Source organism: Leptospira mtsangambouensis, from assembly GCF_004770475.1.
In the GTDB taxonomy this organism is placed as follows: domain Bacteria; phylum Spirochaetota; class Leptospiria; order Leptospirales; family Leptospiraceae; genus Leptospira_A; species Leptospira_A mtsangambouensis.
In genome coordinates this window covers 1,157,402-1,215,072 of the sequence record NZ_RQHK01000002.1, presented here as the reverse complement: position 1 = coordinate 1,215,072, position 57,671 = coordinate 1,157,402, and the positions used below count along the sequence as shown (strand labels likewise).

The 57,671-nt window shown below is 37.7% G+C and carries 51 protein-coding genes and 2 tRNA genes (2 of these 53 running past the window's edge); 47 read left to right on the top strand and 6 right to left on the bottom strand.

The features are described from left to right. The 25 genes from EHR01_RS05645 to EHR01_RS05525 all read left to right on the top strand — a co-directional run. A protein-coding gene (locus EHR01_RS05645; RefSeq protein ID WP_135693688.1) for a hypothetical protein crosses the window boundary here: on the top strand, positions 1 to 1,321 show its 3' portion. 551 nt of this gene lie to the left of the window's left edge; 1,321 of the gene's 1,872 nt are visible here — the last part of the coding sequence; its start codon lies beyond the left edge, outside the window; it ends in the stop codon at positions 1,319 to 1,321. A gap of 81 nt (positions 1,322 to 1,402) precedes the next feature. Further along, the gene (locus EHR01_RS05640; RefSeq protein WP_135693687.1) at positions 1,403 to 2,269 is read left to right on the top strand and encodes an SDR family oxidoreductase; all 867 of its coding nucleotides are present in this window, start codon (positions 1,403 to 1,405) and stop codon (positions 2,267 to 2,269) included. A gap of 4 nt (positions 2,270 to 2,273) precedes the next feature. Further along, on the top strand, positions 2,274 to 3,308 hold the full coding sequence (locus EHR01_RS05635) for a glycosyltransferase family 2 protein (protein ID WP_135693686.1): 1,035 nt from the start codon (positions 2,274 to 2,276) through the stop codon (positions 3,306 to 3,308). Between the two features lie 4 nt (positions 3,309 to 3,312). After that, positions 3,313 to 3,738: a cupin domain-containing protein gene (locus tag EHR01_RS05630; RefSeq protein ID WP_135693685.1), complete on the top strand. Its 426-nt coding sequence runs from the start codon at positions 3,313 to 3,315 to the stop codon at positions 3,736 to 3,738. Next, positions 3,738 to 4,865, top strand: coding sequence for a DegT/DnrJ/EryC1/StrS family aminotransferase (locus tag EHR01_RS05625; RefSeq protein WP_135693684.1), 1,128 nt, complete (start codon positions 3,738 to 3,740; stop codon positions 4,863 to 4,865). Before EHR01_RS05630 ends, EHR01_RS05625 begins: the two co-directional genes overlap by 1 nt. Positions 4,866 to 4,907: 42 nt before the next feature. Next, positions 4,908 to 6,026, top strand: coding sequence for a glycosyltransferase family protein (locus EHR01_RS05620; RefSeq protein WP_135693683.1), 1,119 nt, complete (start codon positions 4,908 to 4,910; stop codon positions 6,024 to 6,026). A gap of 19 nt (positions 6,027 to 6,045) precedes the next feature. Next, the gene (locus EHR01_RS05615; protein ID WP_135693682.1) at positions 6,046 to 6,873 is read left to right on the top strand and encodes a class I SAM-dependent methyltransferase; all 828 of its coding nucleotides are present in this window, start codon (positions 6,046 to 6,048) and stop codon (positions 6,871 to 6,873) included. 315 nt (positions 6,874 to 7,188) lie between these two features. After that, positions 7,189 to 8,349, top strand: coding sequence for a glycosyltransferase (locus EHR01_RS05610; protein ID WP_167482924.1), 1,161 nt, complete (start codon positions 7,189 to 7,191; stop codon positions 8,347 to 8,349). Positions 8,350 to 8,792: 443 nt separating this feature from the next. Next, positions 8,793 to 9,779 carry an MBOAT family O-acyltransferase gene (locus tag EHR01_RS05605; protein WP_167482923.1) on the top strand — a complete coding sequence of 329 codons (987 nt, stop codon included), beginning with the start codon at positions 8,793 to 8,795 and terminating at the stop codon, positions 9,777 to 9,779. Continuing rightward, positions 9,779 to 10,819, top strand: a complete 1,041-nt coding sequence (locus EHR01_RS05600) for an alginate O-acetyltransferase AlgX-related protein (RefSeq protein WP_135693679.1) — start codon at positions 9,779 to 9,781, stop codon at positions 10,817 to 10,819. The genes EHR01_RS05605 and EHR01_RS05600 overlap by 1 nt, the downstream gene beginning before the upstream one ends. A gap of 80 nt (positions 10,820 to 10,899) precedes the next feature. Beyond that, entirely contained in the window at positions 10,900 to 12,132 is a 1,233-nt protein-coding gene (locus tag EHR01_RS05595; protein WP_135693678.1) for a hypothetical protein, read from the top strand. A gap of 11 nt (positions 12,133 to 12,143) precedes the next feature. Then, entirely contained in the window at positions 12,144 to 13,058 is a 915-nt protein-coding gene (locus EHR01_RS05590) for a glycosyltransferase family 2 protein (protein ID WP_135693677.1), read from the top strand. Between the two features lie 14 nt (positions 13,059 to 13,072). Then, entirely contained in the window at positions 13,073 to 13,291 is a 219-nt protein-coding gene (locus EHR01_RS05585) for a hypothetical protein (RefSeq protein WP_135693676.1), read from the top strand. Continuing rightward, the gene (locus EHR01_RS05580; RefSeq protein ID WP_135693675.1) at positions 13,275 to 14,579 is read left to right on the top strand and encodes a glycosyltransferase family 4 protein; all 1,305 of its coding nucleotides are present in this window, start codon (positions 13,275 to 13,277) and stop codon (positions 14,577 to 14,579) included. The genes EHR01_RS05585 and EHR01_RS05580 overlap by 17 nt, the downstream gene beginning before the upstream one ends. After that, positions 14,563 to 15,771: a glycosyltransferase family 4 protein gene (locus EHR01_RS05575; protein WP_135693674.1), complete on the top strand. Its 1,209-nt coding sequence runs from the start codon at positions 14,563 to 14,565 to the stop codon at positions 15,769 to 15,771. Before EHR01_RS05580 ends, EHR01_RS05575 begins: the two co-directional genes overlap by 17 nt. Beyond that, positions 15,768 to 16,697 carry a glycosyltransferase family 2 protein gene (locus EHR01_RS05570; protein WP_135693673.1) on the top strand — a complete coding sequence of 310 codons (930 nt, stop codon included), beginning with the start codon at positions 15,768 to 15,770 and terminating at the stop codon, positions 16,695 to 16,697. The genes EHR01_RS05575 and EHR01_RS05570 overlap by 4 nt, the downstream gene beginning before the upstream one ends. Continuing rightward, a complete protein-coding gene (gene glf / locus EHR01_RS05565; RefSeq protein ID WP_135693672.1) occupies positions 16,694 to 17,812 on the top strand; it encodes a UDP-galactopyranose mutase in 1,119 nt (372 codons plus the stop codon). Before EHR01_RS05570 ends, glf begins: the two co-directional genes overlap by 4 nt. 60 nt (positions 17,813 to 17,872) lie before the next feature. Then, on the top strand, positions 17,873 to 18,634 hold the full coding sequence (locus EHR01_RS05560) for a glycosyltransferase family 2 protein (RefSeq protein WP_135693671.1): 762 nt from the start codon (positions 17,873 to 17,875) through the stop codon (positions 18,632 to 18,634). A gap of 77 nt (positions 18,635 to 18,711) precedes the next feature. Continuing rightward, a complete protein-coding gene (locus EHR01_RS05555) occupies positions 18,712 to 19,506 on the top strand; it encodes a glycosyltransferase family 2 protein (RefSeq protein ID WP_135693670.1) in 795 nt (264 codons plus the stop codon). Between the two features lie 4 nt (positions 19,507 to 19,510). After that, positions 19,511 to 21,445, top strand: a complete 1,935-nt coding sequence (locus EHR01_RS05550) for an O-antigen ligase family protein (RefSeq protein WP_135693669.1) — start codon at positions 19,511 to 19,513, stop codon at positions 21,443 to 21,445. Further along, a complete protein-coding gene (locus EHR01_RS05545; RefSeq protein ID WP_135693668.1) occupies positions 21,442 to 22,581 on the top strand; it encodes a glycosyltransferase family 2 protein in 1,140 nt (379 codons plus the stop codon). Before EHR01_RS05550 ends, EHR01_RS05545 begins: the two co-directional genes overlap by 4 nt. A 2-nt stretch (positions 22,582 to 22,583) precedes the next feature. Next, the gene (locus tag EHR01_RS05540; RefSeq protein WP_135693667.1) at positions 22,584 to 24,116 is read left to right on the top strand and encodes an LA_3751/LA_3752 family putative glycosyltransferase; all 1,533 of its coding nucleotides are present in this window, start codon (positions 22,584 to 22,586) and stop codon (positions 24,114 to 24,116) included. Next, on the top strand, positions 24,113 to 25,723 hold the full coding sequence (locus EHR01_RS05535) for an LA_3751/LA_3752 family putative glycosyltransferase (RefSeq protein WP_135693666.1): 1,611 nt from the start codon (positions 24,113 to 24,115) through the stop codon (positions 25,721 to 25,723). Before EHR01_RS05540 ends, EHR01_RS05535 begins: the two co-directional genes overlap by 4 nt. Further along, the gene (locus EHR01_RS05530) at positions 25,720 to 27,126 is read left to right on the top strand and encodes a glycosyltransferase family 39 protein (RefSeq protein WP_135693665.1); all 1,407 of its coding nucleotides are present in this window, start codon (positions 25,720 to 25,722) and stop codon (positions 27,124 to 27,126) included. The genes EHR01_RS05535 and EHR01_RS05530 overlap by 4 nt, the downstream gene beginning before the upstream one ends. Positions 27,127 to 27,159: 33 nt before the next feature. Further along, a complete protein-coding gene (locus tag EHR01_RS05525) occupies positions 27,160 to 28,152 on the top strand; it encodes a glycosyltransferase family 2 protein (RefSeq protein WP_135693664.1) in 993 nt (330 codons plus the stop codon). Between the two features lie 17 nt (positions 28,153 to 28,169). Here EHR01_RS05525 and EHR01_RS05520 read toward each other — a convergent pair whose 3' ends face one another. Next, on the bottom strand, positions 28,170 to 29,750 hold the full coding sequence (locus EHR01_RS05520; RefSeq protein ID WP_244309980.1) for an LA_3751/LA_3752 family putative glycosyltransferase: 1,581 nt from the start codon (positions 29,748 to 29,750) through the stop codon (positions 28,170 to 28,172). A gap of 86 nt (positions 29,751 to 29,836) precedes the next feature. Further along, positions 29,837 to 31,402 carry an LA_3751/LA_3752 family putative glycosyltransferase gene (locus EHR01_RS05515; protein WP_135693663.1) on the bottom strand — a complete coding sequence of 522 codons (1,566 nt, stop codon included), beginning with the start codon at positions 31,400 to 31,402 and terminating at the stop codon, positions 29,837 to 29,839. A gap of 104 nt (positions 31,403 to 31,506) precedes the next feature. Here EHR01_RS05515 and EHR01_RS05510 point away from each other — a divergent pair, with 104 nt between their 5' ends. After that, complete coding sequence (locus EHR01_RS05510) at positions 31,507 to 32,976, top strand: acyltransferase family protein (RefSeq protein WP_135693662.1); 1,470 nt, start codon at positions 31,507 to 31,509, stop codon at positions 32,974 to 32,976. Between the two features lie 38 nt (positions 32,977 to 33,014). On the opposite strand, the gene EHR01_RS05505 is transcribed toward EHR01_RS05510, so the two are convergent. Continuing rightward, entirely contained in the window at positions 33,015 to 34,556 is a 1,542-nt protein-coding gene (locus EHR01_RS05505; protein ID WP_135693661.1) for a phosphatase domain-containing protein, read from the bottom strand. Between the two features lie 53 nt (positions 34,557 to 34,609). Between EHR01_RS05505 and EHR01_RS05500 the strand changes: the two genes are divergently transcribed. After that, complete coding sequence (locus tag EHR01_RS05500; RefSeq protein WP_135693660.1) at positions 34,610 to 36,385, top strand: UbiD family decarboxylase; 1,776 nt, start codon at positions 34,610 to 34,612, stop codon at positions 36,383 to 36,385. An 80-nt stretch (positions 36,386 to 36,465) separates the two neighbouring features. Continuing rightward, complete coding sequence (gene rfaD, locus EHR01_RS05495) at positions 36,466 to 37,437, top strand: ADP-glyceromanno-heptose 6-epimerase (RefSeq protein WP_135693659.1); 972 nt, start codon at positions 36,466 to 36,468, stop codon at positions 37,435 to 37,437. A 3-nt stretch (positions 37,438 to 37,440) separates the two neighbouring features. Here rfaD and EHR01_RS05490 read toward each other — a convergent pair whose 3' ends face one another. From EHR01_RS05490 to EHR01_RS05480, 3 genes are all read right to left on the bottom strand, one after another. Beyond that, positions 37,441 to 37,740 carry an ArsR/SmtB family transcription factor gene (locus EHR01_RS05490; RefSeq protein WP_002973834.1) on the bottom strand — a complete coding sequence of 100 codons (300 nt, stop codon included), beginning with the start codon at positions 37,738 to 37,740 and terminating at the stop codon, positions 37,441 to 37,443. A 149-nt stretch (positions 37,741 to 37,889) separates the two neighbouring features. After that, positions 37,890 to 38,657 (bottom strand): SDR family NAD(P)-dependent oxidoreductase, encoded by a 768-nt coding sequence (locus EHR01_RS05485; RefSeq protein ID WP_004783705.1) that lies wholly within the window; start codon positions 38,655 to 38,657, stop codon positions 37,890 to 37,892. A gap of 72 nt (positions 38,658 to 38,729) precedes the next feature. Then, positions 38,730 to 39,422, bottom strand: coding sequence for a histidine kinase (locus EHR01_RS05480; protein ID WP_135693658.1), 693 nt, complete (start codon positions 39,420 to 39,422; stop codon positions 38,730 to 38,732). A gap of 215 nt (positions 39,423 to 39,637) precedes the next feature. Here EHR01_RS05480 and EHR01_RS05475 point away from each other — a divergent pair. The 19 genes from EHR01_RS05475 to rplB all read left to right on the top strand — a co-directional run. Beyond that, positions 39,638 to 39,709: transfer RNA gene (locus EHR01_RS05475), tRNA-Thr, on the top strand. Between the two features lie 6 nt (positions 39,710 to 39,715). Next, positions 39,716 to 39,789, top strand: a tRNA-Trp gene (locus EHR01_RS05470). Positions 39,790 to 39,830: 41 nt separating this feature from the next. Then, on the top strand, positions 39,831 to 40,019 hold the full coding sequence (secE, locus tag EHR01_RS05465) for a preprotein translocase subunit SecE (protein WP_002973751.1): 189 nt from the start codon (positions 39,831 to 39,833) through the stop codon (positions 40,017 to 40,019). A 9-nt stretch (positions 40,020 to 40,028) separates the two neighbouring features. Beyond that, a complete protein-coding gene (gene nusG, locus EHR01_RS05460; protein ID WP_004783847.1) occupies positions 40,029 to 40,583 on the top strand; it encodes a transcription termination/antitermination protein NusG in 555 nt (184 codons plus the stop codon). Positions 40,584 to 40,622: 39 nt separating this feature from the next. Further along, positions 40,623 to 41,048, top strand: coding sequence for a 50S ribosomal protein L11 (gene rplK, locus EHR01_RS05455; protein ID WP_135693657.1), 426 nt, complete (start codon positions 40,623 to 40,625; stop codon positions 41,046 to 41,048). Between the two features lie 25 nt (positions 41,049 to 41,073). Next, positions 41,074 to 41,766 (top strand): 50S ribosomal protein L1, encoded by a 693-nt coding sequence (rplA, locus tag EHR01_RS05450; RefSeq protein WP_135693656.1) that lies wholly within the window; start codon positions 41,074 to 41,076, stop codon positions 41,764 to 41,766. A gap of 12 nt (positions 41,767 to 41,778) precedes the next feature. Next, on the top strand, positions 41,779 to 42,312 hold the full coding sequence (gene rplJ, locus EHR01_RS05445; RefSeq protein ID WP_020777456.1) for a 50S ribosomal protein L10: 534 nt from the start codon (positions 41,779 to 41,781) through the stop codon (positions 42,310 to 42,312). A gap of 36 nt (positions 42,313 to 42,348) precedes the next feature. Further along, positions 42,349 to 42,732, top strand: coding sequence for a 50S ribosomal protein L7/L12 (gene rplL / locus EHR01_RS05440; RefSeq protein WP_004783509.1), 384 nt, complete (start codon positions 42,349 to 42,351; stop codon positions 42,730 to 42,732). Positions 42,733 to 42,857: 125 nt separating this feature from the next. Beyond that, positions 42,858 to 46,544, top strand: coding sequence for a DNA-directed RNA polymerase subunit beta (rpoB, locus tag EHR01_RS05435; protein ID WP_135693655.1), 3,687 nt, complete (start codon positions 42,858 to 42,860; stop codon positions 46,542 to 46,544). 14 nt (positions 46,545 to 46,558) lie between these two features. Next, positions 46,559 to 50,860, top strand: coding sequence for a DNA-directed RNA polymerase subunit beta' (gene rpoC / locus EHR01_RS05430; protein ID WP_135693654.1), 4,302 nt, complete (start codon positions 46,559 to 46,561; stop codon positions 50,858 to 50,860). A gap of 140 nt (positions 50,861 to 51,000) precedes the next feature. Continuing rightward, on the top strand, positions 51,001 to 51,375 hold the full coding sequence (gene rpsL / locus EHR01_RS05425; RefSeq protein WP_004783543.1) for a 30S ribosomal protein S12: 375 nt from the start codon (positions 51,001 to 51,003) through the stop codon (positions 51,373 to 51,375). A 14-nt stretch (positions 51,376 to 51,389) separates the two neighbouring features. Beyond that, positions 51,390 to 51,863 (top strand): 30S ribosomal protein S7, encoded by a 474-nt coding sequence (gene rpsG, locus EHR01_RS05420; protein ID WP_012388943.1) that lies wholly within the window; start codon positions 51,390 to 51,392, stop codon positions 51,861 to 51,863. Between the two features lie 73 nt (positions 51,864 to 51,936). Beyond that, on the top strand, positions 51,937 to 53,880 hold the full coding sequence (locus EHR01_RS05415) for an elongation factor G-like protein (RefSeq protein ID WP_135693653.1): 1,944 nt from the start codon (positions 51,937 to 51,939) through the stop codon (positions 53,878 to 53,880). 49 nt (positions 53,881 to 53,929) lie between these two features. Then, positions 53,930 to 55,135, top strand: a complete 1,206-nt coding sequence (gene tuf, locus EHR01_RS05410; protein ID WP_002974170.1) for an elongation factor Tu — start codon at positions 53,930 to 53,932, stop codon at positions 55,133 to 55,135. 5 nt (positions 55,136 to 55,140) lie between these two features. Further along, complete coding sequence (rpsJ, locus tag EHR01_RS05405; protein WP_002974412.1) at positions 55,141 to 55,449, top strand: 30S ribosomal protein S10; 309 nt, start codon at positions 55,141 to 55,143, stop codon at positions 55,447 to 55,449. Between the two features lie 11 nt (positions 55,450 to 55,460). Beyond that, on the top strand, positions 55,461 to 56,084 hold the full coding sequence (rplC, locus tag EHR01_RS05400; RefSeq protein WP_135693652.1) for a 50S ribosomal protein L3: 624 nt from the start codon (positions 55,461 to 55,463) through the stop codon (positions 56,082 to 56,084). Positions 56,085 to 56,099: 15 nt separating this feature from the next. Beyond that, positions 56,100 to 56,735, top strand: coding sequence for a 50S ribosomal protein L4 (gene rplD, locus EHR01_RS05395; RefSeq protein WP_012388939.1), 636 nt, complete (start codon positions 56,100 to 56,102; stop codon positions 56,733 to 56,735). 4 nt (positions 56,736 to 56,739) lie between these two features. Then, complete coding sequence (locus EHR01_RS05390) at positions 56,740 to 57,045, top strand: 50S ribosomal protein L23 (RefSeq protein ID WP_100790764.1); 306 nt, start codon at positions 56,740 to 56,742, stop codon at positions 57,043 to 57,045. 2 nt (positions 57,046 to 57,047) lie between these two features. Further along, on the top strand, positions 57,048 to 57,671 hold the 5' portion of the coding sequence (gene rplB, locus EHR01_RS05385) for a 50S ribosomal protein L2 (protein WP_135693651.1). 213 nt of this gene lie beyond the right edge of the window; the window shows 624 of its 837 coding nt (coding positions 1–624); its start codon is at positions 57,048 to 57,050; its stop codon lies beyond the right edge, outside the window.

Sequence of the window (57,671 nt, the reverse complement as noted above, 5' to 3'; positions counted from 1 at the left end):
TGATCGTGAATACTACGATCATGTTGTGAGTATCGAAAAAAAAAGAATTTCTTCCAATAAAGGTAATTTATTTCCCTATTATGTTTCTTTTCCATCAATTTCAGGTTCAATTTTTTTAGGCACGGGAATATTCGATGAAAATTTACAGTCGACGTTAAATTCTAGTCTAAATTTTTTTTCGGTGTATTATAAAGGCCTGCCAGTATTATCAATGATGAAAAAAAAGAAATTTTTTTCATCATTGAGTCGGGAATATACTATTGATTCCAATGACTCTTTTGAAACATTTTTCGTTCAGAATATTGATACTTTTTTTCCTGAGCAATTCTTTAAGATGAAAGTTCCTGTATCTAGTAATATTAAGTTGTTTAATATTGGTTTGCCTGGAGCAACAATTCTAGATGCTGAGAGTAGAGAAAATGGTGGGCTAAGTTTTGGTATCCAGCATGGGACTGCATATGGGATGTACACTCACTGTACGCAAGAGTGGAATGAACGACTTGTAAGTGACGGTTTTATCACCTGGGGTTGGTCCGATTTTAATAAAATTCAGCAAACAATTCCATTGCCAAGTCCACACTTGTCTTCTTTGTTAATAAATCAGGAAATATCTGATGGAGTCAGCTTTGAAAACTTTCGAATCGGGATTATTTTTAATACCACTTACAATCGATTAGGCAAATTTTTACGAGTTGCTATGCCTTTTTTTTTACGAGAAAATATTCTTTTGTTAAGTAGAATTCTGCAGATTACGAATGGAATTCCTAAGAAAGAAATTATCGTTTCCGAGTATTCTTATGAGCAAGGATATGATCTAAAGTATCAATTAAGTAAAGAGTTGTTGTTATCACCTGATATTACTTTTGAAAGTATGGCAGGAGAGCGATTGATACAACAAGCTGAGCTAGTCATTTCAAATTCGTTTGGAACTTCTTTTTTTGAAAGATTAGTGATTAACAAACCTATAATCATTTTTAATGATTTTTTTGAACTAGAAAATTACAATTCTTTGTGGTCAGAACTATCCAATCGACTAATTGACGTAGGAATTTATGAACTTGAAGAATCATCATTTCAAAGAAAAATAAAAATGAGTCAGGCTGAGATTTTGGCTTGGTGGAATTCTGAGAATGTCCAGGAAGTTCGTCTATTAGTTTTGAAAAAATATGCATGGGCCGATATCCATTGGGCGGACTTATTTAAGTCTTTTATAGCAGAGCAAGTAACTAGTCTCGGATCAAGTTTTGAAAAAATAAAGGTTCCTTTTTTGATCAAACTATACTCTCGAGTTTTTTTTCGACTAAAGGGACTTTTTGTATAGTTCTAGGTTTGTTTTTTACCACTGGTCGCATAGTTAGTGTTAGTTTCTGGGGAATATGATAAAATACAGGTGAGTAATTAATTGGATAATTTGCAAAAAGTAAAATACCTGCTAACTGGAGCAACGGGATTTGTTGGTTCTTTCTTTCGATCTAAATTAGATTCCCAAAGTGTTATATTTACTTCTAGATCGGGAGGAGAGGGGATAGAATCAATAGATTTAATAAACTTTGATGAATTAGAATTCTTTTTTGGTAAGTGCAAACCTGCTATATTGATCCATATCGCTGGAAACAAAGATGTGAATTTCTGCGAAAAGTATCCTGAAGAAGCTAGAAAAATAAATGTTCAGGCAACATCCCACCTGGTAGAATTATGTAAGAAATTTGATACAAAGTTTATCTACCTATCTACTGATTATGTTTTTGATGGACATAAGGGGAATTATAAAGAAACAGATTTTCCAGTTCCATCATCGGAATACGGTAAAATGAAACTTGAATCTGAAAAAATAATTCAAGGTTCCGGAATTGATCATATTATCATTCGATCAGGTGCATTGTATGGAAAAAATGGAAAATTCTATCAATGGGCTGTTTCTTCGTTAAAAGACAATGTTGAAATTGAAGCACTGACTGATTCTTTTTTTACTCCAACTCTCCTGGATGATCTTTATGAAGTAACATGGAAACTTTTATCTATTCAGTTTAATGGCATTGTACACATAGTGGGAAGAGATAAAGTCTCGCGGTATCAAATGATTGAAAAAATTGCAGAATCTTTAGGAATATCTAATCCAAAATTAAAACCAATCAGTATAGCAGAGTCGGGTCTTTTTTTCCTTCCGGATTTATCCTTATGTCCGGACAAGTTAAATCAAGAATTAAATATTTATACGCATAGTTTGAAAGAAGGTTTAGATTATCTTGTAAAGGAATCCGAGGAGTAAACCAATGATCAGCTATATTATAACAACGTTTAATCGAGGAGAAAAAGTCTTAAAAACAATTCAATCGATTTTAAGACAAATTCCTAATCAGGACGAAGTGGAAATTGTCGTTGTTGATGGTGGTTCCAAAGATAATACCTGCAAATTGGTTCAGGATTTAGCAGATAAAGTATCGAATGTTCGTTTAATTATTGAAAAGGCTCCTGGAGTAATGCCATCAAGGCATGCAGGTGCAAAACTAGCCAAGGGTAATATACTTGTTTATATAGAGGATGATGTTCAAGTATCAGAGACACATGTAAAAGCAATAAAGGAAATTTTTTCTGATAACCAGAATCAAATTGCAACTGGTCCATGTGAACCTGATTATCTATCGACTGATTTTCCTATTTGGTACCAATCTATGTGGTCAACGGTTTCTTCCATCCCTAATTCCAAGGTGAATGGTTGGTTTAGTCTTATGAATTTGGGAGATAAGGTTTTGGAAGTTGATGCTTCTTATGTTTGGGCATTAAATTTTGCGATCAGAAAAACTTTACTCTTTGAGTTGGGTGGTTTTCATCCTGATTTATCTCCCCCTAGATGGAAGGCGTTTCAAGGAGATGGAGAATCCGGCTTATCATTGAAGGCGAGTGAAAAAAATATCTCAGCAATCTACCATCCTGGTTTGAAAGTTTTGCATGAAATTCAAGCGGATCGATTTGATACTAAATATGTTGAAAGGCGATTATTTTTTCAAGGAATCTCTGATTCTTTTACATTGTTACGTAAAACCAGAGCGGTAGCTTCGTTATTTAGCCATTACCTAGCACTTACCTTATTATCTCTACGATTAGCTAAACGAAAAATTTTCAGAAATGAACTCCCTGTAGATTTAATTTCTGAAAAAGCAAGGTTAAAAGGATTTCTTTTTCACCAGAGATCGTTTCGCGATGATTTAAAAGTTCAATCTTGGGTGCTTGAAGAAAGTTACATTGATAAAGCAGTACCAGAGCCCAGTCCAATCCGATTTTTTGATAAACTCTTTTTGATGGTATAAAAATATGTTAGAGCAACTACAACACGATGGAAAACTGCTTGCGATGATTCTTCGCACTAATTTTAAAAAAGATGGGATTGAATTTTTTACTCCACCCGAATTTTCTCAGCAATTAGCATATATGAACCGTCCTAAAGATTATCTAATTCAACCGCATGTTCATAATCCTGTCTCAAGAAATGTCGAATATACGAAAGAAGTTTTGTTCATTAAGTCTGGAAAAGTAAGAATTGATTTTTTTACCGATGATCAAGAATACGTTGAAAGCAGAATATTAGAACAAGGTGATGTGGTTCTGTTAGCCTATGGGGGACATGGTTTTTGCATGTTGGAAGATACTGAAATGATTGAAGTCAAGCAAGGTCCGTATGCTGGTGAAGACGATAAAACAAGGTTTAATGCAAAACCTTTTGAGCCGAGAGTAAAATAGTGGAAAACTTTATTCCTGTTTGCGAACCGTCACTTCTTGGTAATGAAAAAAAGTATATTTTAGACGCAGTAGAAACTGGCTGGATTTCCTCAGCTGGAAAATATGTTACTGAATTTGAATCACAATTTGCTAAGTATTGCGGGGTTGATCATGGTATCGGAGTTTGTAATGGAACAGTTGCGATTCATTTGGCTCTAGTCGCCTTAGGAATAGGTAAAGGCGATGAAGTGATTATCCCTAATTTTACAATGATTGCAACTGCCTTTGCTGTCTGTTATACGGGCGCTACACCTGTGTTTATCGATGCTGATCAAAATACATGGAATATTGATGTAACAAAAATTGAAGAAAAAATCACATCAAATACGAAAGCCATTATTCCCGTACATATTATGGGCTTAGTTTGTGATATGGATGTGATCAATGACATTGCAAAGAGGTATAATCTATTTGTGATTGAAGATGCCGCCGAGGCACATGGTGCGGAATATAAAGGGAAAAAAGCTGGATCGATGAGTGATATTGCTACCTTTAGTTTTTTTGCAAATAAAAATCTTACCACCGGAGAAGGTGGAATGGTAGTGACAAACGACAAAGAACTTTCATCAAAATCTCGTTATTATAAGAATTTATGTTTCCCTTTGGAGGGTGGTCGCGAATACAAGCACTCTGATATTGGTTTTAACTATCGTTTGTCTAATTTACATGCGGCGATTGGCTTGGCTCAATTGGAGAATGTTGAAAAGTATACTGAGATGAGAATCACCAATTTCAATGAATATAATGCTAAGCTAAGTCAGATAGAAGGTATATCTACTCAAATATGGGATCCAATGAAGTATAAACATGTTCATTGGATGAATGCCGTTGTGATTAATCCCGATAAATATGGAAGGAATCGAGACGAACTTATGATGCTTCTTAGAGAAAAAGGAATTGATTCAAGGAAACTTTTTTCGGGAATGCATTCGCAAAAAGCACTTAACGATTATGGTTGTCAAAGCAAAGGAAATTATTCGGTGACAGAAGATTTAAGTGAAAATGGAATGTATCTCCCGTCTTCAAGCACACTTTCTAAAACGCAGATATCATACGTTTGTGAAGTGATTGCAAGTTTACGAAAATGATTTTACTAAAGTTTGTTTTTACTTAAGAGTTAGGTCGTACAAATGGTTGTATTAATATTTACTGCATACCCTTGGTTGAACATATCGACGCCATTAATTGAAACTGTAAATTTTTTCTTAAAGAAAAAATGGAAGGTGATTCATTTTGGTATCATTCATCCTGGAGTGGATCGGCATGGACATAAAAGTCTGGATATTTTAGATGAAAATTACAAGTTTATTTCTCTCGGTGACACGAAAACCTTTCTCAGTAATATAAAAAAAATCATCTTTAGTTTTGTTTTTTATTGGAAGTATAGGTCGGTAGTTTCAAAATACAATGTATCAATTTCTTTTGATCCAGGTGGATTGTATTTAAGTTTTGCATGGTTGATTTTTGGTAATCGGAAGAATAGAATATACCATTCTTTAGAAATTTCAAATCACAAAAACAAATCATTTCTTTTGGAAAAAACAATCGTCTCTTTTACAGACATCATCCTTTCTCAGGATCAATTACGCGCGCGTATCTTAAAAGTAATCTTAGGTTATAAGAATAAGGTTAGCTTCATACCAAATTCTACTTCAGGGCCTATAATTCGAAATCGGACGCATTTTTTTCATCAAGTTTTAAATATTCCGGTTAACAAAAAGATTCTTTTGATGACAGGAACAATTGAAACCTTTATGGGTTCCGATTCTTTTTTAGATTTGTTACGCTATCTACCTGAAAATTGGGTAGCAGTGATCCATGGCTGGATACCAACATCGGCTACCAGAGAGAAAGTTGAAAATGCGAAATTAAAATTCCCTGAGAAATTATTTCTGAGTTATGAACTGGTTGATAATAAAGATAAATTTAATATTTTTAGCTCGGTTGATCTTTGTTATGTAAATTTTAAACCAGAAGATCTTAATTTAAAATATGGGCTTTATTCAGCTGGTAAACTATACGACTCGGCAAAAGTGGGTGTCCCTGTTTTGATAAATGATCTCCCGGGATCAAAGGAATTTATAAAAAAATATCAAAATGGTTTTCTGTTAAAGAAAAGTGAAGAGTTACCTGGGATTTTAGAGAAAGTGAAGAATGAAAATACTCTGGATGCATCTCATCAGTTTTACCTTAAAAATGAATTTGGGAAAAACTACGAAAATTTTTTAAAAACATACTGTCCTCTTTAATTTAAAAGAGAATTGAATCATGAAAAAAAGAATATTAGTAAATTTAGGTTGTGGATCACGTTTTCATCAGGACTGGTTAAATTTTGATTTTGTTTCAAGATCAAAAGATGTAATAGCAGTTGATCTTAGAAAAGGAATTCCGGTTGAAGACTCTACTGTTTCGGTTATTTATTCCTCGCATGTGTTGGAGCATTTTTCTAGAGGCAAAGTTAACCATTTTTTGCAAGAAATTTATCGTTCTTTGGAACCAGGTGGAATCTTGCGTATCGTTGTACCTGATTTGGAACAAATTGTTCGAGCATATATAGAGCAATTAGATAGAGCTAAGAATGGAAATAATTCAGCTCTTGTTCGAGCCGATTGGTTGGTTCATGAGCTTTTGGATCAGATACAAAGAAATGTTTCCGGTGGTGAAACCATTCAATGGTGGAACCAAGATCCAATTCCAGAGGCAGATTATATATATGAAAGGTTGGGAGACGAATTCTATAATTATATAGGGTCGAAGGATCAAGTTAACCGTGAGTTATCTTTCATTGTACGTAGTAAGATTATGGTTCGGTCAATGATTAGAATCCTGTTTGATTTCCTTTTAAAAGCAATGGGATATTCTTGGGAGATGGCCGAAATTGGCAAGTTTCGTCTTAGTGGTGAAGTTCACTACTGGATGTATGATTCGGTTTCCTTGGGACAGCTACTAAAAGCTAATCATTTTGCAAATATCAAAGTTTGTCGTTCGGACGAATCAGCTATCCCCAATTTCAGTTCTTACAATTTAGATATTGATGAAAACGGTAAAACAAGAAAGCCAGATTCTTTATTTATTGAAGCCACTAAAGAATCTTGAATATTCTGATTCATGAAAGTTACATTACTTGGAACAAATGATAGGGCAGGTGGTGCCGCAAGGGCGATGTTTCGCTTGCATAGATCTTTATTGGAAATTGGTGTCGATTCTAGAATTCTATGTTTGAACCAGTCGTCAAGTCTGTCCGATAGTTCACAAGTTTTTGAATACCGATACAATTTATTTTCGACTAGGAAATTTCCTTTTTTATCAGATTTAATTGATCGAAATAGAACATCATTATCCAATACATTATTTTCATATTCCGATATTTCTTCCGATTTAGCGAATCACCCCTTAATCTTAGATGCCGATGTGATAAATCTGCATTGGGTAAATTATTTTGTTTCTTCAGAAGATATTGGAAAACTTCTTCTTTTAGGGAAAAAAATAGTCTGGACTTTGCATGATGAGTGGCCTTTTACCGGTGGATGTCATTATACTTCAGGTTGCCAAGGTTACTTGAGCAATTGTTTCGATTGTTTACAAGTTACACCCGACCTTTCCAATTTACCAAAATTTGTTCATTTAGAGAAACAAAAATATTTTTCATCTAGGATAGATCTGATTACTCCCAGTGAGTGGTTATCTAAAAAAGCATCCGTTAGTCCTTTTTTTTCTAAATCAAGAATTAGGGTAATAGCCAATTCCGTTGAGTCTGAATGGTTTGCCAAATTTAGCAAATCTGATATTCGAGAAAAATTTGGATATGCTGAAGATTGTTTTTTGCTAGGATTTGGAGCTGACTCTGTTTCAGAAATAAGAAAGGGTCTTTTTTATCTTTTGGAAGCTTTGGAGATCTTGTTAAAAAAAGAAAATTGGAAGAAAGCATTTGATTCAAAAAAAATTGCTGTCGTTTTCTTTGGAAACTATCAAAATAAAAACAAAGAATTGGACAAAATTGCTGATTACTTGGGCTCGTTTACAAAAGATGTTCAGGTTTCCGAGATTTATCAGATGCTTGATTTATTTGTAATTCCTTCTCTTGAGGATAATCTTCCAAATACAATGTTAGAATCTATGGCTTCAGGTACACCTGTTTTAGGGTTCCCTATTGGTGGTTTAGCGGAAACGATAGTTCATAATCAAAATGGCTTCTTAACCAGAGCGATATCGGGAGAGAGTTTGGCTGAGCAGATTTTTGATTTATGGAGTAACCGCAGTTTGCTTAACAAAGTTGGGAGTGTTACTTCAGAATATGCTTCTAAAAAATTCTCAATGAAAAAACAAGCAGAAGAATATCGTGATTTTTTCTTATTGGATTCTGGATTTAGGGCGTATGATTTAAGTGAAAAAGGTAAAGAGACCGCAGTAGACAACGAAAAATTAAAGCAAATGGAGTTTCAGTTGAAAAAGACTTATAATAATTTTCTAAAAAATTCTCCCCTGCGTAAGAGAATTTTGAATTTACTCTTTCGAAGTCTTAAGGTGAATGATTTTTTTTTAAGAAGGGCAAAGCGAAAACTTTCCGCTTAGGATTTGTGTTATATGGAAATTGAGAGAGATGGATTTAATTTTCACTTTAAGTTGTTCATTCATTGTCCATGATATTTAGTTCAATATTTTTTATATTTGTCTTCTTCCCACTGGTTTTTTTCTTGTTCTCGATGGCGAGCCAAAGATATAAATTTTTGGTTCTTCTTTTTGCCAGTTTTTTATTTTACTTTTGGGGTGAACAATCGTTTATAATTGTTATTTTGGGATCCATTCTTATTAACTACAGTTTTGGGTTAGTTATTGAATCATCAAAAAATAAGAAATTTTTTCTCTCGATCGGAATAATTATTAATCTCGCTTTAATTTTTTACTTTAAATATGCACTTTTTTTCCTTTCAAACTTGAGCAACAGTTCGTTTGAAAATATTGATATTCATCTACCTCTGGGTATTTCCTTTTTTACGTTTCAAGGTATATCTTATTTGTTTGATATTTACAGAGGAGAAATCTTTGCAGATAGAAGTTTCCTTCGCTTTTCGTTTTATATTTCATTTTTTCCTCAGCTAATTGCAGGCCCAATTGTTCGATACAGTGATGTTTTTCATTCTTTAACAAGGTTAAAAAGTAATCACAAAGAAATCTTAGACGGTCTTTGTTTGTTTGCCCAGGGATTGGGAAAAAAAGTAATTATAGCGAATACCTTGGGAATCTATGCAGATGAAGTCTTTTCTACAGATTTTAGTTTGTTTGGTTCGGGTGTTGCCTGGTTTGCCATCCTTTCTTATAGTTTCCAAATCTATTTTGATTTTTCTGGTTATTCAGATATGGCGATAGGTTTGGGTCGGATTTTTGGGCTGAAATTTCCAGTAAATTTTAACTTTCCTTATTCGGCGCTAAGCATTCAGGATTTTTGGCGAAGATGGCACATTTCTCTTTCTACTTGGTTTAGAGATTATTTGTATATTCCTCTTGGTGGAAATCGTATCGGGAAAACTAGACAATTTTTTAATTTAATTTTGGTTTTTTTTTGTTGCGGTTTTTGGCATGGAGCCAGTTGGAACTTCCTAATCTGGGGTATATATCATGGATTCTTTTTAGTATTAGAACGTACTGGATACCAACGTATCCTACTAATGCTACCAATGTTTTCTAAGTTTTTGTTAAACTTTGCGTTAATTAATATCGGATGGGTATTTTTCCGAACTGAGACTTTGGCTGATTCTATTTCCTTCATTAAAGTATTGTTTGGTGAAAACGGAATAGGGATTCCTCAGATGATCTCAACCTTTGATTTTCGTTGGTTGTTGGGTATGCTAATTTCTTTAGTCTTTGCTTTTGAATGGCGTATTTTTAATATCGTAGCAAATAATGTATACTTATCGAGAGCATTTTCCGTAGGTGTGTTTATGGTCTCTATTTTTTTTCTTGTCGCTAATAATTATAATCCATTTATATATTTTAGGTTTTAATGTACAAAGCGGTAATTAATTCAATCTGTATTCTCCTTTTAATTCCAATTTTCAATTTAGTATTTGAATTTGTTGGTGATATACCTTCGTCGGAGAAAAAAAAAGAAATTACAATTGGCGACATTATCGATTCCGATTTCAAAAAGAAATTCAATCTTATCGAAGAAGCCTTTGAAAGAAAATTTCCAGCAAGAAATTGGATAATTCAAAAATATAATTTCTTTCTTTGGTTTATGTTAGAATCGACGCCAAAGCGAACAGTTCTTAGAGGACAAAATAATTGGTTATATATTTTTTTAGGGAAGGGTGCCAATGGTAGAGATTACTCTTACAATGAGTCAGATTTTTTAGCGTATAAGCAAGGTTTGGAAAAATTAAAAAACCTCTGTGTTTCCCGCAATATCAAATTTTATTCTGCAATCGTTCCTGAAAAATTTAATATTTACCCAGAAAGTTTGAACTGGTACGATCATTCAACTATTAGAAGCGATAAGTATTTTAGAATTTTTAATGAATTAGCTAAAACTTCCGAGGATACTGTTTTTTTTCATGAAGAGTTGTTATCTCGCAAGAAGAGTCATAATGTATATTATAAAACTGACACACATTGGAATTCCGTTGCAGCTTTTGATGCTTCCAATAAACTATTTGCCAAGATGGCGCAAGAGAATGATAAAATTGATCCATTGCGTGAGAAGGAATTTAATTTGATTCATATAATCTCTTCTGGGCGAGACATTGCTGAATATTTGTCCCTCCCGAGATTTTTCTTAGACGAAGAGTATGTTTATATACCAAATTCAAACTTTATGCAGCGTAAAAATAAATTAAGGGTTTTAGTAATCCACGATTCCTATTTTTATCCGATGTTTGATTTTTTTCGTTATCAATTTGCTCAAGTTGATGTTTGGAACTTTGTTCAAAAGGAAAATCCTCTAAATTACGATGAACTCTTAAAATTTAAGCCGGATATTCTCATATTTATTTTGTTGGAAAGACATATTGGAAATTATGATAAAAGAGTGTTCGGTCACTTGTAGCTAAAACTCCCCTGATCGTAATCAGATTTTTATTTGATGGTATTTTTAGTTCGTTTTCTATAAAAAAAATTGGTGAATCCATGTTAATAATTATAAAAAAACATTTATCTTTTATTGGTGCACTTTCTTTTGTTTTTATAATTTATATTGGTACCCGCCCCTTGGGAACGCATGATTCGGTTTGGGTGATTCCTACGGGGTTAAGCATATTAAATGAATTCAATATGAATTTGGATGAATATACTTCGCATGGATTAAGCGAATCGTATGCTGCAGTCTTAGTTAAAGGGCACTATTATAATTTTTTTCCCTATGGTCTTACTTTTTTAGTATTGCCGATGATTGGTTTACTGAAACCCATCTTAAGCGAAAATGCTTTTTTTTTATACCAACGGCACACGGAAAAATTTTTTGCTACCGTTTTAGTGGTCTTAGCTCTTGTTTTTCTTTATCGTTTGTTTTGTTTTTATTTATCTAGGAACAAAGCTTCCTTTTTGATCCTATTTATCGGGTTGGGCACATCATTCTTTACAACAGCAAGTCGGGCATTATGGCAACACTCGGGAAGTGTTTTGCTGTTGTCTGTTTCTTTGTATTTGTTATTGTATTCATTTAAAAAAAATGAACGAATGGTCCCTTTGATTGCCTTGGTTTTAGTATTTGCTTATGCTGTTCGTCCGACAAATCTGATTCCGCTTTTAATAATTTCTGTGTTTGTATTTTTTCATTTTTCGGCCCAGAGATGGAAATACGTAGGTGTGCTAATTGTTGCTTTCCTTTCGTTTTTCCTTTTTAATGACTTTGTATTCGGCGATTATTTGCCTCCGTATTACAATTCATCCCGCTTAGTTCTTGATGTGAATCTGTTTGGGAAAGCAATCGTGGGAAATTTACTTAGTCCCAATCGGGGGCTTCTAATTTGGTCCCCTTTTTTCCTATTTTCATTCTTTGCAGTTTTTTCTGAGCCAAAAGAGCAACCGTTTGTTCTTATATCTTGTTCGGTAATTTTTTTTCATCTTATGACAATCTCAGCTTTTCCACATTGGTGGGGAGGTCATTCTGTTGGGCCAAGGTTTATGACCGATGTGGTCCCTTTTTTTGCGATACTTATATGTTTGAGTGTAAAAAGGTTCTATAAATATTCTTTTTTTAAATATTGTTTTTTGTTTTTTGTCCTCTTGTCTTTTCTGATACAATTCTCTGCTGCATTATCGAAAAAAACTCAACTATGGAATATAAGAGAATTAGATATCAATATTGCCCCTGAGAGAGTATGGGATTGGAATAAACCACAATTCTATCCATTTGATTAGGATTTACATTTATGAAAGAAGTTAAAGATGCCCAAATCATCACCATTGTCACACCTTCCTATAACCAAGGTGAGTTTTTAGATCGAACATTAAATTCTATCATAACGCAATCAGGTCCATTTTACATTGATTTAATTGTGATGGATGGCGGTTCTAAAGATAACTCTGTTGGTATCATCGAGGAATATGCAAATCTGATTCACTCAGGTGAATTGAGTGGAAGGTATGAAGAACTTTCGTTTCGAACTTTAAAAGACCAAGGAAGTAAAAATACAAATTGCCTTGGTATTAGTTACCGGTGGGTCTCCGAGAAAGACAACGGGCAAACTCATGCCATTAACAAGGGATGGAAGTTAGCAGTAGGTTCTATTATTGCCTGGTTAAACTCAGATGACATTTATCTTCCTAATGCTCTAAACAAGGCATACCAAACTTTGAAAGAAAGAGAGGAAATTGGACTTTTTGGAATTGGGCTACATATTGATAAAGAAGATAAACTAATTGAATTTTATCCTATTGAGCCATATTCATTTGAAAGACTTATCGACTATTGTATCATTTGTCAGCCCACTGTATTTTTAAAAAGAGAAGTTCTGTCTTCTATTGGTTTTTTGAATGAAGCACTTGGATTCTGTATGGATTATGAGTTTTGGCTTCGCATCGCAAAGGAGAATTCATTTTTCTTTTTGGCTGAAGTGTTAGCTTGTACGAGAATACATGAAAATACGAAGACTAGCCAGAATTTAAAAGTCCATAGCGAAATCATTCAAATGCAAAAGAGAATTGTTGGAAAAACATCAAAACACTGGTTGTTTCATTATGCAAATTATAGTTTGGCGGATCAATTTCCGATATTTCGTGGAAGTATTTTTTTGAAAGTAATGATTCGAATTTATAGTTTTTGTCTTGGAATTGTTTACAGGTAAACGGGAAGGTTCAATTGAATTATATCAAAAAATATGTTTGGTTGCCATATGGCGAAAAAATGATCCAGATATTTCTTTTAGAACAGGGAAAAATCAAAAAAGCCATTTGTTTTAACGAACATTTACGAAAGAGTTTTGTTGTATCTGAGTTATTCGGTATGGATTACCTTGTTAGTAATTTTGATATTCCTTCCGATGAAAAAGAGTTTTTAGATCTTGAAGCTTATCTTTGATGTATCTGTTCTCGCTTGGTCTGTACGGAGTAATAAGGCCAAAACAGGAATCTTCCGCGTTATAGAAAACTTATTATTTCAGTTTTTGGAAGATCAGGATATTGACTTATATCTTAGTTCCATTCATGGAAATTTCACTGATCTAAAGGAATACCTAAAAAACAATAAAATCAATCTTCCTTCCTCTCATCTTTTTGTTCCTCAATCTTCTAATCGATTTAAAGATAAACTATTTCAAACTTATCTTTGGATCTACCAGCTATTAGATCGAAAAAAATCTCCCCGTTTTTCTACTTTTTTTATTTTTTTATACATATGTCTTAGTCATCCGGTTTTAGTCTTGTTTGGGCTTTACCGTTATCTCTATCCGATTCCAAAGGATTATCTTTCTCAGCAGTTTGTTTTCCATAGCACATTTTTACCGATTCCGAAATACATTCTGAATTCAAAAGTCCGCAAAGTCATAACCATCTATGATTTGATTTCAATTAAATATCCTGAGTTCTTTGTTGGTAACAAAGATGATGTTGTCTGGAAACTGATCAGGAATTTAACTCCGGATACGAATATCATTACAATTTCAGAGCATAGTAAAGCGGATCTTTTGGATTCAAATTTGGGATTGTCAGATAAACAGATCACCGTAACTCCTCTTGCTGCCTCTAGTTTTTTTTATCGAGTTGATTCACAAACCAAGTTAGAAAAAGATTTAAGCCAATTTGGTTTAAATTGCGGTGATTATGTATTGAGCGTTGGAACGCTTGAACCTAGAAAGAATTTAAAATCAACCATTCGAGCCTTTCTTCAGTTGCCAAGTTTAAAAAAGAATCCCAAACTAAAATTGGTTTTGTTAGGTGGAAAAGGGTGGGGAGATAGTTTAGAAGAAATCGCTGGAGAGTATCCAGGACTATTCCAAGAGAGGATTGTATTTCTTGGATTTGTACCAGATGAACAGTTAGCATCGATTTATTCTGGAGCCAAATTTTTTGTTTATCTTTCCTATTATGAAGGTTTTGGATTACCTCCACTAGAAGCAATGCAGTGCGGGTTACCAGTTCTTGTATCCAATGTTTCGTCTTTGCCAGAGGTAGTAGGCGATTCTGGATTGTATGCCGATCCTTATGACCTAAGTTCTATTGTCACCGCTATGGAAAAAATGATTGGAGACAACGAGTTCCGATTATCTTTGTCACTTCGTGCCCTTCAGAGAGCTAAGAATTTTTCTTGGGAAGAAACAGCAAGGTTAACCAAAAAAGCTTATATAAATTCAAATGAAAATTCTTTTTGACCATCAAATTTTTTTTCAAAATAAATACGGAGGAATTTCTAAGATTTTTTTAGAGATCATACGCAGGCTGAAGGAACGAAACTTTGAGTTTGATACTGCTGTTTCGATTGAAGAATATCAAAAAGGAATCCTAAAAGATCCTATATCTAAAATCCAAATCAATTCTCCCAGTTTTTATTCTATTTATACTATCTATCTATGGATCCGGTTTATCTTTCGCCTCTTTCGACTGCAAATTCCGGATTTTTTATCCAAGAGGGAGAGTGGAATTTTTAAACGCAGTTTGAGAAATCAAATTCATAACATAAATACAAAAGTTAACGAATCTTTAGGAAAAAATCAGTATTCTATCTTTCATCCTACATATTTTCAAAGTTACTATTTACCAAGTTTAGGAAGTAGCCAAACGAAAATGGTTCTTACCGTTTATGATTGTGTACATGAACTTTTTCCTGAATATTATGGAAAGTCTAATTTCATTTTAAACAACCGGAAGAACTTGTGTGAATCTGCTTCTCATATTATTTGTATCTCTAATAGAACAAAAAAAGATTTATTAAGAATTTATAAAACTATCCCTGAAAAAAAAGTTTCTGTCATTTATCTGGCAGGAGATCTTTCAGGGGAACCGAAAACACCTCAGGTTTTTTCAGTTGGCGATTATGTATTGTTCGTTGGGAATCGTGCTGATTATAAAAATTTCAAATCGCTTTTAGAGGCTTTTGGTCATCTCAGAAACTCAAAAAATATTCATTTAGTTTGTGCCGGTGGTGGCAGTTTTTCATTTTCTGAAAAAAAATGGATTCGAGAAAAAAAATTAGATCAGTTTGTTCATCAGATTCCATTTAGTTCCGAGGCAATGCTTGCAAATTTGTATCGAAATGCAAAAGTATTTGTTTATCCTTCGTTGTATGAAGGATTCGGCATTCCTCTTCTCGAAGCAATGTCAGTGGGATGTCCCGTTCTCTGTAGCGATACTGAGGTATTTCATGAGGTTGCAGGTGAGGCCGCTTGGTATTTTGATCCGAGAAACGTTCTAGATTTAGAATCTAAACTTATGCATTTACTTGATTCGGAGAGTGATCAAAAGGAGTTGTCGGCGCGCGGATATACACAAACACAGAAATTTTCTTGGAACAAATGTGCCGACGAACATATTCGTATTTACCAAATGCTCAGTGAAGAAGTATGAATTATAAAAAACCAGTCGTATCGATTATTACCGTGGTTCGCAATGCCGAAGATACGATACTTAGAACCATTCATTCCGCTTTATCCCAAAAAAATGTTAGTTTCGAAGTTTTTGTCTGGGACGGTTTGAGTACTGACCGAACGGTAGAGAAGTTGGAATCTGTCAAAGATCAAATTCGTTTTTACTCGGGAAAGGATTCTGGGGTATACGATGCAATGAATCAAAGTTTAGCTTTGGCAAAAGGTGAATGGATTCTTTTTTTAAATGCAGATGATTATTTTTTGGACGAACATGCCTTAGAAAAATTGGTAAGTAAAACCTACGACAAAAAGTGTGATTACGTTTGCGGTTCTGCTAGTATGTTGTTTGGTCTGAAGGTATGGAGACCAAAAACTTTAACTGATTTTGATTTTTTTATTGGGAATCCTTCCAATCATCAAGCTTATCTTTGTAAAAAGACTGTTTATTCTAAATTAGGTGGATTTGATATTCGATACCGATATTCAGCAGATGTAGATTTTATGTTTCGTGTGATAAAGAATGGATACCAAGGCCAGATCGTAAAGGAATCAGTAGTCCATTATTCACTTGGTGGTCTTTCTACTAAAAATGTTGGTAGGGGAGTAACTGAACTAGAAGAAATTATGGCTAAGTTTTTAAATTCTGATGTTGAGTTTGCTCGCGAATGTCGTTTGGTCTTCCATGAAGGGAAAATTCATTCGCAAAGATTTATTGAAAAGTTAACATCTCTTCGATGGACGGATTCACAATGGAAACAGATCGTTTCTTTTTTCGGATCAAAGCATAACCTTGAATCTACACCATTTTTCCTTAGGGCAGTTTCTGCGATACGGACATGGTTACTTAACGTATTAAAAGCTATTATTTTTCAAATTTTAAGAATATTACCAAATCGAGTTTTATGAAGAAAATACTGATCGTTGGTGCCGGTTTTTCTGGCGCTGTCATTGCCAATACCCTTGCTAAAACAGGAAAATATTCTATCGATGTGATAGATGAGAGAAATCATATCGGTGGTAATTGTCATACCGAACGTGATCCTGAAACAAATGTGATGGTCCATCAATATGGGCCTCATATTTTTCATACGAGTAATGAAAAAGTTTGGCAATATGTAAATTCATTTGGAGTTTTTCGACCATTTGTCAATCGAGTGAAATCGATTTATATGGGCCAGGTATATTCTCTGCCTATCAATTTACATACCATCAATCAATTTTATGGAAAGGCATTTGGGCCGGAAGAAGCAAAGAATTGGATAAAATCAAAAGGTGATTCATCAATCGATGATCCAAAAACTTTTGAAGACCAAGCAAAGAAGTTTGTTGGTGAAGAATTGTACAAAGCTTTTTTTTACGGATATACAAAGAAACAATGGGGGACAGAACCTCGGAACTTGCCGGCATCGATTTTAAAAAGACTTCCGGTTCGTTTTAATTATGATGATAACTACTATAATGATATCTATCAAGGGATTCCTGAAGAGGGATACTCTGCGATCATTCAAAAGATGTTGGATCATCCAAATATAAAGATTCAATTGGAAAAACGTTTTTTGGGTGAGTCTGATCAAAGCTCAGAATATGACCATATATTTTACACAGGTCCCATTGATGCCTATTTTTCATTTCGGCATGGTCGACTAGGATACCGGACAGTATATTTTAAAGAACACCGAACGGAGGGAGATTTCCAAGGAAATCCAGTGATCAATTACGCTGATGAAAAAGTCCCTTACACTCGAGTACACGAACACAAACATTTTACTCCTTGGGAATCACATCCAAAAACCATCTATTTTGAGGAGTACAGCAAAGAAACGGATGAAAATGACATCCCTTATTATCCAAAACGTTTGGATGAAGATATGAAAATTCTAAAAGCGTATGAATTGGAAGTCTCTCGTTTATCAAACGTTACATTTCTTGGTCGATTGGCAACCTACAGGTATTTGGATATGCACCATATCATTGAGGAGGCTCTCGATTGTGCTGAAAAATTTATTAACAAACAATCTTAAGATCAATTCTGGCTTTTCTTTTTATTGAGTTTTATAACCCTGGATCATTAAGTCTTACTTATGCCTAAAGTTTCTGTCATCATGCCCGCTTATAACGCAGTTTCTTATTTGGAAGAATCTGTAAAATCTTTGTTAGATCAAAGTTTTAAGGATTGGGAACTATTACTGGTTGATGATTGTTCTAAGGACGAGACGGCAATTCTTGCTAAAAAAATTGCCGCAAACGATCCAAGAATTCGTTTTGTACAAAAAGAAAAGAACTCCGGTTCTGCGGATACTCGTAACACCGGGATCAATTTGGCAACGGGAGAATACATTGCATTTTTAGATGCAGATGACCTTTGGGAACCTGAATTTTTGGAAAAGATGATTCCTTTTATGGAGAAAAATGTTTCTCCATTTTCATTTGCCTCGTATCGCATTATTGATGAAAACGGATTTGAATTTTGTGAACCGTTTTTAGTGAAATCGAAATCATATTCTTATTCGGATTTGTTACATTACAACCGAGTTGGTTTACTTACTGCAATTTATCATGTCCCTAGTGTTGGTAAAAAATATTTTGATCCTTCCCTAAAAAGCCTAAGAGACGATTATGCACTTTGGCTTGATATATTAAGGGAAGGGAAAGTCGCCTTTGCCAATTCTGAGATTTTAGCTAGATACCGGGTCAGGCGTGGTGCGGCAACATCTAACAAGAAAAAAGTGATGTTTGCCCATTTTAGAATGTTAAAAAACAGAGAAAAACTATCTTTTCTGTATGCATTGATTTTGACTCTAATCCATGGAATCAAGGGACTACGTAAATACAGAAATAAATAATTATAGAAACTCTCCTCCCATCTCTCTTTTTTTGCCGCTTGACTTCCCCTTACACCTAGTATTCCTAGATATAAACTATGGTCACTAGACGTAACCTCGGAAGTTCCGGGAAGGCAAACAAAACCTCCCTTATCATCCCTATCTATAACGAATCTTCTCATTTAGGTGAGTTTTTAGAAAAGGTCGATGCCCTCCAATTGCCCACTCGAAAAGAGCTCGTTTTTATCGACGATGCCTCGCGGGACAAATCACTTGAAATCCTCCAAAACTACCGTTTTCGGTCTGAGCATAAAATTCTCGCTCAGGAGAAAAACCAGGGCAAAGGTGCTGCCCTCCACCGTGGCATTGCTGAGGCAACCGGTGATATCATCATCATCCAAGATGCTGATTTTGAATACGACATGGATGAGATTTTTATGCTCATCGAGCCGATTGCCAAAGGAAAAGCGGATGTTGTCTTTGGTTCCCGTTTTAAAAAAGATGGGCGCCAGGTGCATCGGACTTTTCATTATCTCATCAATCGAATTTTGACAATCCTTTCTAATTTTCTAAGCGGTTTGTATTTAACGGATATGGAGACTTGTTACAAAGTGTTCCGATCTGAAATTGTAAAAAACATTTCGTTGGAATCAAAACGATTTGGTTTTGAACCAGAGATCACTGCAAAAGTGGCTCGCCTCAAGGTACGTGTGCAAGAATTTCCGATTTCTTATTATCCAAGGAATTATTTAGAAGGTAAAAAGATAACTTGGAAGGATGGAGTTGCTGCACTTAGGCATATCATTTATTTCAATTTGATTGCAAACAAAAGGGAGTTTTTTACAAAATCTCTCCCTGAAAAGTATATTCCTAAAACTGCCAATTGGCTATAAAACTATGATAAGGTTTTTACCTTTTCTGTTAGATCTAGTTCTTGTATTGGGATTGGGACTTTTATTACAATCCCATACAAACCAGAAAAACTTTCGAATTGATCTGATTGGACTTGGTTTATTTGTTTTTATAGTTTATTCAGCATTTCATTGGCGCTCCTTTTTAAAGGAAAAACGTCAGTACTGGTCTTTATTCCTGACCACTCTTCTTGCATGTTTTGTATTTATCAAAATTGCAGAATATGATCCCATCCAAGTTTTACCGCAAAAATTAGGAATCAAAATAGTTTCACTTGTTTGGATTCTTTTCATTGTTCTTTCTTTTCGTAAACTATCCGAAAACAATTTTGCCATCATTGGCCCTTTTCTTGCTGTTGTTCCTGCCATATCCTTTATCAACTTTATGGCATATCCTTCTGTCCCTATAGCCATTGCGCTGGCAATGAGTGCTAGAAATCTTTCGTTTCAGTCTCCACCCAAAATTTCCACTTTCTATATCCCTCTCTTAGCGATCTTAGTTTTTATTGGTCGTGACTGGTGGGATGATTTTGCATTACAAAGAGGAGTTTTGGTTTTAGAAGCATTTTTGTTTTCGCATTTGATTAGTGTTTGGGATCGACAAAAACTAATTTTTTTCTTAAAGTCCTGTATTCTCTTTTTTATCTTAAATGCTGTTTTTATTCTTTGGAAAATTGCGGGCGACCCCACTTTTCAAATTACATCGTATCACGAAGATGTTTTCCTAATACCCGTTAGTTTACTTGCTTCCAATGCCTTACTAATTGCCGGTTTGTCTGTCATTTTTTGGTTTGAACCCAAACAGTCACAATGGCAAAAAGTTTTGATCATACTCGCAATCATTTGTTCTTTGATGTTTCTTGGTATCACCATATCGAGAAATTCTATTCTTTCGTTTTTGATATTTGTTATATTATTGTTTTTCTTTTTACAATCACCAAAGAACAAATATTATGCGATTTTTGTATTTTTCTCTCTGCTTTTAGTTGGGGTCTACTTCTTAATTAGGTCTGAAAAGTCTATATTTAGTTTAGGTTCTAGCACAGTAAGGGTTTCTATTTGGAGTTTTTATATTCTTTCTACGATCAAAGCACATCCATTTTTTGGATTTGGAATGTTTCCGGAAAATAAAATTCCATTTAGTTTTAGCGAAATTCCTGATTCAAATAGTGCTTTTTATATTCACGATTATATTGCGAACTTTGAAAGTTTTCCACTCGCACATAACCTTTATGTTCAAGTTTTTGGATCCTTTGGAATCATTGGCTCGTTCTTAATTCTTCTTTGGGTCGGAATACTTTGTTTAAAAAATCGCAAACAGATCCTTCCTATCTTAAAAACAAATATTGCTTTAGGTTGCCTTTTTTTAGTTTGGGCCATACACGAATTGTATGATTTTAATAGTTTAGAAATTTCAAATTTATTTCTATTAGTTGGGATGTTTGGGTTATTCCGATTGCCGACTCATAAAAATCCAAGTCAAGTGCTTGTCCTTGGGAAAGAATCTATTTTTCTACTTTTGTTTTTTCTTTTAACAATCGTTTGTTTTCGTTTCTCCTTTGTGGATCACACCACACTTAAGTATAATAAATATGTGACTCCTCATAATTTTGAATTTTATATTCCGAAAGTAGGTTCTGTTAAATATCCAGAAGATCCACTTCCGGTTCGTTCATTTATTGAATACCGATTTTTAGGAAGTAAGTATTTTTTCTTAAATTTGGCTTCCGATCGAACTTTCGAAGGTCAGGCAAAATTAATTGAAGATTGTTTCCAAGTGGAAACTTACCCAGCGATTTGTTATTCAAAGTTAATTCAATTCCAATCCAACCAGAATTTATCAGCCGAAAATAAGGATCTATTTTTGTATTTTATGTCTTTATATGATCCATTTGAAATTTATAAGCGAGAGTCTTTATGAAGAAGCCGTCAGTTAGTTTTGTTATTCCTTGTTTAAATGAAGAAAAAACTCTTCCGTATGTTCTAGAAAAGTTGGTGAAAGTAAAAAAAGACCACTCAAAGGAAATGGAAATCGAAATTTTGGTTTCTGATAACGGTAGTACGGATCGTTCCGTAACCATTGCTAAAAAGTTTGGAGCAAGAGTTGCCCCAGCAAAAGAAAGAGGGTATGGAGCCGCTCTTGATTCGGGAATTCGTAATGCCAAGGGAGATATTATTGTTTTTGCGGATGCAGATGATACATATGATTTTTTGGAATCGCCAGCCCTCATTCGTAAATTAGTTGAGGGAAATTTTGATATGGTGATCGGATCACGATTAGATGGAGAAATCCATAAGGGTGCAATGCCTTTTTTACATCGTTATTTGGGAACACCTGTCATCAATTGGATTATTAATTTATTATATTCTAAAAAATTTAAGATTCGTGATAGTAATTCCGGTTTTCGATGTTTTCGAAAGGATAAATATTTATCTTGGGATATTAAAAGTAAGGGAATGGAGTTCGCTTCAGAACTATTAATTAAGGCACTAATCCATGATTCAAAAATGGAACATGTTCCCGTCTCCTTATATCCAGACAAAGAAGGAAGAATTCCTCATTTAAAAACTTGGAGAGATGGAATGCGCCATCTTTTGCGTATCCTTTTTTATGGCCCGCATTTGTTTGAAAGAACAGGTCTCAGTTTATTCGTATTTTTTTGGATTCAGTTATTGATAGGTTTTTTTGCAGGAAAGGTACTATCAATCGCTGGAATGAATTTATATGGAATTCATTCCATGGTCTTTTTTTCTTTTTTATCAATTCTTGGTTTGAGTCTATGGGGAACGGGCCTTCTGATCGCCACAAAACAACCAAGAATCAGTAAGATTTATCAAACCATTTTAGACATGGAAGAAGATCGTCTCTTTTTTGTTCTTTTGAGCGGGTTAGGAATCATAAGCCTTGCCATTGTTTGGATTTTTTTGCAGTGGAAAAAATCGGGATTTATTTTTATCAACTTTGAAAGAGAATTTATTGTGGCAACAAACCTTAGTCTAACTCTTTTGATTTTTGGACTACAGGCAGTGACAGCTCATATTATGAAACGGGATTAAGTATGAGTTTTCCATTTCGGATTTCAATATATATACTAGTTTTAATTGTTCCTCTTTTTTACAGATGGAAGTGGAATGATAACTCAGTATTTATTTCTAGTGATCCGGAGATTAAGTATTACCAAGTAATACATAATGTAGAAGGTGGTGCAGCGGAAGAATGTTTTTTTCCTGCAAAAGAATTAGGGTTCAGCCAATCCATGATTCCTTTTGGATATCCATGGGCATTTTTTTTGAAGAATGGAAATTGTGTCTTCCAGTATCCAGTTTTATTTACTTGGATTCAAAAACTCATTGTTGCAATCGTTGGGATAAAGTGGATCACTTATATTCCAATCTTATTTTTCTTTTTTAATTTTTGTCTCCTGGATCGTATTTTGAGTTTTTTTGAAAAGAGGGGAGGTATACTTCTCATTTCCGTTTTACTCATCCAATCTATGACACCAGTATTTTTGTCTGCTTTGGATTATTCCGAACTTACTCTTACAAATTTCTTTTTTCTTTCGGCGATTCTTTCGTTTCTAGAGTTTCAAAAAGAAAAACAATTTCGTTTTGGAATTCTTTTAGCTGTTGCTATTGTTTTTAACTTTCAGCTAAGACCAGAATCAACCATAGCTTTGGTTTTATTTTTGGTCCTCGCCTTTGGATTTGGTAATCACCATTGGAATTTAACAAAAAGTTTAATTCCTTATATCCTTATCTCTGTTGTATTGCAGACTTTTTTCTTTATCTGGAACCATAATGTTTATGGCCATGTCCTTGGGATGAGAGGTTTGAATACCGTCAACGACATGGAATCCGGCGGACTACAAAGGCATCTTATGAGCGAGTGGTTTGCTGACCTTTGGGGAAACGATTTTAAAATTGGAATTTTTAAAGGGTATCCCATTTTGTTTTTATCTGGTTTTGCCATTTGGTGGGATAAAAAATCAGAACTTCGTCCATTTCTTTTTTCAGGACTTTTATTTGTCTTCTTATTGCCAATTCTTTCTCCATACCGAGCGGGAGTAGATATATTTGGAATGCGTTACTTTGAAAGCGGAATATATCTTTTGATGATAGGTTGTTTTCTTTCTTTTGCCAAAAAAATAAAAGATTACCGATACATTCTTTTGGTTCTGCCTCTTCTCTATTTTTCTTATAAATCGGATACTCGAGCCACTAAACAGTGGTCCTCTTCAGCAAAGTTATACCACCAAGTGATGGAAAAAATTGATTCTATCCATCCTGATCTAATTGTCCAAAGAGGTTTGTCGTTGTCTTATTTAGTTGGTATTAGTTATATCAAATACCCACAAGTTGTAGTATATTCAAATGAAGATTGGAACCAAGTGGAATCATTGCTTGGTTCGAAGAAACTAAAAGTATTATATTTAGAGTGGGAAGGGAATCAGTTAGTCAATACGGAATTTCCATTGCAAGTTTGGAAAGAAAAGTTTGATGTAAATTTCAAATTAAGCCCAAAAAAATATCAAATTAAATCAGAACATTCCTTGGCTCATTTTAAAGGTTATCTTTTGGAAGAATCAAAATGAAATTAGTAGTTAGGTTCATAGATAAACTTGAACTCCTTTTCATCGAAAAGAACTACCTTGTTTTACTTTTGGTCCTACTTGTCGGTTTTGTATTTTTTAAAAGAATTGGATGGGATATGGGAGTAAGTCCCTTAATACAATCAGATTCACAAATCAAACTATACCAGACAGTTGAATATAAGGCGAAAGGAATTAATTTTCATCATTGTTATGGTTCGAATAGCGAGTTCGATTTGGAAAATCGGTTTTATCCATTTCGGTATCCTTGGGCTTTTTTTAATGTAAATCAAACTGGAAATAGTTGTGTTTTTCAATATCCAACTTTATTTGCTCAGTTTTTTTCTTTAATGCCAATTCCATATCGTATGTTTAATACGATCATATTCTTTTTGAATTTATTTCTAAGTGGCCTTGTTTGTTATTTTTTATATTCAATTTTTGGAATTCAAAAAAATGGCGTTTTGTTTTTGGCAGCAATCTTATTTTTCGTTGGGTATGGTATATCAAGTGCCCTAGAATTTTCTGAAAGTGTTCCTTCGCAAATTCTACTTCTTTCATTTTTCTATGCAGTATTTCGCATTGAAACTGAAAAAAGCTTATCTTCCGGTTTACTTTTCTTATTAGGGATTTGCGGTGGTGTTTCCATTTTTTTAAGATCGGAATCTCTTTTTTATTTGGGTGGATTGGGTTTGATGGTTCTCTATAGGAATCGTAGAAGTCTATTCTCTTTATGGAAACAGTATCTACCTTTGGTAATCGGATTTATTCTAGCCGTCGCTATATTGATTTTTTATAATTATGTTGAATTTCAAGAAATTTTGGGAGTTCGAAGTAAAGTAAGTTTCAATGATTTTTCAAGACTGGCGCTTGAGGATCGGATCCACTTAGTCTCTGAGTTTTTTTTAGGAAATCAAAATCGAATTGGTTTTCTTTATTATTGTTTCCCAATTTTAATCATTACCATCTACGCCATATTCAAATTACCATTAACGACACTACAAAATAACTTCATTGTTGTTATTTTCATTTCTTTTTTTAGTGTTGTGTTACTTAGCCCTTACTCATCAGGCGGATTGTATTCAGGAATGAGATTTACTGAATTCACATATTTGTTGTTTTCGATCTTTTTAATCTCACTCTTTTCGTTAAACTTAAAACAGAATGAATTTCGGATTGTATTCTGTTTGATTCTATTGCAAGTAGGGCTTGGTTTTTTTCATGTCAGAAAAAACGTAAAAACTTTGGATTATGTAAAAAAGTATCATGATTTGTTCCAGGGAAAATTGGAACTGTATCCTAAAGCGCCAGTGGTTCATTTGAGCACGTTTGATCTTTTGTTAGTGTCAGATTCTTTTTTGAAAAAACCTCACTGGATTGCAAATAAACAATCTGAGTTTGATGTTTTAGAATCCAAGTTTATTAAAAATGGCATCGAAAATTTCCAGGTTTTCGTTTATGATTTTAAGCCGCCCAAAGATGATAATGTAACTAGCGAATTTTATAATGAATGGGTAGATACTAAATACGAAATTGAATCAAAGTATTTCCAAAAAGTTTCTGATGAAGAAATAGCTGGATTTCGGTTAATGTTGTGGGAGAAAAAGTGAATCAACTAAGAAGTAAGTTATACGAAGTTCGATTTGAAATTGGGATGGTTTTATCCCTTGTATTGGGAGTATTCCTGCGTTTTTATAAATTAGATCGACAAAGTTTGTGGGGTGATGAGCTTTATTCGGTTTATGCTTCTTCGTTAACCAATTGGACAGATTTTTGGTCTTATCTTTCTGTAGACCCCCATCCACCTTTATTTCAAATACTACTTTCTTTTTGGATCCAACTTTTGCCCGAGTTTACTGAGTTTTCAGTGAAGTTGTTTCCAGTATTGATCTCAGTGGTTCATTTGATTTGTCTTTGGTTCCTTACTAAATCTTGGGAAAAACCAAAACGATTTTTGTTTTTATTTTTAATATCGCTTTCGCCTGGTGCTATCTATTATGCGCAAGAGATCCGTTCTTATTCTTTATTGTTATGTTTGTCTTCGTTCATTGTAGTATTGTTTGTCGATCTTGATTTGGAGAGAGGAAAAAAAATACGATGGGTTTCATTGGTTCTTTTGTCCATATTCATTTCTTACGTTCATTTATTTGGATTTATTTTCGTTGGTAGTTTGTATTTTATATTTTGGGTTCAATTTGTATTAAAACATTACCCACAAGCTAAATCTGTTTTTATTCTTGGTCTTATCACATTTTTAGCATTTCTTCCTTTTGTATACGTTCTTATGGATGGATCAAAGATTGCGACTGCGAGTTGGATTGATCCACCTGGTCTCGTTTTGTATCTAGCTTATTATTCCTTGTTCTTTTATACATCGAAGAAATTCTTTTTTCTAACTGTCTTTGTCCCCATCCTTGTTCTGCTCTATTTGATTTTCAAAAATAACTCACGAAATTCAAACGCTGATTCGAAGCTAAGGCATTCTGCCCCTACAACATTCTTAATTGTTGCACTTTTTATCATTATCTCCACGAGTTTGTTCTCATTACTCAAACCGATTGTAACAAATCGCAATTGGATTGTCACTTTACCTCTTATTTATTATTTCGTAGCAGATCGTTTGCAGAATTCCTTAGGGAAACGATATGTTTTGCCTGCTCTTATTTTACTCACTTTGTTTTCGTTAATTGATTTTAAGAAAAACTTTTATTTAGTTTTTAAAGAAGATTGGAGAGGAACGGCTCATTTTGTAGCAGACCATTGTAATCCACCTCTTGTATTCGTTGATTCCTATCCAGAATTTCTGACATTGTATTTAAAATGGGAAGGACATTCTGAGTTTTCTCCCAAATTGACTGCAAAAGATTTCAGGATGGATCAATCAAAGGTTTGTGTCGTAAGGCGATTTGTGGAAAATAACGGAATTGGTTTTCCGGAAAGTCCCAAAAATAAAAAAATAGGACAGTCTTTGTTCTATGGATTTACGGTAGAGGAGTATCAACTCTCGAAATAGTTATTATTTCGCTGGTCACCAAATTAAAGTTTTATGAAATATTATTTAGAAAAAAGAAAAAATCCAAATTTGTTATCGATTGTAATTCCTTGTTATAACGAAGAATCTGCTCTCCCATTTCTAAAAGAAAGATTAAATCAGCTTCTGAAACTACTTCCTGTAAAAACGGAAATTATTTTTGTCAATGATGGTAGTACGGATGATTCTATATTCCAATTAGTGTCTTGGTCTGAAGTAGATTCTCGGATCCAGGTGATTAGTCTTTCTCGTAATTTTGGACATCAAATTGCCGTGACTGCGGGAATGGATTATGCTAAAGGTGATGCTGTTGTTATTATGGATGCGGACTTACAAGATCCGCCTGAGGTAATTTTGGAGATGCTTTCCAAGTATCGCGAAGGTTACGATGTGGTTTATGGACAAAGATTAGCTCGTTCTGGTGAATCCTTTTTTAAGAAGACAACAGCATGGGCATTTTATCGCATCATGAAGATTTTAGTACATAAGGATCTTCCTTTGGATTCAGGAGATTTTAGGTTAATTTCTCGCAGATGTTTGGATGCTTTGAATGGATTACGTGAAAACCATCGTTTCCTAAGAGGGATGAACGCTTGGATCGGTTTTCCCCAAGCTCCAGTGTATTATAATCGTGATCCACGTGTAGCGGGAGAAACAAAATATCCGTTGCGAAAGATGTTAAAACTAGCAATGAATGCAGCCGTGTCCTTTTCTCCATTACCCTTACGTTTTAGTTTAGGTCTTGGGATCATTGTTGCGATGATCGGTTTTGCAGTAGGGATTTATGCTTTGTACCGTGCTTTCCAACATTTTATTTTGCAAATGCCAATTGTTTACAATCCTGGTTGGGCAACAATTGTAACACTTATCTGTTTGATCGGGGGCTCAATTCTTATCTCCATAGGGATTTTAGGTGAGTACATTGCGCGTATATTTGAAGAATCAAAGGGAAGGCCATTGTATGTGGTAGAATTTGTGAAGAATGGTAGTTTAAAAAAGAATAAATAATTTTTAATAAAGTATTCTCAATTTAGACAAAGACGGTATCCAATCCAACTTTTTTCTTCATAGGTTTTGCATTGAAATCCTTCCTCATGTAAGACCTTTACAAACTCATCAGAATTTAACTCTACTCCTCGTTTTAAATGCATAAAAGCATTGGGAGTTGTTTTTGAGAAATCGAATATGTAGATTTGGTTTATTTTTTCATTTCGGATTCTAGAAAAAAGTGAAGTACGAAGTTCTTTGTTTTCGAAATCTTGAAACGAAATACTTGGCTGTGATAATAATGACAATCCTGCCGTTCCGCTTATGTTTCGATCATAAAAAATCCATAAATCAGACTTTAGAGATGAATAAATAGAATTCGTTTTGCGAATCATTTTGAAGCTTTCTTTGGATACTTTTAATAGTAAAACATTGATTAGAATGGAACAAATAACTAAAAAAAGAAAGAGTTTATTTGTTTTTACATTTTGCCATTGATTGGCAATCAAAAAGATCCCGGGAAAGATTGCGAACAAAGTGTATCTGCTTGTGATGGTAATACCATCATTGGGTGCGCTGAGTCCAACTAAGATAGGATATATGATGAGAATCATAAGATGAAAGAGATTAGGTTCTTGGAAGTTTTTCGTTTTAAACTGCTTTCGAAATATATATAGAACGTATAGGAAATAAGGAGAATAAAGGAAAAAACCTATCTTTAACCCTGGTTCCGTGAAAGAGGTAAAAAGAATTTTTTGCAATTGGTAAAGGCGAGAACCAATGGATTGGCTTTCTGTGATTGAATAATTAAAATGGTATCTGATCCCTAAAAAATGTCCATATTCGTATTGATTCCAGAGAAAGAACAGAAGAACGGGAATGATAAAAGCAATTGTGATGAAGAGGATTTCAAAAAATCTTTTTTGGAAGTATAAAAATAAAAAAGACAATCCATAAATTAAGCAGGAAAGAATGAGAATTTCTAACCTTAAGAAACTTCCTAAAACCATTAGAAAAATGGCAATAGAGATTAGGACTGGGCTTTTTTGTTCGAGTCCACGGGACCATAAAGAATAAGAAAGAGAAATCCAGAAAATGGAAAAAGGAACTTCTGAAATATCAAGGACTTGAGAAAATACAACAGAGGCTATAAAAATCAGTAAGGAAACAGGAACGGGGATTTTTCCAATTCGATAAAGTAAATAAGAAGCAAGAACCAAAAAAATCCCATTGGTAAACATGATCCATTGTATAGGGATAAAATAAAAAAGAACAGAGTAGATCCTGGCAAATACTTCAGAAAAAACCGATTTCAGTTTTCCTTGGTTTGCGATTACAAAAAGTATCGGGTGCATTTTTTTGTCTGGATCCAAATTTTCTGCCGGATAAAGAATGGAATCATTCCATTCTTTTGCAGATTCAATTTGTGCCGCTTTTGTTAGGGAATCGGAGATGAAACTTGTTTTTACTGATAAAAGAAATTGAAGTCCTAAAAAGAGAAATCCAAAAAGAAAAAGATAAACTAATGTCTGTTGATTGGTTTTTTCGCTAATCACTACTTTTCTTCCTTTTTGCATTTGTTTGTCAGACAATGAAAGCAAAAAATGGAAGTCAGACAATGTCAAGTTTTTTCATCCTTCTTTGGTTTTGGTGGATGATTTAGAAGCTAACAATCAATAGGAACGAGAGATTTTTGTTTAAGTTTTCAGCGAAGTGTACCAATCCAAATGCGATAATTTTGCCGGTTAAGAATTTCAAAATGACTGGTTTTCAAACGCATTTGATTCTCTAATTGGTTTGTGTCCCATTCAGAAATCGGATAACCTGACTTTCTTTTGTTTTCATTAACAGCATCTTGAATCTCCTTTGAAAAAAGCTCTGGGTTCCATGTAACAAATGCAATCTTTTGATTTGGAAATTTTTCCGCTGCATTCTGTAGTAAATTTCTATTGGAACTACTCGAATAGGATACAACGACAGTGTGGTTGAAATAATAATTTCCACCAGTATAAAAATTTAGGTAATCTTGGAAGACAAGTATGTCAGGTTTTGTTTCCGTAAGAATTGGTGAAAAATTTTTGACTAAGTTTGTCTTCGTTTTTTGAATTTTAGCTCCAACAATGCCCATTGAAAAAGAAAAAAGGCCGAAACAGAGAAATAATAAAAAAAATAGTTTTTTCCTTTTATGATAATAAAATTTTACAAGTGGTTTTAACAAAAATAGATAAGGAAAAATTAATATTGTATAAAATCTGGGTCCCCAATTATTAAACCCGTCATTTGGAGCAATCCAAGGAATAATGAGTAGGGTTCCAACCATTGCAATCAATAGAGATTTTTTTGAATCAGAGATCTGATTCCATTTGTATCCATAAAAAATAAAAAGGATGATTGCAAAGGGTAGGTATCCAAAAAAGCCAATTTTCAAATTGGAATAGAATAACAAACTTTGGAACCATTGGATTCTTTCTGTGAAGCCAACGGAAAACCCATTGCTATTGGCGAGGAAACGAGTTCCTAGAATATGTCCATAAAGCCATTGGTTGAGTCCCGTTTGGATCAAAAGTGAAAGAATCAGTGTAATAAAAAATACAAAATAGATTTGAAAGTAGGTTCTAATTCCTTTGAATCCATTTGTTTTCAAATGCAAAAAACTATAGGTAACAAAAAATAATCCCAAAAATGGAACTGTGTCCAAACGAACGATGACCACCCATGCAGTGGCTAGTCCAGCCAAACCATGTTGGAGATAGGAATGTTTTTTACGCAAAAAAGGGCTGAGTCCAAAAACTGAGAAAACAAAGATGGCGGGCAGTTCGGAATATTCCCAACTTAATGGCCAAAGAAAAGTTGTAAAATAGGTTAAGGTAAGTAAAAATAAGGAAAAGTTATATTTTCTGATTAGGATGACAAATCCAAGTGATAAAAATACGAACGAAGTGTACGGCAGAAAATTAATGGGCAAAAAAGAGAGGAAGGGTGCCATGATAAAGGCAAACTGCAAAGGGAAGGCACTTACTAATTTATCATTATATTGAAGGTATAGATTTTTTTGAAGGTGAAAGAATTCTAAATCTGGGTCAATTACCTTCGCTGGATAATACAAATTGTCCGATAAAAAATGATTTTTCCAAATGGAAAATGTTTGAACAGCTTTGTCATGACTGTCTTGAAAAAGGGAATACCGTGGTTGGGTGTATTCAATCGAATAAAAAACAGCCAAAACAAACAAAGTCCCGAGGATCCAGTTCTTAATTTTGCCTTTTTTCATTTAGTGAAGTTCCTTTTTTAGCATTTTTAATTCAACTCGTTCCTAATGAATTATCGATTGCATTCATAGGATTTACCAAGACATAGTGCCAATATCGTACCAATATGAAAGAATATTTTATAGAAATCTTTAAGAAAAACAAAAAGGAAATCAACGAGTTGTATGGGATTCGTGCTCTTAGTTGTTATTTCGTCATCTTATTTCATTGTTTTGCGTTTTCTTTGGAGTCTTTCCCAAATCATTATGCGCCTTATTTATCGATTGCACAAAACGTTGAATTTTTGATGAGTTTATTTTTTGTTATCAGTTCCTTTTTAGTATCTACTTCTTTTTCAAGAGAATTGGAACGTGCTAGTTTTTTAGAAAGTTGGAAAAATTTTGTAATCAAACGCTCGTTAAGGATTTTTCCTGCCTTTTATTTGATCCTTTTTGTAACGATCCTCATTATGGCAGGGATTTTGAAGAAAAGCCAAGGAATGGAAGGAGCCAGTTCTTTTGCCGAAGGACTTGTCGGTTTAAAATTAAAACTATCCTACTGGTGGACTGACCTTACTTATATTTCTAATTATTTCCCAAATCGGATTTTGGTACATGGCTGGTCACTTTCAATGGAAGAACAATTTTATTTGGCCATGCCTTTTGCTTTTTTGTTTTACGCAAAGATTTTGCAAAATCGAATCCAAAAAATTGTATTTTTAATCGTATTATTGTTACTCCCTAATTTGATTCGGTACTATTATTTTTTAACAGTCCCCATGGATTCATTTGAGGTTTATGTGCAGACGTTGTTCCATCCAATTCATACACATTTTGAACCATTTGTGTATGGAATTTTACTCATGGAACTTTGGAGGGCAGAGAAAGTATCCACCAAACTTCCAGGTGCTAAACTAAGTTTTTATCTTATGTTTATCGTTTTGGTATTCATTTTTTGTTATGTTTGCACATTAGAGTTCTCAGAAGCAAAAGAATATTTTATTATCTACCGAATTAGTTTTTACTCCTTTTTTGCCTTTGTCATTGTTTATGGTGCTGTTGGTGGTTTTTTTTCCAAAGTATCTTGGTTTTTGTCAAATCCTTTGTTGGTCTTTATTGGTAAATTGAGTTATGGAATATATTTAGTTCATATGTTGGTGAATACAACTGTTATGTTGTCTGTGTTAGATCATAAAATTGTAAACAATAATGACCTTGGTCGACTGCTCAAGGCTTCTTTGATTAGTTTACTCATTTCAACCATTATCGCATTAATTAGTTATTTGATTGTGGAAAAACCCTTTTTAAAGATTCGTGAATGGACTCAGGCTCGGTTTGATATTTCTACAAATAGTTTTTATTATGTAAAAGGAAATACAAAAGAAAGGATTTTAGTCTCTTTTCTTTTGACCTTACTTTCTTTTTTGCCATACTTTTTTGTAAAACAAATGATTGCTGTTGACTTTATACAGACAGGGCAGGCTTCCACTTTTGCACTTTGGATTTGTTTACTCATTCCAATTGTGATGAACACAGTCAGTTTGGTTACGAAAAAGAAGTTATTTTTCCATTATTATTTAAGCCGCTTTCAGGACTAAACGGCTTACTCTAACGATACAAAAGTTTAATGTTTGTGTTATGATTGGAAGGCTGCGATGAGGCCTTCCTTTACTTTTTGTTTAATCCCTTCGGCTGACTTGGGTAGAGTTAGTTCATCGATTAATTTTAATAAAAAACCTTCATCCACAAGTTTTCCTTCCAATACTTTTCCAATCATTCCCGCCACAATTGCTAAAATCTGTTCCAGATTTAAGTATCCTTCACTTTCTAGAATCAAAGCCATTCCCATTGCTCCTTCTGTTCCATAGAACGCTTGTTCCTTGGAAAAAACTGAGTCATACATCCCCGCAGGCAATGCTTCCTTTACCTTTTCTCGCATTTCCACTTCACTTGGGCCATGACTTGTTCTGTTGATAAGGCTAAGTTTCACTGGATTGATGGTGCCGTGGATTCTTTGGATTTCTTCGGCTAGGAGTCTAATTTTTTTGGCAGAATCCCTTGTGATGGCATCTCGACCGAGAAAGTTTAGTTTGTACAAATACTCTTCTAGTTCATCACCTGAGAGTTTCCCCATACAGATGATTTGGTACAAAGTAAAGATCATATAATCAGATTCTGTGTTGTCACCCAGAAGAATTTCTTTGGCCTCAGTGGGAAGATACACTCTGTCATAGAGTAGGATGGAAAGTTTATAAGACATTTGGTCAAAGAGACTTTGGTAAGAGGCACCTAAGAATTTTTTTGTCCTGGACCATGCTGGTTTAAAACCATTTTGCAAAAATTCAATGGGATTAAAAATAGTTCCGAGTACTTTATCAAAAACACCTTTGATGGTTCCTTCTAAATATTTTAAATGTAAGGATTCGATTTGGATCCCATCTTTGGCGATGGTTGCAAGCATAGTCCTACGAAAAAAATGAGGGCTTGCGGAAATAAATGCCAAAGGAGCATTGGATAAAGAACTGCGGATTTCTCTGTAGAGTTCCGGCATTCCAGGTAGCGCCTGCTTCTGGTTAGGTGTTTCAAAAACTGCTGTAAACTTACCTTTTCCTGAATGGATGTCTGTGGCAAGATAAGTCTGGTCAATATCGGAAGTCACCACCATTCCTTTGTAGTCTTCTGCAAGGATTCGGAGTTTTCCTTTTCCAACAAGGGTAGTCTTTCCTAAGATAGAATCTTCTGTGTTATTTAGATGAGCTAAGTCTTTGGAGTATTGGCGAAAACTATCCAATCCTTCGAGTATCACTTGGAAGTCATGAAATCCGACAGGAAGTTTGTCACGGATTTCGCAGGAAAAAAAACCATCCTCATCGGCTTTGATTTTCCCTGAAGTGTAGATTTTAGTTCCACCGGTATCAAAGATTTCTAATTTTAAAACAGGTTTTCTCACAGGAGCCAAAGAAAAGTCCAAGAATGGTGTGATTTTTGTTTCTTCCCCAATGAAAAGTCCCGTCATCAAATCCCAAAGGCCTTCTGCCTTCATAAGATCGGTAATCCCCACATCCACCACCTGTCCCCGCACATAAGACCGTCTCTCTCTTCCTAAAGATCCTCCGCAGACAGCAATTCTTTTGATATCGGTAATGATTGGTTGTGTGGTATTTGGTTCTTGGGACATAGAATTTATGCCCTTAAGAGTTTAAGAAAACAAGGAGCCGTCCATTCCTTTTTATGGTTTCACTACGATCCACCAATGATTTTGTCCGACTTTTGCAAACGGAGGGAGAACTCCATGTGATTTCCGATCCCGTGGATCCATATCTGGAACTGGCAGAGATCCAGAGGCGAGTTGTGGCCAAAAAAGGCCCAGCCCTTCTTTTTACCAATGTCAAAGGGACCAAGTTTCCCGTTGCCACGAATCTCTATGGATCGGAAAAACGAATTCATTTGGCCTTTGGGCCAAAACCTGTCGCCACCATCCAAAGACTTGCCAAACTCGCAAAAGAGATTTTTCCCCCGAGGTTTTCCAAACTTTGGAAAGAACGTTCCCTTGGACTTTTGCCTTTCCAAGTAGGCTTAAAACAGGTGAGAAGGGCACCAGTTCTCTCTGGTAGCTTTTTATCTACAAACGAGTTACCGCAAGTGGTTTCTTGGCCAAAAGACGGAGGAGCCTTTGTCACTCTGCCATTGGTTTATACCCAACATCCTGAATCAGGGAATGGAAATTTAGGAATGTACCGGGTGCAACTTTTCGGCGACAAAACGGTAGGGATGCACATCCAAATCCACAGGGGTGGTGGCTTTCATTATTATGAAGCGGAAAAAAAAGGAGAGTCCTTGCCTGCTCATGTATACATTGGTGGGCCACCGGCTTTGACCATAGCAGCTGTCGCGCCACTTCCTGAAGAAATCCCGGAACTTGTTTTTGCATCCTTTCTGATGGGGGAAAAACTCCGGATGAAAAAAGACAAAACTATTTCTCCTTATCCGATTGTTGCCGATGCTGACTTTGCTTTGATTGGTTCGATCCCTCCTTACTCAAGAAAACCAGAAGGCCCTTTCGGTGATCATTACGGATACTATTCATTGTTACATGATTATCCTTATTTGGACCTAACGCACGTTCTCCATAGAAAAGATGCCATCTGGGCGGCTACGGTTGTGGGAAGGCCTCCCCAAGAAGACCATTACATCGCAGAGTTTTTACAGGATTTACTTTCTCCCATGTTCCCACTGGTGATGCCACAAATACTCGGGGTCTGGGCTTATGAAGAATCGGGAGTGCATTCCCTTGCGGCAGCCGTTGTAAAGGAAAGGTATTTCCGCGAAGCTTTTATGGGAGCTCTTCGGATCTTAGGAGAAGGCCAACTTTCACTCACAAAATGTTTACTTGTCACAAATGAACGTGTGAACCTAAAAAACTTTTCAGAAACATTCAAAGTCATTACCGAAAGATGTGATCCAAGAACGGACTTCTTTATCTTCAGCCATATTAGCCAAGATACATTGGATTATACAAGTGGTACGGTTAACAAAGGTAGTAAACTTTTATGGATGGGAATTACAGATGCCAACGCACCGATAAAGTTTCCAAACCTACCAAGGGATTTTACAGGAAATCTAAAAGACAAACGTTTCTCTAAACCAAAAGTTTTTTTACCTGGAGTTCTTGTGGTGGAAGGATCTGCTTTCACTCCGAATGACCAATTGGCAAATCGTTTGCTCGAAGAAGACCTTGGTCGTTTTCATTATGTTTTTCTTGTGGATGATTCTCTGGATGCGGTAAAAACAGATTCTGATTTTATCTGGACTATGTTTACTAGAATGGAACCAGCATCGGATGTATATGCCAGAACAGAAACCAAAGGGAACCATATCGCATATCAAGTTCCGATTGTTTTTGACTGCAGGATGAAACCTTGGATCCCAGAGGTCCTTCTTCCTCTTCCCGAAACGATTAAGCAGGTAGATACAAAGTTTGGAAAGATCATTGATTCCATTGGGTAGGGGTCTTTGTTTTTTCTCACCCGCAAATTAAAAAGTTAATAGAAAGAATGTTTGGATATAAAAAAACTAAAAAGAAACCAATGGCAAAAAAACTAACTCTCGTCACTGGAGGCGCAGGCCTCATCGGATCACAAATTATCGAAGACCTCAATCACAATGGGAACACGGATATCTTAGTGGTGGACCATTTGGGTATGACGGAAAAATGGAAAAACCTCCAAAGGAATTTTTTCCTAGATTATTATGAAAAAGATAAATTTGAATCTATGTTCGATTCAGGAAATTCAATTATAAATGAGATCTCTGAAATTTACCATTTAGGTGCTTGTTCTGCTACGACAGAAAAAGATGCCACTTACCTAATGCAAAATAACTTCCATTATACGAAGAAATTGGCACAGTTTGCCGTTAGTAAAAACATTCCTTTTCTTTATGCCTCGAGTGCTGCGACCTACGGGGAGGGAGAATTTGGATATAACGACGAGGCTCCTATCGAAAATTTGAAACCTCTCAATATGTATGGATATTCCAAACAACTCTTTGATCTGTATGCCAAAAAAGTGGGGATCGCAGACAGACTTGTGGGACTCAAATACTTCAATGTATTTGGTTATGGGGAAGCCCATAAGGGAGATATGCGTAGCCTTGTCCTAAAAGGTTATGAACAAATCAGGGACACTGGAAAATTAAAATTATTCAAGTCTTACAAACCGGAATACAAAGACGGTGAACAAAAAAGAGATTTTCTGTATGTAAAGGATGCCAGTAAAATTAGTATTTATCTTCTTTCTGAACGAAAGTACGGATTGTACAATGTAGGTCGAGGAGTTGCTGAGACTTGGAACGATTTAGCGAACGCTTTGTTCGCTTCCATGAACAAACCGGTTCAAATTGAATACGTTGAGATGCCTGAATCGTTAAAGGGAAAATACCAATACTATACCTGTGCGGCAATGGAGAAGATTGGCAGAACCGGATATCCCTTTGGTTATACAAACCTCAGGGATGCGGTTGGAGAATACGTCAGGTTCTTATTAGAAGAAGAGAACTGATGTTTACTTTTTATACACTTTGACAATCGTCTGGATCAAATCTTTGAATTTTGGGTCCTTTAAACTATAAAACACTTGGTTGGATGATTTACGAGATTCTAAGATTCCGTTGTTTTTCATCTTACTTAAGTGTTGGGAAGCAGCCGATTGGCTTGTCCCTAATAACTCGACAAGTTGGCCGACTGTTTTTTCTTCTTTTGCTAAGGTGTATAGAATCAATAAACGAATAGGGTGGGCAATACCTTGTATTCCTTTAATGGCTTGTTCCAATTGTTGTTTCGAAAGTTCTGTTTTTATTTTCATCAGTAAGGATTCCGTTATATCCTTATGACGAATGTATACTGATTTTACCTACGAAATTTTTTTCGTTTAAAAAAAAAATGACAAAACCCAGTCATAGGTTTTCTGCTTTGCCCTCAGAAAAAAATTGAGGGCAAAACCATTAATCAAAGTTAGATTCGAACACCACCAGAAATTTCTAAGACAACTCCAGTCACTAAGTCATTCGAGATGATAAATTCTGCAGTGGATGCAATCTCATCTGGCTCGCCAAGTCTTCCTACTGGGATGATGGACTTCCATTTTTCTAATGCTTCCGGATTCATATCTTTTAGAACCATTTCAGTTCCGATAAAACCTGGTGCAATTCCTGCCACTCTGATTCCAAACTTAGCAAGTTCTTTTGACCAAGTGACTGTCATTGCAGCCACTCCTGCTTTGGCAGCACTATAGTTAGTTTGTCCTGAGTTTCCATGCATAGCTATGGAGGCAATCGGGATGATCACTCCCTTCTTTTGTTCCACCATTTTTGCTGCTGCTTCTCTTGCGGTAAGAAACACACCGGTTAAGTTTACATCAATGACAGATTGCCATTGGTCGATTCCCATTTTGCCTTTTACTTTTCCGGTTTCTTTGTCCACGCGAATGAGAAGTCCATCGCGTAAAATTCCAGCATTCAAAATGGCAACGTCCAGGCTACCTTGGAAAGCACTTGCTTCTTCGATGAGGCGGATGCTGTCTTCTTCTTTGGCAACGTTTGCCACAATGCCCGTGGTTTTGATTCCCTCTTTTTGGAAGAGAGCTACGGTTTCGTCCAATTTGTCTTTTTGGATGTCAGAGAGAATGATATTGGCACCGGCTTTACCAAGTCGGTAAGCCATTGCCTTTCCGAGTCCACCGGCAGATCCGGTGACGAGAATGTTTGCACCTTTTAATTCCATGTCCGCCAGTTTCGAAAATGGCGAACAGATGGTCGATACAATTACATTGTAGTTGGAGCAGAGAAAAACGAACTAGATTTCTGCGAGTTCTGCACTACGAAACGAAACATAATTGTCGTTAAACGGGATTTCTACCCGAGCGACCGTTCTGTCGGCATGGGTGATGATCCGAAATAGGTTAGGGTCAACCCCTTCGTTTTTGAGTAAGATCATAATGAGAGCAATTCCAAGTCCGGCACCCTCTGTATTATCCATATTGTCCATATAGAATTCGGCGATGTCATTGTATCCCATGGACTTTTTCATTTTTTCTCGCATCCGAGCTTCTTCGGTTTTGATGACGGGAGTGTTGTTTGTCACTTCCACTAGAAGTCCGTCCAAGCAGTAATGGAATTTGATTTGAACGTACACTCCGCGGGCAAGGCAACGTTTCCCATATTCATCTGCCATCTTCTCTGAAAATTTTTTGGAATACTCTTTGATCCCTTGCAAATAATCATTCTCATCGGTGATGTCGAGGCCTTCATCTTCAAAAAACACACGTTTTTGATTGGCTTTGATTCCGTTGATGGTCAGTTCTTTGGAGATTGTATAAAGCATCTCTACAAACTGAGATTGTCCCACTTCAGAAAGGATGTTTGTGATGAGACCTAAAACATACTGTTCCAGTTGGCGATTCATCCGGGAGGATCGTACGACAATTTTTGATTTTGCCTTTACCAAATCGGGGATTTGTGTTTCTAATTCTACAAAAGGTTTCGCCACGAATCATTCCTTAAAGTGGGGGACTTATCCCACATGGTTCTATTATCGAACCGGGAAATCCACAACTAAAATCTCAAGGGAAATTCACTGTTTTTCTTGTTTTTTTGCCATTTCTATGAAATAAACTCATTTTCCATTGACCAAAGAGCCTCATTTAAAATAGTGTAAAAAACCTAGCCTCGCTTGGAAACCCGCGCTTGGGTGGGAAACGTTTTGCCCTCTTAGCTCAGTGGTAGAGCACTTCCATGGTAAGGAAGGGGTCACCAGTTCAAGCCTGGTAGAGGGCTTGTTTTAGGGCTGTAGTTTAATGGTAGAACTAGGATCTCCAAAGTCCTTGGTGGGAGTTCGATTCTCTCCAGCCCTGCCAGACTACAGAATATATAGAATTAGAGAACAGGACAAGGATCAATGAAAGCTACGAGTTTCATTCAGGAATGTAAAGCAGAACTTGAAAAAGTACATTGGCCAACACGCCAAGAGGTAGTGAGTTCTACCGTTGTAGTCCTAGTTACAGTATTTATCTTTTCCCTATTTTTATCAGCTTCGGATTTTGTTTTTCTGAAACTGTTAAAGTGGTTCTGGGCATTAGGAACATAGGTAAAAGTAGTGGGCGATTCTTTAGATAAAAAATGGTATGTGCTTCAAACTTATTCCGGTCACGAGAATAAGGTGAAGACGAACATTGAGAAGATGGTCCAACAACAAAAGCTGGAAGACCAAATCTTCTCAGTAAAAATTCCTTCGATGGAAGTTGCCGAAATGAAAAACGGCAAAAAGAAGGTCACAAAGAAAAAACTCATGCCTGGTTACGTTCTCGTTGAGATGAACATGACCGATGACCTTCGATTTAAAATCCAGAACTTACCTTCTGTGTCTACGTTTGTAGGCGGAAAAGGAAAAGGTCCGGAGCCACTTTCACTGGATGAGATCAAAAACCTCTTCAGCGATGTGGGAAGTGTGGAATCGGAAGAAGTTTCGAGACCTCGTTTCCTATTCAAAGTGGGCGAAACATTGAAAATTATAGATGGTCCGTTTGCTAATTTCACAGGTCTTGTGGATGAAATCTTTCCTGATAAGGGAAGACTCCGCGTTCGTGTAGAAATTTTCGGAAGATCCACTCCAGTGGAGTTGGATTACCTCCAAGTAAAATCGGAACAATAGAACTGATAGATTGACTTTTAGTAAGGAACTTGAAACGAGATGGCTGCAAAGAAAGTAGTAAAACAAATTAAACTCCAAGTGGAAGCAGGGAAAGCAAACCCAGCTCCTCCAGTAGGTCCCGCTCTTGGTCAAGCCGGACTCAATATTATGGAATTCTGTAAACAGTTCAATGAAAGATCCAAAAACCAAATGGGACTCAAACTCCCAGTGGTCATCACTGTTTATTCTGACAGAAGTTTTACATTCGTAACGAAATCTCCTCCAGCAGCTCTTCTTGTGATGAAGGCGCTTGGACTTCAGGGTGGATCTGCCACTCCACACACTGTAAAAGTGGGAACAATCAAACGAGCTCAACTAGAAGAAATTGCAAAAACTAAGATGGAAGACCTAAATGCGAATGATATGGATGCAGCAGTGAACATCATTGCTGGAACTTGTCGTTCCATGGGTGTAAACGTCGAGTAATCATTAGGAAACGGGAACCGAAGTCATGAAACGCGGCAAAAAATATATCCAACTCAAAGAGAAAGTCGATCGCACAAAGGCTTATACCCTTGGTGAAGCAGTCGGTTTGGCAAAAGCTACTAGTTTTTCCAAATTTGACGGAACATTAGAGATTTCGACTAAAATCAATTATAAATCTCTCCAAAACGTAAGAGGGACTATCTCTCTTCCACACGGAACTGGAAAAACGATCAAAGTTTTGGTTTTCTGCAAAGGGGACAAACAAAACGAAGCAAAGGAAGCTGGTGCTGACTTTGTAGGTGATATGGACTTAATCGAAAAAGTATCCGGTGGATGGACTGATTTTGACGCTTGTGTGGCGACTCCTGATATGATGAAGGAAGTAGGAAAACTTGGTCCAGTTCTTGGTCGTAAGGGTCTTATGCCTAAACCAAAAGCAGGAACTGTAACCACTGAGGTTGCAAAAGCGGTAAAAGAACTCAAAGCAGGTCGAATTGAATACCGCCCTGACAAAGGGGGAGTGGTTCACTTAGGAGTGGGAAAATGTTCCTTCTCTGATGACAAACTTTCTGACAATATCAATGCTGTAGTTGCAGCTCTTATGAAAGACAAACCTTCTGATGCGAAGGGTGATTATCTCAAGTCTTTCTCTGTAGCGGCAACTATGGGAATCGGCGTAAAAGTCGATGTAAAAGAACTAGTAAACGCGAACATATAACGAGTAAGAACAATGGCAAATCCATCTAAAATTGAAGCAGTAGCAGAACTTAAAAGTCGTTTGGAAAAACGACCAAACTTTATTTTAGCATCTTACAGCGGTTTAACTGTTGAAGATATGTCCAACCTTCGTGCGAAACTTCGCAAAGAAGGATCGGAGATGAAGGTAATCAAAAACAACCTTTTCCTCCGTGCTTTAAAAGAGTCTTCTGAACATAAAAACAACTCCATTGATTTTGGGGATGTTTACAAAGGGCCTCTTGCAGCTATTTTCTCTCTGGATGCACTTCCAGCAGTAGCAAAAGTTTGTAAGGACTTTGCAAAAGATAAGAAGGAACTCGAAATCAGAACCGGCTATATGGACGGGGAAGTTTTGGGTAAATCCGGAGTAGAGGCGATTGCTGGACTTCCGTCCAAACAAGAACTTCTTGCGCAAGTGGCTCGTGGGATCAATGCTCCTGCAACGCAAATTGCTTCTGGAATCAATCAAATCATGGCATCATTGGCTCGCGCCATCAATGCTGTAGCCGAGAAAAACGGCAATTAGTAATCATAGTGATTAGTAGGATAAGGAGAATATAGGATGTCTGTTGACGCGCTATTAGAACAAATTGGAAGTCTTACATTAGTTCAGGCAGCTGATCTAGTGAAAAAGATGGAGGACAAATTCGGGATTTCTGCTGCTGCACCGGTTGCGGTAGCGGCTGTTGCGGGTGCAGGTGGTGGCGCAGCTGCTGCTGAAGAGCCTGCAACTTTCAATGTAATCTTGAAAGCACACGGTGACAAAAAGATCGACGTTATTAAACTCGTTCGCGAAATCACTGGTCTTGGATTGGCAGATGCGAAAACGCTTGTTGAAGCTGGTGGAAAATCAGTGAAAGAAGGCGTTTCTAAAGACGAAGCTGCTGATATTAAGAAAAAACTCGAAGGTGTTGGGGCTCAAGTAGAAGTTGCTGCTGCCGGTTAATCGGTTGCCAATTTTTAAACCCAGTCTTCAAAAACTTAGAGGCAGGGAGGCCGTAGGCGTCCCCACCTCTATTTTTTCGTTTATCATACCATCTATTATTTTGTTGTCTCTAGGGAGAGTATTCCATGCATACCCGAATGCAAATTAGAAACCGGGTAAATTTCGGTAAAATTACCGACCTCAATTTACTTCCTAATCTTATCTACGTACAAAAAAAATCCTTTGATTGGTTTCTCCAGTCGGAAGTGAAAGATCCGACGAAACGTTTGAACCAAGGGTTGGAAGCGGTATTTCGTGAATCCTTCCCAATCGAATCACCAAACAACGATATGGTCATGGAATATGGCCATTATATCTTGGGAGAGCCGAAACGCGATCCTCAAGAATGCAAAGATACTGATTCTTCCTTTGCTGTTCCACTAAAAGCAGTCATTCGACTCATCATCAAAGACACCGGAGAGATCCGGGAACAAGTTGTCTACATGGGAGATCTTCCTGTGATGACAGACCACGGAACTTTCATCATCAATGGTGCAGAAAGGGTAGTGGTAAGCCAGCTTCATAGGTCGCCTGGTATTTTCTTTTCTTACGACCAAGTGCGTGATACTTTTTCTGCACGGGTGATTCCTTACCGAGGTTCTTGGTTGGAATTCGAGATGGACAACAAGGGAATCCTTGTTGCCAAAATCGACCGTAAGAAAAAATTCCCGGCAACCCTTCTTGTTAAAGCTATGGGGATGGGAACAAACGAAGAAGTATTACGTTTGTTCTATGGATCTTCCAAAATGAAGATTGCTGGTGCCAATCCAAAAGACCTCAAACGTCTCATTGGTCGCCGAACCATCGCTGATATCATCAACATGGAAACGGGAGAGGTAATGCTCGACGCCGGATCCAAAATCAATGAGGATAATATCTCCATCCTTCGTGAAATGAAGGTAAAAGATGTGGATGTCATTGAATTTCCGAAAGGAAAAGACAACCCAGTTCTTATCAACTGTTTAGAAAAAGATGGTGTGAACGACTACGAAGATGCAGTCAAAAAATTTCACACGATCATGCGTCCAGGCGAACCTTCTACGATTGAAAACGCAGAAGCAGAACTGAAACGCCTCTTTTTCTCACCTAAAACTTTTGATTTAGGTGTTGTGGGTCGTTACAAGATCAACAGTAAATTTGAATTCAACAATCCAAAAGAATTTTCAAAAGCTGAAGACCGAGTTTTAAGAAAACAAGATATCATCGAAACTGTTCGTTACCTTGTGATGCTCATGTCGGAAGCAGAAAACTACTATCCGGATGATATTGACCACTTAGGAAACAGAAGGATTCGTTCTGTTGGAGAGCTCATTGCCAACCAATTGAAACTTGGATTCTCTCGTGTGGAACGAGTGATCAAAGAAAGAATGACAGTTCAGGAGCCGGAACAACAAACTCCGCAGCTCTTAATTTCCATCAAACCAATCACCGCAGTGATCAATGAATTTTTTGGATCTTCGCAACTTTCTCAGTTTATGGACCAAACCAATCCTTTGGCGGAACTTACCCACAAACGTAGGTTAAACGCTCTTGGGCCTGGTGGACTTTCTCGTGATAGAGCAGGTTTCGAGGTTCGTGACGTTCATTATTCTCACTATGGTCGTATGTGTCCGATTGAAACACCGGAAGGTCCAAACATTGGTCTCATTCTATCCATGTCTAGTTTTGCACGAGTCAACGATTATGGGTTTATTGAAACTCCATACCGCCTTGTGAAAAATGGAAAAGTCCAAAAACAAGTAGAGTATCTCACTGCGGACAAAGAAGAATACCACTACATGGCACAGTCCAATTCGACTGTCGATGAGAAGGGAGAATTTACTTCTAAACTGATCTCGACTCGCCATAGAGGGGACTTTCCTTTCCGTAGCCCATCAGAGATCCAATATATGGATCTTGCTCCTTTACAAGTTGTGTCTGTATCGACTGCACTCATTCCGTTCTTAGAACATGATGATGCGAACCGTGCGCTCATGGGATCAAACATGCAACGCCAAGCAGTACCTCTTTTAACAGAAGAAGCTCCTTTTGTGGGAACTGGTATGGAAGCTCGCGCGGCATATGATGCGGGAGTTTGTATTGTTGCCAAAAAAGATGGTGTGGTTTCCAAAGTAGATGCCACAGGTGTTTGGATCAAAGAAGACCAATCCAAAGAGATTGTCCATTACCCACTCATTAAATTCAAAAAAACCAACCAAGGAACTTGTTTTAACCAAAAACCAAACGTTTCCATGTTGCATACGACTACTGGTGGTAAAGTAGGTAAGGTTTCCAAAGAACGAGTGGAGATTACTTCTCCAAACGGTGAAAAAGAAACCCATGAACTTTTCCATTCGGAAGATGTGCAGTATGTTGCGGTCGTAAAAGAAGGCCAAGACTTAGGAATTGGTGCCCCAGTAGCGGGACAAATCATCAAAGGCGAAAAATACGGTGAATTTGGACAAATCCTCCAAAAAGGAACTGTTCTTGCGAACGGACCTTCCACTGATGCTGGTTATTTGGCACTTGGCCGTAACGTTCTTGTGGCATTTATGCCTTGGGAAGGTTACAACTTTGAGGATGCGATTCTAATTTCTGAACGAATCATCAAAGACGATGTTTTCTCTTCGATCCACATCGAAGAATTCGAAATCCAAGCTCGGGAAACCAAACTCGGACAAGAACAAATCACTCGTGACATTCCAAACCTTTCGGACAAAGCGTTCCGTGATTTGGATGAGTCAGGTGTGATCCGTGTTGGTGCCGAAGTGAAACCAGGCGACATCCTGGTTGGTATGGTGACTCCAAAAGGAGAAACCGACCTTACTCCTGAATACAAACTATTACACTCCATTTTTGGAGAGAAGGCAAAAGAAGTAAGAGATTCCTCTCTTCGTATGCCAAACGGTTTTGAAGGAACTGTGATCGATATCAAACGTTATTCCCGTGAAACAGGCGACGAACTCGCTGCTGGCGTGGAAGAAATGGTAAAAGTCTATGTGGCTCGTAAACGTAAACTCCTCGTGGGTGATAAGATGGCGGGACGTCACGGAAACAAAGGGGTAGTTGCCCGTGTGATGGCACAAGAAGATATGCCATACATGGAAGATGGAACTCCTGTTGATATCGTGCTTAACCCTCTTGGGGTTCCTTCACGGATGAACCTCGGTCAGATTTTTGAAACCCAACTTGGTTTCGCGGCCAAAAAACTAGGAATCAATTTTGAAACTCCTGTGTTTGATGGCGCTACCGAAGGTGACGTTCATGAATTCTGCAAAAAAGCGGGATTACCAGAAAACAGCAAATTTCAGTTATACGACGGAAGAACGGGAGAGAAATTCATCAACCAAGTCTTCTGTGGATACATTTACATGTTGAAACTGGCTCACTTGGTGGATGACAAAATCCATGCAAGATCGACTGGACCTTACTCACTCGTAACGCAACAACCACTCGGTGGTAAGGCGCAGTTCGGGGGACAAAGGCTCGGTGAGATGGAAGTTTGGGCTCTCGAAGCATACGGTGCATCACACACCTTACAAGAGTTACTCACCATCAAGTCAGATGACATGCTTGGACGTGCAAGAATTTATGAAGCGATTGTGAAGGGAATCCACTCGATCAAACCGGGAATTCCAGAATCATTCAACGTTCTTGTTCAGGAACTCCGAGGTCTTGCTCTTGATATCATCATCAAAGACTCCGAAGGATTGGAAGTGGATATCTCTGATTACGAAGATGAATTCTCGAAAAACAAAAAGAAAATCAAATTCGAGACCATTGAAAACGTTTAGGGAAGGGAAAAAGTATGAGAAATTACAATAGTTTTGAATCGATTACGATCCGTTTGGCTTCGCCCGAGCGGATCAAAGAGTGGTCGTTCGGGGAAGTTAAAAAACCTGAAACGATCAACTACCGTACCCTAAAACCGGAACGAGATGGTCTTTTCTGTGAAAAAATCTTCGGAACCACTAAGGATTGGGAATGTTACTGCGGTAAATTCAAATCCATCCGTTATAAGGGAGTGGTTTGCGACAAATGCGGGGTTGAGGTAACTCACTCCAAAGTGCGTCGTGAAAGAATGGGTCATATCGAACTTGCGGCTCCTGTTTCGCATATTTGGTATTACCGTTCAGTTCCGTCACGTATGGGACTCCTTCTTGATATGACCATCAACCAACTCAAAAGTGTTCTTTACTTTGAGAAGTATGTGATCATTGACCCAGCTGATTCCGGAAGGAACAGGGGCGAGCTTATCGATGAAGATGAATACCATAATTATTTAGATGAATACGGTGATAAATTCATCGCAGGGATCGGTGGGGACGCCATCAAAGAACTTCTCGCACGCATTGATGTGGATGCAGAAGCTCGTGTGATCCGCCAAAAGATCCAAGATAAAAACAAAATCTCTGATAAACGTATTTTCAAACGCCTCGAAGTTTTGGAAGCGTTCCGGGATTCCGGAAACCGTCCTGAGTGGATGGTTCTGGATGTAGTTCCGGTCATCCCACCAGAACTTCGTCCGATGGTGCAATTAGAGGGGGGACGTTTTGCAACTTCCGACCTTAACGATTTGTATCGCCGAGTCATCAACAGAAACAATCGTCTCAAACGACTTCTTGCTCTGAAAGCTCCTGAGATCATCGTACGAAACGAAAAACGTATGTTACAAGAAGCAGTAGATGCTCTTTTTGATAACAGCCGACGTAAACGTACGGTAAAAGGAAAAGGAAATCGACCATTGAAATCGATTTCCGATATGCTCAAAGGAAAACAAGGTCGGTTCCGCCAAAACCTACTCGGTAAACGGGTAGATTATTCTGGTCGTTCGGTGATCGTAGTGGGTCCTGAACTGAAATACCACCAAATGGGTCTTCCTAAAAAAATGGCTTTGGAACTTTTCAAACCATTCATTATGAAGCGCCTTGTGGATTTGGAACTAGCACCAAACATCAAATCTGCGAAGAAAAAAATCGAAGCAGAAGATAAAGAAGTTTTTGATGTTTTGGAAACTGTGGTGAAAGAACACCCGGTTCTCCTCAACCGTGCTCCAACACTTCACAGACTTGGAATCCAAGCATTTCTACCAGTCCTTGTAGAAGGAAAGGCAATCAAACTCCATCCTCTCGTTTGTCACGCGTTCAACGCCGACTTTGACGGGGACCAAATGGCCATCCACGTTCCACTCGCTCCAAAGGCACAGCTTGAAACTTGGATGCTGATGTTATCACCGCATAACATTTTGAATCCTGCGAACGGACAACCGATTTGTGGACCAACGCAAGATATCGTTCTTGGGATTTATTACCTCACTTCTGAAGTAAAAGACGCAAAAGGTGAAGGAAAATTCTTTACTGGTCTAGAAGAAGTGATGTATGCGATTGAAACGAAAACCGTTGAAATTCGCTCCAAAATCTCCGTTTTACACGAAGGGAAAATCATCGAAACCACTCCGGGAAGGCTAATCTTCAACCAAGTGATGCCAAAAGGGTATGTGTATATCAACAGAACCCTAGGTGATAAAGAAACAAACAAAATCATTGCCGACGTATACGAGAAGTTTGGACCAGGGATCACAGTTGTGATGCTTGATGAAATCAAACGTCTTGGATACCGTTACGCGACTGTATTTGCTCCTACCATTTCCATTGATGACATCCGAGTTTCTCCTCAAAAAGAGGGACTAGTGAATGATGCCAACAAAGAAGTTGAAAAAGCGGATATGGAGTATCGTAAAGGTATCATTACCAACGAAGAACGTCGTAAAAAAGTAATCGAAATTTGGACGAAAACCAATGACCGCATTACAGAAGGTATGTTTAAGGAACTCGAAAAAGACCAAGCAGGGTTTAACCCAGTTTACGTCATGGCAGCTTCGGGTGCTCGTGGTTCCAAACAACAGATCCGTCAGCTCGCAGGGATGCGGGGACTTATGGCGAAACCGTCTGGGGAAATCATCGAACTTGCGATTCGTTCCAACTTCCGTGAAGGCCTCGGGGTATTAGAATTTTTTATCTCCACACATGGTGCGAGAAAGGGACTTGCGGATACGGCGTTAAAAACTGCCGATGCGGGTTACCTCACTCGTCGTCTTGTGGACATCTCTCAAGATGTGATCGTATCGGAAGATGATTGCGGAACCAAAGCAAACATCACTCTCGGAATCGTAAAGGAAGGGGAAAACGTGATCGTTTCTCTTGCGGACAGAGTGTTCGGTCGTTATACGGCTGAAGATTTAGTCGATCCAGTTTCCGAAAAAGTGGTTTTCCCGAAAGACACTCTCATCACAAGAGCCATCGGACAACAGATTGAAAACCTTGGTTACGATAAAATCAAAGTAAGATCACCTCTGACTTGTCGCTCTCGTTACGGAATTTGTACGAAATGTTACGGTATGGACATGGCTCGTCTTGTTCCTGCAGAGATTGGGGAAGCAGTGGGAACCATTGCGGCACAGTCCATCGGTCAACCGGGAACACAGCTGACAATGAGAACCTTCCACGTGGGTGGTGCGGCATCTGCTACCATTTCAGAAAGAGAACATAAAGTTCCTTATCGCTCTATCGTAAAATCAATTAACGGTCGTCTTGTTACGAATGCAAATTCTGCAAAAGTGTTTGCTCGTCGCGGAACCATCATCGTCAACAGGCTGATCCAAGAATACAATACCGATTCACTTTCGAGTGTTCGTGCCGTTGATGGTCAAAGATTGGAAAAAGGGGAAGTTTTTGCGACCCAAGTTGGGGAATCAACCGAACAACGCATTACTTCTGACCAAGCGGGAACTGTTACTCTAGTTGGGACGACTCTACGCATCTTAGGTGATGACTTTGTGATTCCAGTAAAAATCGGAACCATTCTTCGTGCGGAAGAAGGCCAAATCGTAGAAGAGAACAAGGCACTTGCTGAGTTCGACCCTTTTAACGAGGTGGCAGTTGCGGAAGCAGCAGGAACCATCCAATGGGAAGATTTGGAAATTGGAAAAAACGTTCGTCGTGATGTGGATCCAAAAACTTCCAATATCATTCTGAAAGTGGTAGAACAAAAGAAAGATCGATTGGTTCCAAAAGTTCTGATCGGATCCGATGAATACTCAGTTCCAGTGGATGCTCTTCTCCAATTCCAAAACGGAGACAAGGTGAGAGAAGGGGATGTCATTTTCAAAATCCCTTCTGTTGCTGAAAAAACACGAGATATCACGGGTGGACTTCCAAGGGTAGATGAACTTTTTGAAGCTCGTCGTCCGAAAGATGCCTGCACACTTGCAGAAATCGACGGAAAGATCGAAGACAAAGGGGAAATCGTAAAAGAAAAACGTATCCTCTACATCATCCCAGAAACAGCAGAACAAGAAAAAGTAAAAGTAGCCATCCCTGTCGGTAAACAAATTCGTGTTCGCCAAGGTGACTTTGTGAAACGAGGAGACCAGTTGGATGAAGGAAACTTTGACCCGCATGATATTCTTGCGATCAAAGGACCAAATGCCCTTCACGAATATTTGGTTTCTGAAGTTCAGGAGGTATACCGTCTGCAAGGGGTTCATATCAACGATAAACACATCGAAGTTGTGGTTCGCTCCATGCTTCGTAAGGTGATCATCACAGATAGTGGGGACACATCTTTTGTGAACCAACAACAAGTGGATAAATTCCTTTTTGATGAAGAAAACGACCGAGTGGAAAAAGAAGGTGGATCTCCTGCACAAGGAACTCCAGTTCTTTTGGGATTAACCAAAGCGTCCCTCAATACTGAGTCTTATTTCTCGGCAGCGTCCTTCCAGGAAACCACAAAGGTTCTAACTGATGCGGCCATCAAAGGAAAAACAGACAACCTCATGGGTCTGAAAGAAAACGTAATCATTGGTCACATGATCCCAGCTGGAACAGGTATGAAAAAATACCGTGACATTGAAGTTTTCAAAGATCTCCCAGGAGACTTGGATTGGGATCTCGAAACCGAAGAAGAGGAAGAAGAAGTTTCTGAACTTTCCGAGTCGGCTCCTGTTTCCACCGCCACACTTTCACGCCTTGTTGCTGAAGAAGACGAGGATGAAGATGAGTTGGAAGAAGAATCGGACGACTCAGATGATGAGGACGACGACGATTAGACCCAGACTTTGTCCCTAGCAAATTCGGAAGAGTTTCTGGGGACAAAATCATGTTTTCGTTTACAAAATGTCCCTATCTGGAATTTTGGACGAAAACGTCATTATTTTTTTAAAGACAGAGAAGTAGAAGAAGGAATCGAATGCCTACAATTAACCAGCTCATCCGCATTGGAAGAGAAGACCAAAAGAAAAGAACTAAATCTCCTGCCCTAAAAGCATGCCCACAAAGACGTGGAGTTTGCACAAGGGTAATGACCTTTACTCCTAAAAAACCGAACTCAGCTCTTCGTAAAGTAGCAAGGGTTCGCCTTACAACAGGAATTGAAGTCACAGCTTATATTCCTGGTGAAGGTCACAACCTCCAAGAACACAACGTGGTTCTCATCCGTGGGGGAAGGGTAAAAGACTTACCAGGGGTTCGTTATCATATCATTCGTGGAACACTGGATACACTCGGTGTAGACAAACGTCGTAAAGGACGTTCTAAATACGGCGCTAAGCGTCCTAAAGCGTAATCGGAGAAAGGTATATGTCTAGAAGAAGAGGAAAAGTTGAACCGCGCCATATCGAAGGCGATCCTAAATACAATGACAAAGTGATTTCTAAGTTTATCAACTGCCTAATGGTAGATGGTAAAAAAAGTGTCGCTGAATCCGTATTCTACGATGCGTTAGAAGTAATTGCTAAAAAAACTGGCCAAGACCCGTTTGCTGTTTTTCAAGAAGCATTGGAAAATGCAAAACCACAAGTGGAAGTAAAATCTCGTCGTGTGGGTGGTGTGACTTACCAAGTTCCGATCGAAGTTCGTCCAGAAAGACGACTTGCACTCGGAATCCGATGGCTTATCAAATATAGCCGTGGAAGAAACGAAAAATCAATGAAAAACAAATTGGCAGCAGAATTCATGGAAGCTCAAAAAGGCACCGGATCTGCGATCAAGAAAAAAGAAGATATCCGAAAGATGGCAGATGCCAACAAGGCTTTCTCTCACTACCGCTGGTAGTCTCATCCATTCGATTCCCATCATTGACAAGCCAGGTGAAAACCTGGCTTTTTTATTTTAACCAAACAAAATTATGAAATACCGAACTGTTGGAATTTTTGCACATATTGATTCGGGTAAAACCACACTCACCGAACGGATCTTATTCGAGGCTGGGAAAATTTCGGCAGTAGGATCCATTGAAGATGGGAACACGGAATCGGATTCTTTACAGGAAGAAATTGAAAGGGGAATTTCCATTCGCACCACCTTTCATTCCCTTCCATGGAAAACCACCTTTGGTGAGTTCAGGATCCAACTAGTCGACACACCCGGTCATATTGATTTTCGAAACCAAGTCACAGATCTATTGCCTGCCATGGAGTCGGCCATTGTGGTTTTGGAAGCGGGGACAGTGGTCCAATCCCAAGCACGTCTTGTGATCGAAGAACTTCGAAAAGCAAATGTTCCCATGGTATTTTTTATCAATAAACTCGATCGTTTTGATGAAGATTATTTGGACACTTTGGTATCTCTGGAAGAAATTCTAGACGAGGCACCAGTCACTCTCTTCCAAAAGGATCCCGAGGGAAAACTGGAATATTATTTAAGGGCTCCTGGGAATTTTCCCAAAACGGTAAAGGAAGAACTGATGGCCTGGAATGATGAGCTCCTTCTTTCTTCTTGGAATGATCCTTCAGGCCAAACTGATTATTCTCTGATGGGGCTCCAGAGTGGTCCAAGTTCCGGGAAACTCCATCTGGTGTATGGAGGATCTGCGAAAACGGGGGTAGGGGTAAGGGAACTTTTGGATCTAGTTCTTTGGACAGAACCCAAAAAAATAGAAAACCAAACCCCTTCCGGTTTTCCTTTTCTTGTTCTTTCTAGGCGTACGAGTCCCGAGTTCGGTCGGTATGCCGTCATTTATCCCACAAAGGAGGTTCGTTCGGAAGAGTTGGACCAAATGGCAAAAACCTTCCTCTCCCAAAAAAGTCCTGTGTCCACAAGCCCATATCCCGAAAGTCTTCCTGATTTTCATTTTTCCTTCTTGGACCCAGAGACAGAAGAGAAACTCATCAGTTTGGAAAAAGGGAAACTGGTGATCCTAAAAAATCACCCAGACTTACTCCTGTTGCCAGGTCATCCTGTGGCTCTTGGTTCATCCTTCGGACTAGGTGACGAAACTCCTATTTTGGACCTTGCTCCTAGTCCTTTTTCTGTCCTTTTGGAACCGGAAGAAACCGCAGACAAGGAATTTTGGTTATGTCGCTTGGAGGAGCTGGTTTGGGAAGATCCAGGATACCAAGTCCAAAATAAGGAAGATACCGGACAATTGGTACTCCTTGGTCGGGGTGAACTCCATTTGGAAATCGGAATCCGAAGGGTTACAGAAAGAACGGAAAAAAAACTCTCAATTAGTTCGATAAACATTGCCAAATTAGAGCATCTTAAAAAAATGTCTCATAAGGTTGCCCTAGAGCATCGTGCCTTTGAAGATCAAAAATCAAGCGGCGCGCTCATCGCAGTCCTGGAAGATACTGCCGATTTTTCGAAGCATATTGCCTTCGAGGTAAGTCTTCCGGAAGAAGTAAAAAATTCGATAGAAACGTCCTTTTTGGAAGCCTGCTTACACGGGTTCTACGGTGAGGAAGTTGTAGGTCTCAAATTCCGTGTTCTCTCTTACGAGATGCCGGAGGGAGATTTGCAAATCACTTTAACGCTTTTGAAAGTAGCGATACTGGCAGGCGTAAAGGAATTGTTTCCATCCAACACATATTTGGTCGGACCCCTCACGGAAGTAGAAGTGATGGTGGACGCAGACCACTTAGGTGTAGTTCTTTCTGATCTAAGTCGCAGAAACGCTAAGGTGGTCTCCACCTGGGAAGCTGTGGCAGGGAAGAGTCACTTAAAAGCCAATGCACCGGCCCAAAACCTGCTTGGCTTTTCAGGGGCTCTTAGAAACATGACCAAAGGGATTGGCATTTCTTGGGAAAGGACTGCTTTTACCTATGAATTTCATGCAGTTTTAAAGGAGTAAAGAACCGAGGATCGGGTCTTGCACCACGATTGAGGAGTAGATTCTAACAATGGCTAAAGAAAAATTTGACCGTTCAAAACCACACTTAAACATCGGAACTATTGGTCACGTTGACCACGGTAAGACAACCCTAACAGCAGCAATCACAACAACGCTTGCGAAGTTAGTTGGTGGAAAAAATAAAGCGATTGCTTATGACCAAATCGACAATGCGCCCGAAGAAAAGGCTCGTGGGATTACTATTGCAACGTCTCACCAGGAGTATGAAACTCCAAACCGTCACTACGCACACGTAGATTGCCCGGGACACGCGGACTATGTTAAAAACATGATTACTGGTGCTGCTCAGATGGACGCTGCGATTCTCGTAGTATCTGCAACTGACGGTGCTATGCCACAAACTAAAGAACACATCCTTCTTGCTCGCCAAGTAGGGGTTCCTTACATCGTGGTTTACCTAAACAAAGCTGACATGTTGGCTGCTGATGAAAGAGACGATATGGTTGAGATGGTTAAAGAGGAAATCAAAGACCTTCTTAACAAATACAACTTTCCTGGTGATAAAACACCTTTCATCTCTGGTTCTGCATTAAAAGCTCTTGAAGGTGAAGATTCCGACCTAGGAATGAAATCCATTTTGAAACTTATGGAAGCTGTTGATACTTACGTTCCAAACCCTACACGTATTGTTGATAAACCTTTCCTTATGCCAGTTGAGGACGTATTCTCAATCACTGGTCGTGGAACAGTTGCAACTGGTCGTGTGGAGCAAGGTGTTCTTAAGATCAACGACGAGATCGAAATCGTTGGTATCCGTGATACATCTAAATCAGTTGTTACTGGTATTGAGATGTTCCGTAAACTACTCGATCAAGCGGAAGCTGGAGACAACATTGGTGCTCTTCTTCGCGGAACTAAAAAAGAAGACATCGAAAGAGGTCAAGTTCTTGCGAAACCGGGTACAATCACTCCACACAGAAAGTTTAAAGCGGAAGTTTACGTTCTTACTAAAGACGAAGGTGGACGTCATACTCCATTCTTTAACAACTACCGTCCTCAGTTCTACTTCAGAACTACAGACATCACTGGTGTTTGTAACCTTCCTGGTGGAATGGAGATGGTTATGCCGGGAGATAACGTTACGATGTCAATCGAACTTATCCACCCAATTGCTATGGACCAAGGTTTGAAGTTCGCGATCCGTGAGGGTGGAAGAACAATTGGTTCTGGTGTTGTTGCGGAGATCGTTGAGTAATCCCAATGGCTGGACAAAGAATTCGCGTTAAGTTAAAAGCTTTCGATCATCGGTTGATTGACCAATCAACCTTTGAAATCGTTGCAACTGCGAAGAGGACCGGAGCTACTGTCTCCGGTCCAATCCCACTTCCAACGAAAAAAGAAATCTACACGGTATTACGTTCTCCGCACGTGAATAAAAAAGCTAGAGAACAATTTGAAATGAGAACTCACAAGAGACTCATCGATATTTTAAATACGAATGAAGATACGGTAGAAGCCCTGATGAAGCTTCAACTCCCTGCTGGAGTTTCCGTAGATATTAAATCCTAAGGATAGGATCCATGGCTAAAGGTTTAATCGGCGAAAAATTGGGCATGGCCCACATATTCAATAACGAAGGTAAGATGGTTACTGTAACCGTTTTACGCGTGGGTCCTTGTTTTGTGTCCCAGGTAAAAACATCTGCAAACGACGGCTACGAAGCCGTTCAATTAGCATTTGGTGATGCCAAGGAAAAACACATGACGAAGGCTGAAGCTGGACATATCAAAAAAGCAAACATTGCCACTCCAAAGAAAACTCTGATTGAATTCAAAGGTTTTGAAGATGTAGCAGTTGGTGCTGAGGTAAAACTCGCTGATGTGTTTGCTTTGAACGACACGGTGAAAGTAACCGGAACTTCTAAAGGAAAAGGAACTCAAGGTGTTGTGAAGCGCCACGGTTTTGCTGGTGGTCCTGCTGGACACGGTTCTCGTTTCCAAAGACATCCTGGTTCGATTGGTTCCAATACAACTCCTGGACGTGTGTTCAAGGGTTTAAAAATGGGCGGAAGAATGGGTTCTGAGCAGAGCACTGTTCGAAACCTGAAAGTAGTAAAAATTGATGCAGACGCCAACTTGGTATTTGTATCCGGTCCGGTTCCAGGAAGAGAACGCGGTATCGTTACGATAGAAAAAATCGGATAAATAGATAGGTAGAACATGAAAGCGCGTAAATACAATAAAGAAGGCGTATTCGTAAGCGAAGTTGAACTTCCGGCAGAATTATTTGCTACCGGCATTTCGCTTGGAGCCATCTATGATGCGGTTAAAGCTGAAAATGCGAACAATAGACAAGGAACACACTCTACAAAAGATCGTTCCGAAGTTCGCGGTGGGGGAATTAAACCTTGGGCTCAAAAAGGAACTGGTCGTGCAAGACAAGGATCCATCAGAGCTCCACATTTCGTTGGTGGTGGTATCATTCATGGACCAAAACCAAGAGATTATTCCTCTAACTTGTCACGCAGCGTTAAGAAAAAGGCTGTTCTCTCCATCCTTAACAAAAAGGCAGAAGAAAACAGAATCGCGATCATAGAAGACGTAGAACCTTCTTCTTACTCTACAAAGTCCATCTACAACATTTTGAAGAACATGGACATTGCAGAGAAGGGTAACGTGGGTTTTGTGGTAGCTGGTGAAAACCAATTCCTCAAAAAATCCACTCGCAATATAGAGAACCTCAAATATGTGAACAGCAAACGAGTCGTTTGCCGAGACATCCTCTATAATAACAATTTAGTAATCTCTGAAAGCGCTTTAAAAGAGCTTCAGGCACAGTATTCTAAGAAAGGATAAGACAGTGAACCTAGAGAATGTAATCTTATCACCGGTTGTTACAGAAAAGTCGCAAGACCTTCAAACAATTGGAGAACGTATGGGAAAAAGAACTGTCAAGTATACGTTCAAAGTCCACCCGGATGCGAACAAAACTTTGATCAAACAAGCCCTGAAACAAATGTATAACGTTGTTCCAACAAATGTAAACGTAGCCGTTTACCGTGGGAAAATGAAACGTTTTAGAAACATGCCGTCCCCAAGACCTCACTACAAAAAAGCCGTAGTGACTTTTGCTGACGGAGCAAATTTGGATTTTGCTAAGGTTTAATTATGGGAATTAGAAAACTTAAACCCACAACGCAGTCTAGCCGGTATTATTCGGTTTTAGATTTCAAAGAAATCACTGAAGTGGTTCCTTACAAGCCGCTCACTGCAAACTTTTCATACAAAGCTGGCCGTGATAACAAGGGTCGAATCGCTGTTAGACGCAAAGGTGGACGTAACAAAAGAAAGTTCCGTATCATCGATTTCAAACGTAATAAATTTGGAATCCCTGCGACTGTAAAAACAATCGAATACGATCCAAACCGTTCTGCTTTTATTGCTCTGATCTGTTATGCAGATGGAGAATACCGATACATTTTAGCTCCTAACGGTCTGAAAGTCGGTGATAAAATTGAATCTGGTGCGAATGCAGAGATCAAACTAGGAAATACACTTCCTTTGGATAAGATCCCTGCAGGAACTAACGTTCACAACATTGAACTTCATATCGGAAAAGGCGGTCAAATCGCTCGCACAGCAGGATCTTTCGCTGTGATCTCCGCAAAAGATGGTGACTATGTATCGCTCAAACTTCCTTCTTCGGAAATCCGAAAGGTTCGTAAAGAGTGTTTAGCAACCATCGGAGAACTTTCCAACAAAGACCATAACTTGGTCATCATTGGTAAAGCG

Coding starts and splice junctions, on each gene's coding strand:
- EHR01_RS05555 (WP_135693670.1), top strand. CDS start 18,712: ATGGTCACTAGACGTAACCTCGGAAGTTCCGGGAAGGCAAACAAAACC.
- rpoB (WP_135693655.1), top strand. CDS start 42,858: ATGCATACCCGAATGCAAATTAGAAACCGGGTAAATTTCGGTAAAATT.
- EHR01_RS05600 (WP_135693679.1), top strand. CDS start 9,779: ATGTACAAAGCGGTAATTAATTCAATCTGTATTCTCCTTTTAATTCCA.
- EHR01_RS05490 (WP_002973834.1), bottom strand. CDS start 37,740: ATGAAAATAAAAACAGAACTTTCGAAACAACAATTGGAACAAGCCATT.
- EHR01_RS05570 (WP_135693673.1), top strand. CDS start 15,768: ATGAATTATAAAAAACCAGTCGTATCGATTATTACCGTGGTTCGCAAT.
- EHR01_RS05500 (WP_135693660.1), top strand. CDS start 34,610: ATGGTTTCACTACGATCCACCAATGATTTTGTCCGACTTTTGCAAACG.
- rplJ (WP_020777456.1), top strand. CDS start 41,779: ATGGCAAATCCATCTAAAATTGAAGCAGTAGCAGAACTTAAAAGTCGT.
- rfaD (WP_135693659.1), top strand. CDS start 36,466: ATGGCAAAAAAACTAACTCTCGTCACTGGAGGCGCAGGCCTCATCGGA.
- EHR01_RS05620 (WP_135693683.1), top strand. CDS start 4,908: ATGGTTGTATTAATATTTACTGCATACCCTTGGTTGAACATATCGACG.
- rpoC (WP_135693654.1), top strand. CDS start 46,559: ATGAGAAATTACAATAGTTTTGAATCGATTACGATCCGTTTGGCTTCG.
- EHR01_RS05545 (WP_135693668.1), top strand. CDS start 21,442: ATGAAGAAGCCGTCAGTTAGTTTTGTTATTCCTTGTTTAAATGAAGAA.
- rplL (WP_004783509.1), top strand. CDS start 42,349: ATGTCTGTTGACGCGCTATTAGAACAAATTGGAAGTCTTACATTAGTT.
- tuf (WP_002974170.1), top strand. CDS start 53,930: ATGGCTAAAGAAAAATTTGACCGTTCAAAACCACACTTAAACATCGGA.
- EHR01_RS05560 (WP_135693671.1), top strand. CDS start 17,873: ATGCCTAAAGTTTCTGTCATCATGCCCGCTTATAACGCAGTTTCTTAT.
- EHR01_RS05515 (WP_135693663.1), bottom strand. CDS start 31,402: ATGAAAAAAGGCAAAATTAAGAACTGGATCCTCGGGACTTTGTTTGTT.
- EHR01_RS05525 (WP_135693664.1), top strand. CDS start 27,160: ATGAAATATTATTTAGAAAAAAGAAAAAATCCAAATTTGTTATCGATT.
- EHR01_RS05630 (WP_135693685.1), top strand. CDS start 3,313: ATGTTAGAGCAACTACAACACGATGGAAAACTGCTTGCGATGATTCTT.
- EHR01_RS05540 (WP_135693667.1), top strand. CDS start 22,584: ATGAGTTTTCCATTTCGGATTTCAATATATATACTAGTTTTAATTGTT.
- EHR01_RS05550 (WP_135693669.1), top strand. CDS start 19,511: ATGATAAGGTTTTTACCTTTTCTGTTAGATCTAGTTCTTGTATTGGGA.
- EHR01_RS05415 (WP_135693653.1), top strand. CDS start 51,937: ATGAAATACCGAACTGTTGGAATTTTTGCACATATTGATTCGGGTAAA.
- rpsL (WP_004783543.1), top strand. CDS start 51,001: ATGCCTACAATTAACCAGCTCATCCGCATTGGAAGAGAAGACCAAAAG.
- EHR01_RS05485 (WP_004783705.1), bottom strand. CDS start 38,657: ATGGAATTAAAAGGTGCAAACATTCTCGTCACCGGATCTGCCGGTGGA.
- EHR01_RS05590 (WP_135693677.1), top strand. CDS start 12,144: ATGAAAGAAGTTAAAGATGCCCAAATCATCACCATTGTCACACCTTCC.
- rpsJ (WP_002974412.1), top strand. CDS start 55,141: ATGGCTGGACAAAGAATTCGCGTTAAGTTAAAAGCTTTCGATCATCGG.
- glf (WP_135693672.1), top strand. CDS start 16,694: ATGAAGAAAATACTGATCGTTGGTGCCGGTTTTTCTGGCGCTGTCATT.
- EHR01_RS05505 (WP_135693661.1), bottom strand. CDS start 34,556: ATGTCCCAAGAACCAAATACCACACAACCAATCATTACCGATATCAAA.
- rplK (WP_135693657.1), top strand. CDS start 40,623: ATGGCTGCAAAGAAAGTAGTAAAACAAATTAAACTCCAAGTGGAAGCA.
- EHR01_RS05575 (WP_135693674.1), top strand. CDS start 14,563: ATGAAAATTCTTTTTGACCATCAAATTTTTTTTCAAAATAAATACGGA.
- EHR01_RS05535 (WP_135693666.1), top strand. CDS start 24,113: ATGAAATTAGTAGTTAGGTTCATAGATAAACTTGAACTCCTTTTCATC.
- rplA (WP_135693656.1), top strand. CDS start 41,074: ATGAAACGCGGCAAAAAATATATCCAACTCAAAGAGAAAGTCGATCGC.
- EHR01_RS05615 (WP_135693682.1), top strand. CDS start 6,046: ATGAAAAAAAGAATATTAGTAAATTTAGGTTGTGGATCACGTTTTCAT.
- EHR01_RS05510 (WP_135693662.1), top strand. CDS start 31,507: ATGAAAGAATATTTTATAGAAATCTTTAAGAAAAACAAAAAGGAAATC.
- rplC (WP_135693652.1), top strand. CDS start 55,461: ATGGCTAAAGGTTTAATCGGCGAAAAATTGGGCATGGCCCACATATTC.
- rplD (WP_012388939.1), top strand. CDS start 56,100: ATGAAAGCGCGTAAATACAATAAAGAAGGCGTATTCGTAAGCGAAGTT.
- EHR01_RS05595 (WP_135693678.1), top strand. CDS start 10,900: ATGTTAATAATTATAAAAAAACATTTATCTTTTATTGGTGCACTTTCT.
- rpsG (WP_012388943.1), top strand. CDS start 51,390: ATGTCTAGAAGAAGAGGAAAAGTTGAACCGCGCCATATCGAAGGCGAT.
- EHR01_RS05635 (WP_135693686.1), top strand. CDS start 2,274: ATGATCAGCTATATTATAACAACGTTTAATCGAGGAGAAAAAGTCTTA.
- secE (WP_002973751.1), top strand. CDS start 39,831: ATGAAAGCTACGAGTTTCATTCAGGAATGTAAAGCAGAACTTGAAAAA.